Origin of the sequence: Rhodosalinus sp. 5P4, from assembly GCF_041365695.1 — a bacterium.
Taxonomy (GTDB): Bacteria; Pseudomonadota; Alphaproteobacteria; order Rhodobacterales; family Rhodobacteraceae; genus Rhodosalinus.
The window spans coordinates 220,273-276,490 of sequence record NZ_JBGFSJ010000003.1; the positions used below are offsets into that span (position 1 = coordinate 220,273).

Consider the following 56,218-nt stretch of genomic DNA (forward strand, 5'->3'; position numbering starts at 1 on the left):
CCTGATCGGCAAGGTCATCGTGGAGGATGCCGCCTCCGTCTGGTTCGGGTGCACGCTGCGGGGCGACAACGAACCGATCACCGTCGGCGCCGGCTCGAACGTGCAGGAGAACTGCGTCTGCCATACCGACATGGGCTATCCGCTCACCATCGGGGCGGGCTGCACGATCGGCCACAAGGTGATGCTGCATGGCTGCACGATCGGGGAGGACACGCTGATCGGGATGGGCGCGATCGTGCTGAACGGCGCGCGCATCGGCCGCGACTGCCTGATCGGCGCGGGCGCGCTGGTGACCGAGGGCAAGGAGATCCCCGACGGCAGCCTGGTGATGGGCGCGCCCGGCAAGGTGGTGCGCGCGCTCGACGATCAGGCCATCGCCGGCCTGCGAGCCTCGGCCCTCCACTACCAGGAGAACATGCGCCGCTACCGCGAGCGGCTCACCCGGATCTGACGGACCGCCGGGGGCGGGGGGCTGCCCGATCCGAGACAGACGGCGCCCCGCGCCGACAGGAGACAGATGCCATGCGCGATCCCAAACCGACCCTGATCCGCCCCGAGCCGCTCGCGGGCGGGGAAAGCGCCCCGGTGGGCGCCCCCATCATGCCCTCCGTCGTCTACGAAACGGAGGACCCCGACGCGCTGGACGCCCAGTACGAAGGGCGGCGCGAAGGGTTCGCCTATGCCCGCGAGGGACACCCGAACGCGGCAGCGCTGGCGCGGCGGATCGCGGCGATGGAAGGGGTGGGCGCGGGCGTCACCGTGGGCTCGGGCATGGCGGCGGTGAGCGCCGCGCTTCTGGGCCTTCTCCGGGCCGGCGACCACATCCTGGGGGGCGACCAGCTTTACGGCCGCTCGCTTCGGCTCTTGTCCGAGGACCTGCCCCGGCTGGGGATCGCGACGGGCTTCGTCGACGCGGGCGACGCGGCGGCGGTCGAGGCCGCGCTGAGGCCCGAGACGCGGATGATCCTGATCGAGGTGGTCTCGAACCCGACGCTGCGCGTGGCGGACCTCGAGGGCATCGCGCGGCTCGCGAGGGCGCGCGGCATCCTGCTGGCGGTGGACAACACCTTCACCACGCCGCGCGCGATCCGGCCCGCCGAGCACGGCGCCGACATCGTGATCCAGTCGGTGACCAAACTGCTGTCGGGCCACTCCGACGCCACGCTCGGCTGGGTGGGCGCGCGCGACGCGGCGCTTCTGCGGCGCATGGAGGCCTTCGCGGTCACGGCGGGCATGACGGCGAGCCCCTTCGACTGCTGGCTGGCCGAGCGGGGCCTTGCCACCTTCCCGCTGCGCTTCGACCGGGCGGAGGCGACGGCGGCCGCGGTCGCGGACGCGCTGGCCGCGATGCCGGGCGTGCGCCGGGTGATCTATCCCGGCCGGGACGATCATCCGGACGCGGCGCGCGCGCGGGCGCTCCTCGGCGCGCGCTTTTGCAACATGGTCACCTTCGAGATCGAGGGCGGGCGCGCCGCCGCGAACGCCTTCGTGCGCGCGGCCGGGGGGATCGCCTTCGCGCCGACGCTGGGCGACGTGGGCAGCACGCTTTCGCATCCCGCCTCGTCCTCCCATCGGGGGCTCGGCCCGGAAGCGCGCGCCGCGCTCGGGATTTCCGAGGGCACGTTCCGCCTTTCGGTCGGGCTCGAGGAGCCGGATGCGCTGACCGGAGCGCTCGCCGCCGCGGCCGATGCCGCGCGGCGCGCGGCGGCCTGACGGGGCGCCGGCTTTACTTTCGGGCGGGCGTCGGCAAGGCTTCGCCCGCCCGGTCCAGGGCGCGTGTGCCGCGCGGAACTGTCCTGTCCTGATGCCTGACGCCGTGATCTCCTCGATGGTCGATGCGCTGCCGATGCCGGCGGTGGCGATCGCGCGCGAGGCGCGCATCGTCGCCGCCAACGCCCCCGCGCTCAACCTGCTGGGCGACGGGATCGAGGGGCGCCATTTCGCCACGGCGCTGCGCCAGCCCCAGCTTCTGGACGCGATCGAGGCCTGCCTTGCCGATCGGAAGCGGCGGATCGCGCAGTTCGTCGCCAACGAGCGCGGGCAGGACGTGATGTTCCGCGTGAGCCTCGCGCCCGCGCTCTTCCGCCCGGGCGAGGCGCCGGGGCTGCTGGTGGTCTTCGAGGACGTGACGCACCTCGAGATGGCGGGCCAGATCCGGCGCGACTTTGTGGCGAATGTCAGCCACGAGCTGCGCACCCCCCTGACCGCGCTGCTGGGCTTCATAGAGACGCTGCGCGGGCCCGCGCGCGATGATGCCGCCGCGCGCGAGCGGTTCCTGGAGATCATGGAGGCCGAAGCCGGACGCATGAACCGCCTCGTGGGCGATCTTCTGTCGCTGAGCCGGGTGGAGGCGGACGAGCGGATGCGGCCCGCCGATCGCGTCGCGCTGCCGGATCTTCTGCGCTCCACGCTGCGCGGGCTCGCGCCGCTCGCGGAGGAGGCGGGGGTGACGCTGCACGCCGATCTTCCGGCGGAGGCCGGGGACATCACCGTGCCGGGGGACGAGGACCAGCTTCGCCAGGTCTTCACGAACCTTGTGGAGAACGCGATCAAGTATGGCGGCCGGGGCTGCGAGGTGACGGTGCGCCTCGACCGCACCGCGCATGAGCCGAGGCTGCGCGTGCCCGGCGTCGAGGTGACCGTGGCCGACACCGGCCCGGGGATCGACGAGCTTCACCTGCCGCGCCTGACCGAGCGATTCTACCGGGTGGACAATCACCGCTCGCGCGAGATGGGCGGCACGGGGCTTGGCCTCGCGATCGTGAAACACATCCTGAATCGCCACCGCGGCCGGCTGCGAATCGAAAGCACGCCGGGGCAGGGAAGCCGTTTCGGCGTGATCCTGCCGCTCGACTGACGCGCGCGCGGCGGCACTGCCGTCACGTCAGGGCCGCGCGGAACGCCGACAAATCGACGGTGTCATAAAACCGTTACCTACCTGTCACAAAAGCATTGCGGGGCGAACGTAGGTGGCGCTCAAGGATGCGTGATGCGCGTCCTGAAACCCGATATCAGGAGCTTATCCATGAATTTCGTGAAACTGACCGCCTCTTCCCTGGCGATCGCTGCCGTTTCCGCGACCGCTGCCGCCGCGCGCGACGAAATCCGCATCGTCGGCTCGTCCACCGTGTTCCCCTACACCCAGGCGGTGTCGGAGCAGTTCGCAAACGCAACCGAGTTTCCGTCCCCGATCGTCGAATCGACCGGCACGGGCGGTGGCATGCAGATCTTCTGCGCCGGCATCGGCGAGCAGCATCCGGATATCACCGGCGCATCGCGCGCGATGAAGATGTCCGAATGGGAACTCTGCCAGGAAAACGGCGTGACCGACATCACGCAGGCCAATATCGGCTCCGACGGCCTGTCGATCGCCATCTCGAACGCCAACGACTACGACTGGGATCTTTCGCTTTCCGAGATCTACCTGGCGCTGGCCGCCGAGGTGCCGGTTGACGGCGAGTGGGCCGAGAACCCCTACAGCACCTGGTCCGAAATCGATTCGCGCCTGCCCGACATCGAAATCGTCGTCCTCGGCCCGCCGCCGACCTCCGGCACCCGTGACGCCTTCGTCGAGCTGGCGATGGTCGAAGGCTGCCTCGAGCTGGACTACGTCGCGCAGAACCACGACGGCGACTGGGCCGAAGAGAACTGCGCGCGCATGCGTACCGATGGTCCCTTCATCGAAGCCGGCGAGAACGACAACCTGATCGTTCAGCGCCTGAACTCCGACCAGAACGCGATGGGCATCTTCGGCTACTCGTTCCTGTTCGAGAACCTGGATACCCTGAAGCCGGTCTCGATCAATGGTGTCGACCCCGACCCGGACACCATCGCCGACGGTGCCTACCCGATCTCGCGCCCGCTGTTCTTCTATGTCAAGAACGCGCATCGCGGCGTGATCCCGGGTCTGAACGAGTTCATCGCAGAGTACATGTCCGAAGACGCCATGGCGCCCGGCGGCTACCTGACCGAGCGTGGCATGGTCGCTCTCGGCGATGCGCGCCGTGCCGAGGTTCAGGACGCCGTTCTGAACGGCAAGTCCATGGAAGCGCCGGAATAATTCCGGCTTCTCCACGACCCGCCCGGGCAAAGGCCCGGGCGGGTCATTCCGTCTCAAGACGAAAGTCTCGCCATGACCCTCGCGGCCTTTGTCATCCTCCTCGCGGCGACCATCGTCGGGTATCTGCTCAACCGGCAGGCGGCGCGCGCGATCCGCGCGGGCGGCACGCGCCTGCATTCGCTGGAAAACTTCCACGGCCTGTTTTCCGCCCTGCTGATCGTGGTTCCGGTGCTGGTCGTGCTGCTTTTCTGGCTCGCGCTCGAGGGGCCGGTCATCGACAGCCTGGTGATGTCCGGTTTGCCGGAGGGCACGCTCGACGATCTGGGGACTGGCGCGATCCAGCTCATTCTCGCCGAGATCAAGTCGATCAGCCGAGATAACGTGTTCGGCACGCCGGAGGACTGGAAACTCGCCGCCGCCGACAGGCTCTTGCGCCTTCACGCGCTCAGCGACTGGCTGCTCGTGATCGTCGTCGCCACGGGATCGATCGCGTTGATGATCTACGCCCGCCGCAGCGTGTCGCCCGGCTTCCGCGCCCGGCAGCGGGTGGAGCGCATCACCTCGGGGCTGATGATCTTCTGTTCGACGGTGGCGATCTTCACCACCGTGGGCATCGTCGCCGCGCTGGCGTTCGAAACGGCCAAGTTCTTCTCGATGGTCCCCTTCACCGATTTCCTGTTCGGGATCAACTGGGAGCCGCAGATCCCGATCCGCGAAGACCAGATCGCGGCCGAGGGCGCCTTCGGCGCGATCCCGGTCTTCCTCGGCACGATCGTGATCGCGACCGTGGCGTTGACGGTCGCGGTCCCCGTCGGCCTGCTGACGGGCATCTACCTCAACGAATTCGCGCCGCATCGGGTGCGCCGCACGGTAAAGCCGGTGCTCGAGATCCTGGCGGGCGTGCCCACGGTGGTCTACGGGTTCTTCGCCATCCTCGTCGTGGCCCCCGCGCTGCGCACGTTCGGGCAGAACCTCGGCCTCGACGTTTCGCCCAACACCGCGTTGGCGGCGGGCAGCGTGATGGGCATCATGCTGATCCCGTTCATCTCGTCCTTCGCCGACGACGCGCTTTCGGCGGTGCCGCAAAGCCTGCGTGACGGCTCGCTCGCTCTGGGGGCGACGCGTGCGGAGACGATGCTGAACGTGCTCTTTCCCGCCGCGATCCCCGGCATCGTGGGCGGTGTGCTTCTGGCCGTCAGCCGCGCCATCGGCGAGACGATGATCGTGGTGATGGCCGCCGGCCTGATCGCGAAGATGACGATCAACCCGCTCGACAGCGTGACCGCGGTGACGGTGCAGATCGTCACGCTGCTGATCGGCGACACGGCCTTCGACAACCCCAAGACGCTGGCGGCCTTCGCGCTGGGCATGGTGCTCTTCGTCGCGACGCTGCTGATCAACGTCCTCGCCTTGCGGATCGTCCGCAAGTATCGTGAAATCTACGACTGAGGCCCGCGCACCCATGACCGACACAACGCCTGACAGCGGCGCCGGCCCGCGCCCGATCAACGCCACCACGGATGCGGTGCGCAAGAGCCTCTCGCGGCGCAACCGCAAGCAGCTCATCCTGCAGGGGCTCGGTATCGCCGCGATCTCCTTCGCGATGCTGATGCTGGTGATCCTGATCGGCTCTCTCGTCAGCACGGGCTACCAGGCGTTCACCCAGACGCATGTCGAGCTCGAGGTCTATGTGGACCCAGACGAGATCAGCGAGGAAAACCTGCCCCGCGGGGGGTTCCGGGACGTGCTGAGCGACTCCATGGGGCAGTATTTCCCCGACGTGGACATGTCGGACCGCGTGGCGGCCCGCGAGGTCTCGTCGATCCTGTCGAACGGGGCACAGTTCACCCTGCGGGACAGGATTGTGGCCGACCCGTCGCTGATCGGAGAGACGATCACGTTGAACGTGCCGGTTTCGGACCCCTACGACCAGCTCGCCAAGGGCCTGGTGAAGCGCGACACGCCCGAGGCGAACCGGCGGCTCGACGACGCCGCGATCGAGCGGTTCGACCGGCTGGACGAGCTGGGGATGGTGTCGAAACCCCTCAATACCCGGCTGATCACCAATGCCGACTCGCGCTTCCCCGAACTCGCGGGGCTGAAGGGCGCGCTGGTCGGTTCCTTCTGGGCGCTGCTCACCTGTTTCCTGATTTCCTTCCCGCTGGGCATCGGCGCGGCGATCTATCTGGAGGAATTCGCGCCGAAGAACCGCGTCAGCGACTTCATCGAGGTCAACATCAACAACCTCGCCGCGGTGCCCTCGGTGGTGTTCGGCCTGCTCGCGCTCGCCGTCTTCATCAACTGGTTCGGCCTGCCGCGCTCGGCCCCCTTCGTGGGCGGGCTGACGCTGGCGCTGATGACGCTGCCGACGATCATCATCGCGACCCGTGCGGCACTGAAGGCGGTGCCGCCGTCGATCCGCGAGGCGGCGCTCGGCGTGGGCGCCTCGAAGCACCAGGTCGTCTTCCAGCACGTCCTGCCGCTTGCCATGCCGGGCATCCTGACGGGCACGATCATCGGGCTGGCGCAGGCCCTGGGCGAGACGGCGCCGCTTCTGCTGATCGGGATGAACGCCTTCATCACCTCGGCGCCCACATCGCCCTTCGACAGCGCCACCGCGCTGCCCACGCAGATCTTCATCTGGGCCGACAGCCCGGAGCGGGGCTTCGTCAGCCGCACCTCGGCGGCGATCCTCGTGCTGCTGACATTTCTCATTTTCATGAATGCGATCGCAATTTATCTCCGCAACAAGTTCGAGCGGAAGTGGTGACAGGACCCATGGCCATGTACGACGCACCCACACCGAGACATTCCGACGTGCAGGAAACCCACGAGATCAAGATCGCGGCCCGCGACGTCCAGGTCTTCTATGGCTCCACCCATGCCATCAAGGACGTGGACGTGGACATCGAGGACAAGACGGTGACCGCCTTCATCGGCCCCTCGGGCTGCGGCAAGTCCACCTTCCTGCGCTGCCTGAACCGGATGAACGACACCATCGACGTGGCGCGCGTGGAAGGGGACATCCGGCTCGACGGAGAGGATATCTACGATCCCGATATCGACCCGGTGCAGTTGCGCGCCCGCGTCGGCATGGTGTTCCAGAAGCCCAACCCGTTCCCGAAGTCGATCTACGACAACGTGGCCTACGGGCCCAAGATCCACGGCCTTGCGACCACCAAGGCCGATCTCGACGAGATCGTCGAGCGGTCGCTGCGCCGCGCCGCGCTATGGGACGAGGCCAAGGACCGGCTCGACGCGCCGGGCACCGGTCTCTCGGGCGGCCAGCAGCAGCGCCTGTGCATCGCGCGCGCCGTGGCGACAGAGCCCGAAGTGCTGCTGATGGACGAGCCCTGTTCGGCCCTCGATCCCATCGCCACGGGTCAGGTCGAGGAACTCATCGAGGAGCTGCGCCGGGACTACTCGGTGGTGATCGTGACGCACTCGATGCAGCAGGCCGCCCGCGTGAGCCAGAAGACGGCCTTCTTCCATCTGGGCAATCTCGTTGAATATGGCGAGACGGGCAAGATCTTCACCAATCCCGAGGATCCCCGGACCGAAAGCTACATCACCGGACGGATCGGATAACCCCATGAGCATGCTGGAAGGTCCCCACATCGCGTCGGTCTTTGACCGCGATCTCGAGACGATCCAGGCGCGGATCATGAAGATGGGCGGCCTTGTCGAGGCCGCCATCATGCGCGCCGCCAACGCGCTGGAAGCGCGGGACGAGGAAATGGCCGACGAGGTGCGCGAAGGCGACGTCGCCATCGACGCGCTCGAGGAACAGATAAACGACGAGTCTGCGCGCCTGATCGCGTTGCGCGCCCCCACCGCGGTGGATCTGCGCGTCATCCTGTCGGTGATGAAGATCGCCGGCAACCTCGAGCGGATCGGCGATCTGTCGAAAAACATGGCCAAGCGCACCACCGTGCTCCTGCAGATGCACAGCATCGACGGCGCCGCCTCGGCGCTGCGCCGCATGGCGCGCGAGGTGGAACTGATGCTCAAGGACGCGCTCGACGCCTACATCCAGCGCGATGCCGCGCTCGCCGAGGACGTGATCGCCCGGGACCGCGACGTCGATCAGATGTACAACGCGCTTTTCCGCGAGTTCCTGACCTTCATGATGGAGGACCCGCGCAACATCACCGCCTGCATGCACCTGCATTTCATCGCCAAGAACATCGAGCGCATGGGCGATCACGTCACCGGAATCGCCGAGCAGGTGGTTTTCCTGGTGACGGGCGAGATGCCCGAAGAGCTCCGGCCCAAGGCCGACCGCACCTCGGTCGATCCGAAATTCTCGCCCACGCCCGGAGACGACGCCGACGACGACGAGGCCGGGGATTGAGCCCATGCACGCCGATCAACCGATGGTGCTGGTGGTCGAGGACGAACCCGCACAGCGCGAGGTTCTGTCCTACAACCTGGAGGCCGAGGGCTTCCGCGTCGCCCGCGCCGCGAATGGCGAGGAGGCGCTTCTCGTCGTCGAGGAGCAGTCGCCCGACATCATCGTGCTGGACTGGATGCTGCCCAACGTCTCCGGCATCGAGGTCTGCCGCCGCCTGAAATCGCGTCCCGAGACGCGCGCCGTGCCGGTCATCATGCTGTCGGCCCGCTCCGAGGAGGTGGACCGCGTGCGCGGGCTGGAAACCGGCGCGGACGACTATGTCATCAAGCCCTATTCGGTGATCGAACTCATGGCGCGCGTGCGCGCGCAGCTGCGGCGCACGCGCCCGGCCACGGTGGGCCAGCAACTGGTCTTCGAGGACATCCTCCTCGATTCCGAGACGCACAAGGTCTTCCGCGACGACAAGCCCCTGAAGCTGGGCCCGACCGAATTCCGCCTGCTCACGACCTTCATGGAAAAGCCGGGCCGCGTCTGGACGCGCGAACAGCTTCTCGACCGGGTCTGGGGTCGGGACATCTACGTCGACACCCGAACGGTCGACGTGCATATCGGGCGGCTGCGCAAGGCGCTCTGCCAGCATGGCGGGCCGGATCCGCTGCGCACGGTGCGCGGCGCGGGATACGCGCTCGGCTAATCCGGCAAGCGCGATTTTTCCCCGCGCCGGAACGGCTTGCCGGGCTTTCCCGACGCGTCGCGGACCTCCGCGATCACGCCGAAGGGGGTTGAGCGCCCGGGGATCATCGGGTTCACTCGCCGCGCCACGCATCCGGACGGGAGGACCCTTGGGCAATCTCTGGGAAGAGACCGCGGGCGAGCCGGCGCTCGACGCGCCGCCCCTTCGGTCGGAGGTCGAGGCCGATCTCGCGATCATTGGCGGCGGCTTCACCGGCGCGGCGGCCGCGTTGTGGGCTGCGGGGCAGGGCGCGCGTGTCGTGCTGCTCGAGGCAGAGCGCATCGGTCACGGCGGGTCGGGCCGCAATGTCGGGCTGGTGAACGCGGGCCTCTGGCTGCCGCCGCAGGACGTGATGGACACGCTCGGGGCGGAGGCCGGCGCAAGGCTCAACGCGGCGCTCGCCGGGGCGCCGGAGCTCGTTTTCGGCCTGGCGGAATGCCACGGGATCGCCTGCGAGCCCGTCCGCGCCGGAACGCTGCATTGCGCCCACGCGCCAGCCGGGCTGGCCGAGCTGCGGCGCCGCGCGGGACAGCTGCACGCCGTGGGCGCGCCGGTGCGCCTGATCGGGGCCGAGGAAACGGCCGCGCGCACCGGCGCGTCCGGGCTGGCGGGGGCGCTGCACGACCCGCGCGCCGGGACGGTGCAGCCGCTGGCCTATGCCAGGGGCCTTGCACGCGCGGCGCGAGACCGTGGCGCGCACATTCACGAAAACGCGCAAGTCATTTCCTTGAATAAGGAAAACGGTTCCTGGCATGTCGGGACGGCGGCGGGCAAGGCGGTCGCCCCGCGGCTACTGGTGGCCACCAATGCCTACCATGTGCCATTTCCCGGCATGGCGGTGCCGCGGACCGCGCGACTCAGCTACTTCCAGCTCGCCACCGCGCCACTGGGCGCGGCAGAGGGCGCCGCGCTCTTGCCCGGCGGCGAAGGATGCTGGGATACCGGCCTCGTGATGACCTCGTTCCGCCGCGACGCCTCGGGGCGGCTGATCCTCGGCGCGATGGGGCTGCCGGAGCGTGGGGGCAGGGCGCTGCACCACGGCTGGGCCCGCGCGAAGCTCGCCCGGCTTTTCCCCGCGCTGTCGGGCGCAGCGTTCGATCACGCCTGGTCGGGCTGGATCGCGGTGACCGAGGATCACGTCCCGCGCATCCTGCGTCCCGCCCGGGGCGCGCTCGCCGTCTTCGGTTATTCCGGGCGCGGCATCGCGCCGGGCACGCTTTTCGGGCAGGCCGCGGCGCGGGCGCTGCTCGACGGGGACGAAAGCGTGCTGCCGATCTCGCCGGTGGCGCGCTACGGCGAAAGCGCGACCCTGACGCGAAGCCTCTATTACGAGACGGGGGCGCGCCTCGTGCATGCCTGGCAGCGCCTGGGGGGCGCCTGACGGCGTATCAGCATAAGGCGCATAATATATATTATGTTAAATATAGAAACCCGAACAAAGCCATGTGATCGCCAAGGTTTTCTGGTTCTCTTTGGCTGACGGATGATGGATAGTTGCATTCGATGAGCAGAATTCTTCTTCTGAACGGGCCGAACCTCAACCTGCTGGGCACGCGCCAACCCGAGATCTACGGCGCCGATACCCTGCCGCAGATCGAGGCACGCTGTGCGGAGCGCGCGGCCGGTCTGGGCTTCGATCTCACCGCGCGCCAATCCAACCACGAAGGCGCGCTGGTGGACGCGATACATGACGCGCGGTCCGATTGCGCCGGCATTGTCCTGAACGCCGGCGCCTATACCCACACCTCTATCGCGCTGCGCGACGCGATCGCCTCCGTGGCCCTGCCCACGGTCGAGGTCCATCTGTCCAACATCCACGCGCGCGAACGCTTCCGGCACCGCTCGCACATCGCGCCGGTCGCGATCGGCCAGATCGCCGGGTTCGGCCCGCTGGGCTATCTGCTCGCCCTCGACGCGCTGGCGGCGCATATCGAGGGAGCGACCGGATGATCCGCGAGCATCTCACCAGGATCCTGAACAGCCCCAGCGTCGAGGATCTCTGGGAACTGCACAGCAGCAAGATGGCCGAATACGGCTTCGACCGGCTGCTTTACGGTTTCACCTATTACCGCTCGGGCGCATCGCTTGGCGATCCGGCCGACTTCATCCTTCTCACCAACCACGCCCGCGCCTATACGGATGTCTTCGTCGGAGAAGGCCTCTATTTCCACGCGCCCATGGTTCGCTGGGCGCTGGAGAACGAAGGCGCGTGCAGCTGGTCGATCCTCGCCGAGATGATCGATCGCTCGGCCCTGAGCCCGCAGGAACGCCGCGTTCTCGAGTTCAACCGGTCCATGGGCGTCACGGCGGGATATTCGATCAGCTTCAAGGCCATCACGCAGCGGTCCAAGGGCGCGATCGCGCTGACGGCCCGGTCCGGCATGACGCAGTCCGAGGTCGATGCGATCTGGGACGAGCACGGCGACGACATCCTGGTGATGAACAACGTCGCGCATCTGAAGATCCTCACCCTGCCCCGCACGGCGCCCGGCCGCAGCCTGACCCGGCGCCAGCGGGAAGTCCTCGAATGGGTGGGCGACGGCAAGACCATCCAGGACATCGCGCAGATCCTCGGCCTGACGCCCGCGACCGTGGAAAAGCACCTGCGTCTGGCTCGCGAGGCGCTCGATGTCGAGACGACCGCGCAGGCCGTCCTCAAGGCCGCGTTCCAGAACCAGATGTTCGTGCTGGAAGCCTGAGCGGCAAGATTCTGATTCCCTGCGATTTTCCGGTGCGGCCGACGCAAGGTCAGGTTTTCCCGACTATGCTGCGGCGCCCCGATGGCGCACTGTGAGGGCGTTCGGGACGAGTTGGATCCGGTAGGATCACACCGACGGAGGCGCGCCACCACCCGTTTTCCGGGGATGGCGCGCCCTCCGAAGGCCGGGGGATCGGCTACCGATGCACCGGGCGCGCGACAGGCCCGGGCACGGCCTGTGGGAGCTGTCCTCGCTTCATCCCCGATTTCGGGGGCAGCGCCGGGAAGCGGTGCCGGATGGCGGCGCCGCTTCCTTTCGATATCTGTGGAATCGCGGTTCCTTTCGAGGCATCGAAAAAGGTAGGCGCGGCTGCCCGCACCCACCCTGAAGACGCTCGATCCGATGGACGGTTGCGTTCAGCCCTGCGCGGCCTTCGCGACCTCGGCGGCGAAATCCTCTTCCTTCTTCTCGATCCCCTCGCCCACTTCGAGGCGGAGGTAGCCGAGGATGTCCGCGCCGGCATCCGTCGCGGCCTCTTCGACGGTCTTGTCGGGATCGATGACGAAGGCCTGGCCGAGAAGCGTCACCTCGCCGAGGAACTTCTTCATGCGCCCCTCGATCATCTTTTCGATGACCTGCTCGGGCTTGCCGGATTCGCGGGCCTGCTCGCTCAGCACGGTGCGCTCGCGCTCCACCAGCGCCGGGTCGAGCTCGTCGGCGTTGAGCGCCTGGGGCGACGCGGCGGCGATGTGCATCGCGACCTGGCGGCCGAAAGCCTCGTCACCGCCGGAAAGAGCCACGAGCACGCCGATCTTGCCCATGCCGTCGGTGGCGGCGTTGTGGACATAGGACACGACCACCGGGCCCTCGACCTTGGCCATCCGGCGCAGGGTCATGTTCTCGCCGATGGTGGCGATCTTGTCCGTGAGCGTCTCGGCCACGGTCTTGCCGCCAAGGTCGGCCGACGCCAGCGCGTCGATATCCGGCGCGTCGAGCGCGGCCTCGGCCACCTTGCCGACGAAGTCCTGGAATTCGGCGTTCTTCGCGACGAAGTCGGTTTCGGAGTTCACCTCCACCGCGACGCCCTTGCCATCGGCGACCTTGACGGCCACGAGCCCTTCGGCGGCGGTGCGGCCCGACTTCTTCGCGGCCTTGGCAAGACCCTTGGTGCGCAGCCAGTCGATCGCCTGCTCCATGTCGCCGCCCGTCTCGGTCAGCGCCTTCTTGGCGTCCATCATGCCTGCGCCGGTCATCTCGCGCAGTTCTTTCACCTGGGAAGCGGTGATTGCCATGTCGGCTTCTCCTTGCTCATATCCGGTTCAGGGCGCGATACCCGCGCCCTGTATCAGTCTTGCGACACTGTGCCCTGCGGGCGGGCGGCGCGCGCCTCAGCTTTCCGCTGGCTGCTGGCCTGCCGGCGCGCTGTCCTCGCCGGCCTCGGCCAGCGCCTCTTCCGCCGGCGCCTCGGCGAGCGCGCCCACGTCGACGCCCGCGGCGCCAAGCTGGGCCGACATCCCGTCGAGCGCCGCGCGGCTCACCAGGTCGCAGTAGAGCGAGATGGCGCGGGCGGCGTCGTCGTTGCCCGGGATGATGTAATCCACGCCGTCGGGCGAGCAGTTGGTGTCCACGACCGCGACGACCGGGATGCCGAGCTTGTTGGCCTCGGCCACGGCGAGCGCTTCCTTCTTCACGTCGATGACGAAAAGCATGTCGGGCACGCCGCCCATCTCGCGGATGCCGCCGAGCGAGTCGTTGAGCTTCTGCTGCTCGCGCTCCATGCCGAGGCGCTCTTTCTTGGTCAGGCCCTCGAAGCCACCCTCGGCCTGCTCGTCGATGGATTTCAGGCGCTGGATCGACCGGCTGACGGTCTGCCAGTTGGTCAGCGTGCCGCCGAGCCAGCGGTGGTTCATGTAATACTGGGCGCATTTCTCGGCCGCTTCGGCGATCGGGCGCTGCGCCTGGCGCTTGGTGCCCACGAAAAGCACGCGGCCGTTCTTGGCCACCGTCTCGCGGATCGCGTTGAGCGCCGCGTCGAGCATCGGGACCGTCTGCGTCAGGTCGACGATGTGGATGCCGTTGCGGGCCCCGTAGATGAACGGCGCCATGCGCGGGTTCCAGCGCTGGGTCTGGTGGCCGAAATGCACGCCAGACTCGAGCAACTGACGCATGGAGAACTCGGGAAGAGCCATGTCTTCATTCCTTTCCGGTTTGTCCTGGGCAGCGGCAATTCAGGGCATCTGCCCCAACCGGTGGACGCGCAGGGATGTCTCCCCTGCCCGCCCGGCCCCTGCCTGCGGGATTTGACGCCGCGCACATACCCCCTCGCGGCGCGTCGCGCAAGGGGCCACCGCGTGCTTGCGCGGGAATGCGCCATGGGCCAATAGACCGGCCATGAGCGCCGCGCGTCCCGACATCCTTTGCATCGGCTCCGTCCTCTGGGACGTGATCGGCCGCACGGCAAGCCACATGGCGCCGGGGTCCGACCTTCCGGGGCGGATCGCCCGGGTGCCGGGCGGCGTGGCGCTCAACATCGCGGCGACGCTGGCCCGGCTGGGGCTGCGCCCGGCGCTGCTGAGCGCGGTGGGCCGGGATCCGGACGGCGATGCGCTGATCGCCGAATGCGCGGCGCTCGGCCTCGAGACGCAGCATGTCTACCGCTCCGACGATCTGCCCACCGATCGCTACATGGCGATCGAGGGCGCGAACGGCCTCGTTGCGGCCATCGCGGATGCGCACTCGCTCGAGGCCGCGGGCGACAAGATCCTGCGCCCGCTTCTCGCCGGGCCGCTCGGGCGGGCAGAGGCGCCCTGGTCCGGCATGGTGGCGCTCGACGGCAACCTGACGCAGGCGCTTCTGGAACGCATCGCCACCGATCCCGCCTTCGCCACGGCCGATCTTCGCGTGGCGCCCGCCTCGCCCGGCAAGGCCGAGCGCCTCCTGCCCTTCCTGTCCCATGGCGGCGCGGCGCTTTACCTCAACCGCAGCGAGGCGGAGATCCTGGACGGACGCGCCTTCGCATCGGCCGAAGAGGCCGCGCTGCGGCTGGTCGCGCGCGGCGCGCGGCGCGTTGTCGTGACCGACGGGGCGCGGCCCGCCTGCGCCGCGTCGGCGGAGGCGGTCGTCGTCGCATCCCCGCCCGCGGTGATGGTCACCCGCGTCACCGGGGCGGGGGACGCCTTCATGGCCGCGCACATCGCGGCCGAGCGCGCGGGCGCGGACGACGCGGCGGCGCTGGACCGCGCGCTCGGGGCGGCCGCCCTTCACGTTGCCGGGGAGACACCGCTGTGAGACATCCCGACATCGCCCCCGAGGTGGTCGCGGCGCTGGACGCCCGCCGCCCGGTCGTCGCGCTTGAAAGCACGATCGTGACCCATGGGCTGCCGCGTCCGCGCAACCTTTCCCTCGCGCGCGAGGTCGAGGCGACGGTGCGCGCGGAAGGCGCGGTGCCCGCAACCGTCGCCGTGCTGGACGGCCGGCTCAGGGTCGGGCTGTCGGACGCAGAGCTTGCCCGGCTCGCCCGGACGGATGGGGTGGCCAAGCTCTCGCGCGCCGATCTTGCGGCCTGCATGGCCACCGGCGGCACCGGCGCGACGACGGTCGCGGCCACCATGATCGCCGCGGCCCGGGCGGGCATCGCCGTCTTCGCCACGGGGGGCATCGGCGGCGTCCACCGGGGGTGGGAGAGCAGCCTCGACATTTCCGCCGACCTGCAGGAACTGGCGCAAACCCCGGTGACCGTCGTGGCCGCCGGCGCGAAGGCGATCCTTGATCTGCCGACCACGCTGGAGGTGCTCGAAACCCTGGGCGTGCCGGTGATCGCCGTGGGCCAGGACGAGTTTCCGGCCTTCTGGTCGCGCCGGTCGGGCCTCTCCGCGCCGCTGCGCATGGACGATCCCGCCGCGATCGCCCGCGCGCATCGGACCCGCGCCGCGCTCGGCCTCGCCGGCGGGCAGCTCGTGGCCAACCCGGTGCCGGATGAGGCGGAAATCCCCGCCGAGGAGATCGCGCCCCTCATCGCCCGGGCGGCCGCCGAGATCGCGGCGCGCGGGGTGACCGGCAAGGCGGTGACCCCTGCCCTGCTCGCCCGCCTGCTCGAGCTGACCGACGGGCGCACGCTCGAAGCCAACGCCGCGCTCGTGCTGAACAACGCACGCCTGGGCGCCCGGATCGCCCGGGAATTGACCGGGATGGCCTGAAATGGTTCCCCACTGCCCCGCCCGGCATTGTCCGCAACGGCGAAAGTGCCTAGCTTCGCGTTGCATGCGCGCAGCCGGGTCACAGCGATGAAGACGCCGTTCGAAGAAGAGCTTCAGCCAAAGCCGCGCAAGCCGGGCTTCTTCGCCAGCTTGCGGGCCAGTTTCCTCACGGGCATCGTGGTGATCGCGCCGATCGGGCTGACTGTCTGGCTGATCTGGACCGCGATCGGCTGGGTCGACAGCTTCGTGCTGCCCTTCGTGCCCGACGCCTACCAGCCCGAAGAGTTCTTCAAGCGTATCTTCGGCCCGGAGACCAACATAAACGTCCGCGGCATCGGCGTGGTCGTGTTCCTGCTTTTCACGGTCTTCGTGGGCTGGATCGCCAAGGGCGTGATCGGGCGCGCGCTGATCCGCTGGGCCGAACATCTCGTGCATCGGATGCCGGTGGTCCGTTCGATCTATTCCGGCGTCAAGCAGATCGCAGAGACGATCTTCGCCCAGTCCGAACGCAGCTTCGAGACCGCCTGCCTGGTGCAGTATCCGCGCCGGGGGATCTGGGCGATCGGCTTCATCTCGACCTCCACCAAGGGCGAGGTGGCGCAGAAGGCCGAGACGGGCGGCGACCTTCTGTCGGTGTTCGTCCCGACGACGCCGAACCCCACCTCCGGGTTTCTCCTGTTCTTCCCGAAGGAAGACGTCATCGAGCTCGACATGTCGATCGAGGATGCCGCGAAGCTCGTGATCTCGGCCGGCCTCGTCTACCCCAACGCCAAGGATCCCACGCGCCCGGCGCGTCCCGCGCCGGAGCCTGCGCCCCGCGCCGCGGAGTGACGCCGGCCCGGGCCCCGGGCTGAGGGGGCCGTCCCGCGCGCGCCTCAGCTGCCGTACATCTTCTCGAGCTCGACCGTCTGGCGGCGGTTCAGGTCGTCCTTGTGACGGGCCAGGAAATCGTCGGCCGCGATGCGGCCCGCCGCCTTCAGCTCTGCGATGACCGAGGGCAGCGGCACCATCTTCGTCGCCACCGAGAGCCGGTTCATCAGCGCGTCGTCGGCGATCATGTGCACGAGCACCCGCTTCATGCGGCCCTCGGGCATCCGCCCCTCCTCGATGAGGCGCTGTACGAAGGCGATGGCGCGCAGTTCCCTCAGAAGCGAGGAGTTGAAGCTGATCTCGTTGATCCGGTTCTGGATCTCCTGCGCCGAGCGCGGGATCGTGTCGCGGTTGAGCGGGTTTATGTTGATGACGACGACGTCGTCCGGCAGGGCCGGGTCGAAGAGCGGGAAGAGCGCCGGGTTGCCGGTATAGCCGCCATCCCAGAAATGTTCTGGCTCTCCCGTTTCCGGGTCGACGACCTCGACCGCCTGAAAGAGCGTCGGCAGGCAGGCCGAGGCGAGGATCGACTCGGTCGAGATCCCGTCGCCGGTGAAGACCCGCACCTTGCCCGTCCGCACATTCGTCGCGCAGACGCACAGCTGCGGGCCGCTTTGGGCGCAGACCTCCTCGTAGTCGAATTTCTCCACGATCGACCGCAACGGGTTGGCGTAGAAGGGCCCCAACGCGTAGGGAGAGATCACGCGCGACCAGCTTTCGAGCGCCGAGAAGGGCATCGAGTTCGCCATGAGCCGGGCGGAGACCCCGGCATCCGGCAGGAAGCCCTGCATCCAGGCCGGCATGCGGAAGTCGCTGACCGCGCTGAGCCGGCCCCAGAGCCAGGCAAGCATGTCCTTTGCGCCCTCGCGCCCGCCCTCCAGCAGCCCGGATTTCAGCGCGGCCCCGTTGAGCGCGCCCGCCGAGGTGCCCGAAATGCCGGCGATCTCGATATCCGGTTCCTCCAGAAGCCGATCGAGCACACCCCAGGTGAAGGCGCCATGCGCGCCGCCGCCCTGAAGCGCGAGGTTGATCCGTTTGATATCGCCTGCCATGCCCCGCCGGCGGGCGTGGCGCATTGCCCGTCCCGCCTCTGTCCTCGTCGTCCTCGGTCTCCGGCCAGATGGACCGTTTCAGAGCGCCGTCCAGCCCCCGTCCACGCTGATCGTGGTGCCCGTGATCTGCGCCGCGGCGTCCGAACACAGGAAGACGGCCGTGCCGCCCAGCTCTTCCACGGTGGCGAATTCCTTCGAGGGCTGCCGCTCGAGCATCACCTGCTCGATCACCTCCTCCCGGCTCATGTCGTATTCCTTCATGGTGTCGGGGATCTGGTCCTCGACCAGGGGGGTGAGCACGTAGCCGGGGCAGATCGCGTTGGCCGTGATCGGCTCGCGCGCGGTCTCGAGTGCGGTGACCTTGGTAAAGCCCACCATCCCGTGCTTGGCCGCGACATAGGCGCCCTTGTAGGGCGAGGCCGTCAGCCCGTGGGCGCTGGCGATATTGATGATGCGCCCCCAGCCGGCCTTGCGCATCAGGGGCAGCGCCGCGGCGGTCGTGTGGAACGTCGAGCTGAGATTGATCGCGATGATCGCGTCCCACTTCTCCACCGGGAACTCCTCGATGGCGGCGACGTGCTGGATGCCGGCGTTGTTCACCAGGATGTCGCAGGCGCCCGCCGTCTCGACCAGCGCCCTGCACTGGTCGGGCTTGGCCATGTCGGCGCTGACGTAGCGCGCCGTCACGCCGAACTCCTCGCCGATCTCGCGTGCGAGGTCGTGATCCTCCTCCCGGTCGGTGAAGGAGTTGAGAATCAACGAGGCGCCGGCGCGGGCGAGTTCCCGCGCGACGCCGAGGCCGATTCCCGAGGTCGAACCCGTCACGATCGCCGTCTTTCCGTTCAGCGACATCCCCATGCCCTCCATGTGGTTTTGCGCGCGCAGCATGCCACGCGGCGCCCCGGATACAAGGGCCGGCGGCGCCGGGCGGGACATGAGATAAGCACAAAAAAAAACGCCGGCACGAGGCCGGCGTTCAGTTATTGAGGCAGGTTTCATACAGGCAAGAAACCTATCGAGCAGTGCCCTCTGTATATTCAATTTCGCGCCGACGTCCAAGCTAAAAGTTTGAAAACCCATCGAAGCCCGGCTACCTTTGGCGCCAAGAAAACAAGGGCAGAGCAGGATTGTCCACGAAATGGACCCGAATTCTTTCCGGGCGCTGAGGTACTGCGCGGCCGTCGTCGCGGTCGCAGCCGGGATCGGTGGGGCCGCGGCCGAGCCGACCCATGGCATAGCTATGTATGGAGAGCCCGCGCTCCCACCCGATTTTGTGTCGCTGCCCTACGCCAACCCCGACGCGCCCAAGGGGGGGCGCATCGCGTTCGGAGAGACCGGGGGGTTCGACACGCTCAATCCGTTCACGCTGAAGGGGACCGCGCCCTGGCAGCTGCGCTTCCTGGCCTACGAGTCCCTCATGGGGCGAAACTGGGACGAGCCATTCTCCCTTTACGGGTTGCTCGCCGAATCGGTCGAGGTCGGGCCGGACCGGGGCTGGGTGGAATTCACGCTTCGGCCCGAGGCGCGATTCTCCGATGGAAGCACCGTCACGGTGGAGGATGTGCTCTGGTCCTACGAAACGCTCGGGACGGAGGGGCACCCGCGCTACCACGGATTCTGGAGCCAGGTGGCCCGGGCCGAGGCGACGGGGTCGCGCACCGTGCGCTTCACCTTCACCGCCGACAACCCGGAACTCGCCCTGCTCGCCGGTCTGCGCCCGATCCTGAAGAAGGCGCAATGGGACGGCAGCGATTTCGCCGCGGCGCGACTGGACGAGATCCCCCTCGGCACCGCGCCTTATCGGGTCACCGATTTCGAGCCGGGCCGCTACGTCGTGCTGTCGCGCGATCCCGACTACTGGGGCCGCGACCTGCCCTTCCGCCGCGGCACCGACAATCTGGACACCATCCGGCTGGAGTATTTCGGCGACGACACCGCCCTTTTCGAGGCGTTCAAGTCGGGGCTTCTGAACGTCCACCGGGAGTTCAACGCCGAGACGTGGGAGGCGCAATACGACTTTCCCGCCGTCCGGCGCGGCGACGTGGCGAAATCCGTCATCCCGCACGAACGCCCCTCGGGCATGACCGGGTTCGTGATGAACACCCGGCGCGAGATCTTCGCGGACTGGCGCGTGCGCGAGGCGCTGATCACCGCCTTCAACTTCGAGGCGATCAACGACACGATGACCGGCGGGCGCCAGCCCCGGATCACCTCCTATTTCTCGAACTCCGAGCTTGCCATGCGCCCGGGCCCGGCCGAGGGGCTCGTGCGCGACTATCTCGCGCCCTTCGCCGACGCGCTTCCGCCCGGCACGATCGAGGGATACGCCCTGCCCGTCTCGGACGGCACGGCGCGCAACCGGTCGGGGCTGCGCCGCGCCGGGGCGCTGCTCGACGAGGCGGGATGGACGGTGGGCGGCGACGGGGTCCGCCGCAACGCGGACGGAGATCCCTTTCGCTTCGAGGCGCTGCTGCGCCAGGGCGGCCAGGAGCATCAGTCGATCATGGACATCTACGCCCGCGCGCTCGAGCGTCTGGGCATCGCGGTGGACATCGTCGCCGTGGACGACGCGCAGTATACCCAGCGCACGACCGGCTTCGACTTCGACATGACGCCCTACCGCGTGGGCCTGTCGCTCTCGCCCGGGACCGAACAGCGGCTCTACTGGTCGTCCGAGGCCGCCGACACGCCCGGGTCCCGGAACTGGATGGGAATGCGCTCGCCGGCCGCGGAGGCCACGATCGAACGGCTTCTGAACGCCGGGAGCCGCGAGGAATTCCTCGCGGCGACCCGCGCGCTCGACCGGATCCTGACGGCCGGGCGTTACGTGATCCCGCTCTACCAGTGGAACGTGAGCCGGATCGCCCATGCAAGCGACCTGCATTACCCCGAAACGCTGCCGATCTACGGGGACTGGGCGGGCTTCCTGCCCGATGTCTGGTGGTACGAAGAGGTGGAGTGATGACACGACTGATCGCCCTGGCCGCCCTTTGCGCGGCGCTTGCGGGATGCGGCACGATCGACGGAGTCGGGCAGGACATCTCGGGCGCGGCGCGCACCGTCGAGGGCTGGATGCGGTGACCCGCTGACGCGACACTCAACCAAGCGACGTGACCCACAGGATGGTCGCGTCCTCGGGGCTTGTCGACACCACGTTGTGCCCCATGGCCGCGTCGTAATAGGCGCTGTCGCCGCGGCGCATCTCCACCGGTTCGTAGAACTCGGTGTAAAGCCGGATGACGCCGGTCAGCACGTAGAGGAACTCTTCCCCGTCGTGGCGCACCCAGCCATCGAACTCTTCCATCGCGCGCGCTCGGATGCGCGCGCGATAGGGCAGCATCGCCTTGTTCCGCAGCGGCTCGGCGAGAAGCTCGTGCTCGTAGGTCGTGGTGGCCTGCGCCTGCCCCTCGCCCGCCCGCGTGAGCGCCATGCGTCCCGTCACCTGGTCGTGCCGCGGCGGCGTGAAGAGCTGCGGCACGGAAATCCGGAGCCCGGTGGCCAGCTTCTTGAGCGCGTCGTAGGTGGGCGACATCTGCCCGTTCTCGATCTTCGAGAGGGTGGAGCGGGCGAGCCCCGCCTGCCGCGCCGCCTGCTCGAGCGTCCATCCCTGCGCGGTCCTGAGCTCCCGCACGCGCCGGCCGAGGTCGAGCGGTTCGGGCACGTCCTCGGCCCCGCGCTCGCGGGCGATCCGGATCAGCGCGCGGGGGTCGGACGGCGGCATGGGCGCTCTATAGGGCCGCGCCCGGATGCTTGCAACCGGACCGGGCCGCGCTTACCCAATGAGGGATGCTTTCGCTTTGCGATCAGGGGCCCTGGCCCGCGTGTCCCGCGCCCTTCAACCTGGCGGACCATGTGCTCGCGGGCGGGCTGGCGGCGCCCGACAAGATCGCGCTCGCGGTGCTGGGGGCGTCGCACGCCGAACGCTGGAGCTTCGCGCGGCTCCGCGCGGCGGCGCTCGGCACCGGCACGGGGCTGCTGGAGGCGGGGCTCGCCCCCGGCGACAGGGTTCTCCTCCGGCTCTCCAACACCGTGGATTTCCCGCTCGCCTTCCTGGGCGCGGTGGCGGTGGGGATCGTCCCGGTGCCGGTCTCGGCCGCGCTGACGGCGGGCGAGGTGGCGCGCATCGCCCGGACGGTCGGGCCCGCCGCGATGCTCGCCGACCCCGCCCTGCTCTGCCCCGAGGACGGACCGCGCCGGATCGGCCTCGAGGCGCTCCGCGCCATGCGCGCGCGGCCCGAGGCTGCGCCGGTCAAGGGAGACCCGGAGCGGCTTGCCTACATCGTTTTCACCTCGGGCACCTCGGGCGCGCCGCGGGCGGTGATGCACGCCCATCGCGCCGTCTGGGCGCGCGGCATGATGCGCGAGGGCTGGTACGGGCTCACGCCGCGCGACCGGTTGCTGCACGCGGGCGCCTTCAACTGGACCTACACGCTGGGCACCGGGCTCCTCGATCCCTGGGCCGCGGGCGCCACCGCCCTCATCCCCGAGGCGGGCACGGCGCCCGAGGCGCTGCCGCTCCTGATCCGCCGCCATGACGCGACGATCTTCGCTGCATCTCCAGGGGTTTACAGGAAACTTCTGAAGCACTGGCCGGAGGACGCACCCGCGCCGCGATTGCGTCACGGACTGTCGGCCGGCGAGAAACTGACCGAGGCGACCCGCACCGCATGGGAGGCCGCCACCGGCACCGCCGTGCACGAGGCGTTCGGGATGTCGGAATGCTCCACCTTCATCTCGGGGGCGCCGGGCGTGCCTGCGCCTCCCGGCACGCTGGGGCGGCCGCAGCCGGGGCGCCGGGTCGCCATCCTCGGGCCCGACGCGGCGCCCGTGGCGATGGGCGAGACGGGCACCATCGCCGTCTCGCGCTGCGATCCGGGTCTCATGCTCGGCTACCTGGGCGCCAAGGCCGAGACGGAGGCGCGGTTTTCCGGCGAGTGGTTCCTGACCGGCGATCTGGGCGTCATGGGCGCGGACGGCTCCATCACCTGTCAAGGCCGGGCCGACGACCTGATGAACGCGGGCGGGGTGCGCGTGGCCCCGCAGGAGGTCGAGGCCGCGCTCGCCGCCTTTCCCGGCGTCGATGCGCTCGCCGTCACGGATGTCGCGCTCAAGGACCAGGTGCGGGTCATCGCCTGCTTTTACACCGCGCGCGATCCGATTGACGAAAAAGCCTTTTCGGCCTTCGCCGCCGAGCGCCTCGCGCGCTGGAAACAACCCCGGCTCTATGTCCGCCGGACCGATCTTCCGACCGGACCGAACGGCAAGCTGAGCCGCAAGGCGCTGCGCGCCGAATGGAGGACTCCCGATGGTCAAGCTTGACATCATTTCAGATCCCGTCTGCCCCTGGTGCTATATCGGCAAGGTGCAGCTCGACCGTGCGCTCGAGGCCGCGCCCGACCACCCCTTCACGGTGGAATGGCACCCCTTCCAGCTCAATCCCGACATGCCGGCCGAGGGGATGGACCGGCGCGACTACCTGCGCGCCAAGTTCGGTGGCGAGGAGGGCGCCGCCAAGGTTTACGCCGAGGTCGCCGACGCGGCGGAAGCCGCTGGCCTCGCGCTCGATCTCGGCGCGATCCGGCGCCAGCCCAACACGCTCGACGCGCACCGGCTGATCCATTGGGCGGGGATCGAGGGCCGGCAGACGGCGGCCGTCTCGGCCCTCTTCGCCGCCTATTTCAAGGAAGGCCGGGACATCGGCGACCGGGAGACCCTGGCCGATATCGCCGACCGGATCGAGATGGACGCCTCCGTGGTGCACCGGCTGCTGGAGTCCGGCGCCGATGTCGAGGAAACGCGCGCCCGCGAGCGCGCCGCGCGCGAGATGGGCGTGACCGGCGTTCCGACCTTCATCGTCGGCGGTCAGCACGCCGTCCCGGGCGCGCAGCCGCCCGAGCTCTGGGCACGGGTGATCGCGGAGCTGGGAGCCGAAGGGGCGCGGGAAGGTTGAGGGCCGGAAGTCTCTTCACGCTGCTTCTGACGCTGGCCGCGGTGATCGCCGCGGGCACGGTCGTCTTTCGCTACGTCGAGGGGTGGAGTTGGGTCGACAGCTACTTCTTCACCGTGGTGACGCTGTCGACCGTGGGCTACGGGTCGCTGGTGCCGCAGACCATCCTGGGCAAGATCGCCACCACGGTCTTCATCTTCGTGGGGCTGGGCATCTTCGCCGTCGCGATCCAGCGCATCGGCAGCTACGCGCTGGACATGCGCCACCGCAACGCCGAATGGCTGGTCGCGCGGCTCGACCATCACGACCACCATGCGCGCCGGGACGGCAAGCAGCACCCGGCGGAGGACGAGCACGACACCGCGAACCTGTCGAGCGCCCCGCCGGCCGACAGCCCCGCTCGTGGCCCCGATGCCCCGCCGCCCCGCGCCCCCGACAAGGAGGACTGAGGCGCATTGCGGCGTTGAGCCGCGCCATGGCGGCTGGCGGCCTCTCGCACGCCATGCTAGCGGCCATCGCCATGCCGCCGAGCCGCCTGCACCCCGTCGAGTTCATCGCGCTGATGGCGATGATTTTCGCTACCGTCGCCTTTTCCGTCGACGCGATGCTGCCGGCCATGCCCGAGATCGCCGCCACGCTCAGTCCCGAGGCGCCGAACCTCGCACAGCTTGTCGTCACCGCCTTCGTTCTGGGCATGGGGCTCGGCACATTCGTGACCGGCCCGCTTTCCGACAGCTACGGGCGCAAGCCAGTGATCCTGGCCGGCGCCGGGCTCTACATCGTGGGCGCCGCGCTGGCCTGGGCCGCGCCCACGATCGAGCTGCTTCTGGCCGCGCGGCTCGTGCAGGGGCTCGGCGCAGCCGGGCCGCGCGTGGTCACGCTCGCCATCATCCGAGACCTCTACTCCGGCGAACGCATGGCGCGAACGATGAGCTTCGTGCTGATGGTCTTCGCCGTCGTGCCCGCGCTCGCGCCGCTTCTCGGGGCCGGGATCATCGCGGTCGCGGGCTGGCGCGAGATCTTCGCGGCCTTCATCGCGTTCGCCGCCGTTTCGTCGCTGTGGATGCTTCTGCGGCTGCGCGAGACGCTGCCGCGCGACCGGCGCCTGCCCTTCCGGCGTGAAAGCTTCGCGCGGGCGCTTTCGGAGATCGCGGGCAACCCCCGTGTCCGTCTCGCGATCCTCGTGCAGGGGCTCTGCTTCGGGATGCTCTTCACGATGCTCTCGACGGTGCAGCAAGTCTACGACCTGACCTTCGGCCGGGCCGACAGCTTTCCCTACTGGTTCGCCGCGATCGCCGTCGTGGCCGCCGGCGCGAACCTCGCCAACGCGGCGGCGGTGATGCGGCTGGGGATGCGCAGGCTCATCACCGGGGCGCTTGCCGCGCAGGTGGTGCTGTCGGGCACGATGATCCTGCTCGATCTCTTTCCGCCGGCGGAGCCCGTGTTCTTCGGCGCGTTCGTGATCTGGCAGGCGTCGATCCTGGTGCAGACCGCACTGACCCTCGGCAACGTCAACGCGCTCGCCATGGAACCGCTCGGCCATATCGCGGGCGTCGCGTCGAGCGTGATCGGCGCCGTGGCGACCGTGGTCGCGGTGACGCTGGCGGTGCCCACGGGGCTACTTTTCGACGGCACGCCGCTGCCGATCGCGGCGGGGATTTTCGTCATGGCGTCGGTCGCGCTGGGGCTCATGGTCCGGATCCGGACGCTCGAGGCGCGCATGTGCGCCTGACGGCGGACGCCACGCATGTATACACTGGCATACTGTCTGGCCAGCGCACGGCCGATGCGCTAAGAGGCGGGCAAACGACTCGGCACCCGGAAGGAGGGACACATGGCCAAGATCAAGGTGGACAACCCCGTCGTGGAGCTCGACGGCGACGAGATGACCCGCATCATCTGGGATTTCATCAAGAAGAAGCTGATCCTGCCCTACCTCGATATCGATCTGCTCTACTACGATCTCGGCATCGAGGAGCGCGACCGCACCGAGGACCAGATCACCGTCGACGCCGCCGAGAAGATCAAGGAGATCGGCGTCGGCGTGAAATGCGCCACCATCACCCCCGACGAGGCCCGGGTGGAGGAGTTCGGCCTCAAGAAGATGTGGCGCAGCCCCAACGGCACGATCCGCAACATCCTGGGCGGGGTGGTGTTCCGCGCCCCGATCATCTGCCGCAACGTCCCCCGCCTTGTGCCGGGCTGGACCCAGCCCATCGTGATCGGCCGCCACGCCTTCGGCGACCAGTACCGCGCGACCGATTTCCGGATGCCCGGGCCGGGAACGCTCACCATCAGGTTCGAGGGCGAGGACGGCGAGGTGATCGAGCGCGAGGTCTACCAGTCGCCCGGCGCCGGCGTCGCGATGGCGATGTACAACCTCGACGACTCGATCCGCGATTTCGCGCGCGCCTCGATGAACTACGCGCTCGACATGGGCTGGCCGCTCTACATGTCCACCAAGAACACGATCCTCAAGGCCTATGACGGCCGCTTCAAGGACCTCTTCCAGGAGGTCTTCGAGCAAGAGTTCGAGGCGAAGTTCAAGGAAAAGGGCATCACCTACGAGCACCGCCTGATCGACGACATGGTGGCCTGCGCGATGAAGTGGAACGGCGGCTTCGTCTGGGCCTGCAAGAACTACGACGGCGACGTGCAGTCCGACACGGTGGCGCAGGGCTTCGGCTCGCTCGGGCTGATGACCTCGCAGCTGATGACGCCGGACGGCAAGATCGTGGAGGCCGAGGCCGCCCACGGCACGGTGACCCGTCACTACCGCCAGCACCAGAAGGGCGAGGAGACCTCCACGAACTCCATCGCCTCGATCTTCGCCTGGACCGGCGGGCTCAAGCACCGCGCCAAGCTCGACGGCAACGAGGAGCTGCGCCACTTCGCCGAAACGCTGGAACGCGTGGTGATCGAGACGGTGGAGGCGGGCCACATGACCAAGGACCTCGCCCTGCTCGTCGGGCCCGACCAGGGTTGGCTCACCACGATGGGCTTCCTCGAGAAGGTGGACCAGAACCTCGACAAGGCGCTCGGCGCCTGACCGGCCGATACCGCCGGAAGAGACCGGCAAGGCCGCCACGCCATTGGCGCGGCGGCCTTTTTTGAGCGGCGCCTCTGGCCGGCCCACCGTTGCCCGCGATCAATGCGGGGCCCGCCGGGCGGGTCTAGCCTTCGGCCCTGATCGCGCCTGAGGGAGCCCACCATGACCACGACCGGACTTGCCACGATCGACACCGCGCCGCAGGTGTTCGCCGAGTGGCTGAACGCCCTTTGCCACGATCTCGGCTGGCGCGAAAATGGCCGCGCCTACCTGCTCTTGCGCAGCACGCTTCACGCGCTGCGCGATTTCCTGACCGTGGACGAGGCGGCGCAGCTCGCCGCGCAGCTTCCCGTGCTGGTGCGCGGGGTCTACTACGACGGGTGGGATCCGTCGGGAACGCCGGTCAAGCCGCGCAACAAGTCCGATTTCCTGGCCCGGATCGAGGCGCATTTCGACAAGACGCCGCTCGACGACACCGAGCGCGCGGTCATGGCCGTCTTCGACCTGCTGGAGCGTCGGGTGTCGGAAGGCGAGATCGCGCAGGTGCGCCATGCGCTGCGCAGGCCGCTGCAGGAGCTTTGGGACTGAGCCGGCAGGAAAAAGGGGGACCCGAAGGCCCCCCGTGAGTTTCGCAGTCCAGGCTTGTATTCACCGCTCGGATTTCTCGCCTGTCGCCTGAACGCCGGCCGGGACGGGCACCGCCGCGCCCCGGAAACCCGCTGTCGCGGGTATCAGCTGCACCCGGAGGTCGCCCCGCAGGTGTTGCATTTCATGCAGGTGCCGTTGCGCACCAGCGTGTAGTTGCCGCATTCGCCGCACGCCTCGCCCTCGTAGCCCTGCATCCGCGCGCGGGTGGCGGCGTCGAGGGGCGCGGCGGTTTCCATCGTCGCCGTCGCCGCCATCACCGTGGCGCTGGTGCGGGTCGTCTCGGGCGCGAGGGTCTGCAGCGGGGCCGCCGCGTCGTCGGGCCGGGCGAAGCCCCGGGCCGAGGGCTGGCCGCCCTGCAGCACCACCAGTTCCTGCGGCAGGCGCTTGCGGAGATAGCCGGTGGAGCTGATCTGCTTGAGCACCTCCAGCGACTTCGACGCCGTGCTTTCCGACAGTTTCCTGACGTTCGACACGCCTTCCTCCTCGCCGCGGCCGAGGTCGTCGAAGGTCGCGCCCTCCGGCTTGACGTGGGCGAGATCCGTCCGGTCGAGATAGCTCACGGCAAGCTCGCGGAAGATGTAGTCGAGGATCGAGGTCGCGTTCTTGATAGAGTCGTTGCCCTGCACCAGCCCTGCGGGCTCGAACTTGGTGAAGGTGAACGCGTCCACGAACTCCTCGAGCGGCACGCCGTATTGCAGGCCAACCGAGACCGCGATGGCGAAGTTGTTCATCATCGCGCGGAAGCCCGCGCCCTCCTTGTGCATGTCGATGAAGATCTCGCCAAGCTGGCCGTCCGCGTATTCGCCTGTGCGCAGATAGACCTTGTGGCCGCCCACTATGGCCTTCTGCGTGTAGCCCTTGCGACGTTCCGGCAGCTTGCTGCGCGCGGCGCGGGAGATCTCCTTGACCACGATCTTCTCGACCACCTTCTCGGCCAGCACCTGCGCCTTTTCCTGCGGCGTGCCGCTTTCCAGCACCTCGGCGGCCTCGTCGTCGTCCTCCACGAGCGCGGCGGCGAGCGGCTGCGACAGCTTGGAGCCGTCACGGTAGAGCGCGTTGGCCTTCACGCCGAGGCTCCAGGAAAGCTCGTAGGCTTTCTGGCAGTCCTCGATGGTGGCGTCGTTGGGCATGTTGATCGTCTTGGAGATCGCGCCCGAGACGAAGCTCTGCGCGGCCGCCATCATGTGGATGTGGCTCTTCACCGACAGGAAGCGCTTGCCCCGCTTGCCGCAGGGGTTCGCGCAGTCGAAGATGGAAAGGTGCTCGTCCTTGAGGTAGGGCGCGCCCTCCAGCGTCATCGTTCCGCAGACGTGGTCGTTCGCGGCGTCGATCTCGGCCTTGGTGAAGCCCAGGTGACGCAGCAGGTCGAAGGAGGGATCGTTGAGCTTCTCGGGCGCGATGCCCAGCCGCTCGCGGCAGAACTCCTCGCCCAGCGTCCACTGGTTGAAGACGAAGCGGATGTCGAAGGCCTGCCCGAGCGCCGCCTCCACGCGCGCCAGCGCCGCGTCGTCGAAACCCTTGGCGCGCAGCGTCGACACGTTGATCGCCGGCGCCTGACCGATGGAGCCGTGGCCGACGGCGTAGGCGACGATCTCCTCGATCTGGGCCGAGCCGTAGCCCAGCTTCTCGAGCGCGGCCGGCACCGAGCGGTTGATGATCTTGAAATAGCCGCCGCCCGCGAGCTTCTTGAACTTCACCAGCGCGAAGTCGGGCTCGATGCCGGTCGTGTCGCAATCCATCACCAGCCCGATCGTGCCGGTGGGCGCGATGACGGTGGCCTGCGCGTTGCGGTAGCCGTGCTTCTGGCCGAGCGCGAGCGCCTCGTCCCAGGCCGCCATGGCGAGCTCCACCAGCCGCGCGTCGGGGCAGTTCGCATGGTCGAGCGGCACCGGCTTCACCGCGAGATCCTCGTAGCCGTGGCCGTTTCCGTGGGCCGCGTTGCGGTGGTTTCGGATGACGCGAAGCATGTGCGCGCGGTTGCGCTCGTAGCCAGCGAAGGGGCCGACCTCGCTCGCGATCTCGGCGGAGGTGGCATAGGCCACGCCCGTCATGATCGCGCTGAGCGCGCCGCAGAGCGCGCGGCCCTCGTCCGAATCGTAGCCGTAGCCCATCTGCATGAGCAGCCCGCCGATATTGGCGTAGCCCAGCCCGAGCGTCCGGAACTCGTAGGAGAGCTGCGCGATCTCCTTCGACGGGAACTGCGCCATCAGCACGCTGATCTCGAGCGTGAGGGTCCAGAGCCGGGAGGCGTGGATGTAGTCGTCCGCCTGGAACACGCCGTCCTCGAGGAAGCTCAGCAGGTTCATCGAGGCCAGGTTGCAGGCGGTGTCGTCGAGGAACATGTATTCCGAGCACGGGTTCGAGCCGCGGATCGGCCCGTCCTCGGGGCAGGTGTGCCAGGCGTTCACGGTGTCGTGGAACTGGATGCCGGGATCGGCGCAGGCCCAGGCGGCGTGGCCGATCTGCTCCCAGAGCTCGCGCGCCTTGACGGTCTTCGCCACCTCGCCGTCGGTGCGGCGGTAGAGTTCCCAGTCGGCGTCGTCGCGCACCGCCTGCAGGAAGGCGTCGGTCACGCGCACCGAGTTGTTGGAATTCTGGCCGGAGACGCTGGCATAGGCCTCGCTGTCCCAGTCGGTGTCATAGGTCGGAAACTCGATCGAGGTGTAGCCCTGCCGCGCGTAGTCGAGCACGCGCTTCACGTAGGTTTCCGGGATCTGGCCCTTCTTGGCCGCGCGGATCGCGGTTTTCAGCGACGCGTTCTTCGCCGGGTCCACCGCGTCCTCGACGGCGCCGTCCCAGGCGCCGATCGCCGCGAAGATGTCGTTGAGCCGCGCCTCGTGCATCTTCGAGCCGGCGACGATGGAGGCGACCTTCTGCTCCTCGATCACCTTCCAATTGATGAACGCCTCGATGTCGGGGTGGTCGACGTCGCAGATCACCATCTTCGCCGCGCGGCGCGTGGTGCCGCCCGACTTGATCGCGCCCGCCGCGCGATCGCCGATCTTCAGAAAGCCCATGAGGCCCGAGGACTTGCCGCCACCCGAGAGCTTCTCGCCCTCGCCGCGCAGCTGGCTGAAATTCGTGCCGGTACCCGAGCCGTACTTGAAGAGCCGCGCCTCGCGCACCCACAGATCCATGATGCCGCCCTCGTTCACGAGGTCGTCGGCCACCGACTGGATGAAGCAGGCATGCGGCTGCGGGTGCTCGTAGGCCGACTTCGCCTTGGTGAGCTTGCCGGTCCTGTAATCCACGTAGTGATGGCCCTGGCTCGGCCCGTCGATGCCGTAGGCCCAGTGCAGGCCGGTGTTGAACCACTGCGGCGAGTTGGGCGCGGCGCGCTGGGTCGCCAGCATGTGGCGCATCTCGTCGTAGTAGGCGCGCGCGTCTTCCTCTGTCGTGAAGTAGCCGCCCTTCCAGCCCCAATACGCCCAGGCTCCCGCCAGCCGGTCGAAGACCTGCCGCGCGCGCGTCTCGCCGCCGAATCCGTCATTGTCGTCCGCCGGCACCGAACGCCACAGGAATTCCGGCACGTCCTTTTCGCGCACCTTCTTCAGCTTGTTGGGCACGCCCGCCTTACGAAAATATTTCTGCGCGATCACGTCCGAGGCGACCTGGCTCCAGGAGGCCGGAACCTCCACCTCGTCGAGCCGGAACACGACGGTGCCGTCGGGGTTGCGGATCTCGGAGGCCGTGGTGACGAAGTCGAGCCCGGTATACGCGTCCTGTCCTGCCTTCGTGAATTTTCTGTCGATCTTCATGTGCCCGCAATCCCCGTGTCGGTCGTTCCATTTCCGGACGGCGGCGCCATCCGGCCGGGCCGCCGCCTGTTGGCCGCCCTGCTCTGTCCGGGGATCCGTCGGACCCCCGGCCGCGCGCCCGGCGGACGCGCCAATGCTCTTGTCTAGCGTTTCTGTCCCTGCGCCCCGGCACTACATCTTGTGGCGGCTCAGAGCGCATACACAAACTGGCGTAACAGGGCCGTGACCGTCAACGGAATTTTTAGCGTTGCGCGCGGCTTTTTGGCCTTGACCCGCGCGTTTTTCCGTAGCCCGCCCTGCCCCGCTCTGGAGTCGCTGCCAGCAAAACGGACGCTACGTCAGCCCGTTACGCGCGCAACCTCGATACCGGCGCGGTCCGAGGCTGCGCGGGGCGCGTTTCGTGCAGTGTTGCGGAGGGGCCGCAGAAGTCCGGGGAAAGGCCTTCGTGGTCGGGGCGGCGAGATTCGAACTCACGACCTTCTGTACCCAAAACAGACGCGCTACCAGGCTGCGCTACGCCCCGACTGGCGCTTCAATACCCGCGAGCGGGCCGGGTGAAAAGCCCTACTCGCAGGGCCAGGCGGCGTCGTCTCCGAAGGCGGGGTGGCGCATCTCGGTGCCGGGTGCGATTCCCATCGCCTCGGCCTTGCCGCCATTGATCTCGAGCACCGCGAAGATCTCGCGCCCGCCGGGAATCGGGGTGCGGTCGCCCGGCACGGCATTCGAATGAACGCGGCGGACCGTGCCGCTGACGTCGGCGAAGATCATGTCGAGCGGGATGAGCGTGTTCTCCATCCAGAACGCCACCGGCTGCGGATGCTCGTAGACGAAGAGCATCCCCGCGGTTTCGGGCAGGCTTTCGCGGAACATCAGGCCCTGCGCGCGCTCCTCGGGGTCGTCGGCGACCTCGACGGTGAACCGTGCCTCGCCCCAGTCGCCGCGCAGCCATACGGCGTCCTCGCGGCACGCGCCCGCGGACGCGGCGCCGCCCGCGACGGCCAGGGCGAGCGTCAGCGCTTTTCCGAGAGCGCGGCTTCCCATGCCAGCACCTCCGTCGCCATGAAGCCGCGCTTGCCCTCGATCACGCGCACCGCCAGCGCCTCTCCGGGCTGCAGATCGGCAAGCCCGGAGCGCCGCAGGACCTCGATATGAACGAAGACGTCCTCGCTCCGGCCGAAGACGTTGGCGAAGCCGAAGCCCTTGGCCGTGTCGAACCATTTCACGCGGGCGGGCTCGAGGGGCGCGGCGCGCAACTCCTCGGGGTCGTAGCCCTCGAAATCCGCGAGGGTCGCGGGACCGGTGCCTTCGGGCGGCTTTATGTCGAGCACCGCGACCGCCTGCATCCCGCGCGCGGTCTGCTGCGCCGTGATCTCGACCTGCGCCCCATCGGCGATCGAACTCTGCCCGAAGTTCCGCAAGACATTGGCATGAAGCAGGATGTCGGGGCCGCCCTCTTCAGCAACCACGAACCCGAAACCCTTCGCAGGGTCGAACCACTTCACATGGCCCCGCAAGCGGCGCGGCTCTTCGATGGAGTCCGTCACTCCGCATCCAATCAATTTCATCCCCATGGCAAGTGTTGCGCCAAAGCGGCGTGCGATTGCAAGTTAATTAAGGCGCAACGTTTCAACCGCTTACCAGCGTGCCGAATGCGGCGACACCCGTCGCGTCGGGTCAATTCAGGGGTTGAGCCGGGCAATGTCCCACGCCGCGTCGGCGCCCGCGCGGCGCCAGCGGAAGCGGTCATGCAACCGAAAGGCGCCGTCGGCCCAGAACTCGATCTCGAGAGGCGTGATGCGGAATCCGCCCCAATACGGCGGCCGCGCGGGCGCGGTGCCGCTGCGCGCCGCCACGCGGGCCACCTCCGCCATGAGCGCCGCGCGGCTTTCGAGCGGCTCGGACTGGCGCGAGGCCCATGCGCCGAGCCGGCTCTTGATCGAGCGGGAGGCGAAATAGGCGTCGGCCTTGGGCCCGTCCTCGCGGCTGACCGTGCCGCGCACGCGGATCTGCCGGCGCAGGCTTTTCCAGTGGATGACGAAGGCGGCCTTGCCCGCCGCGGCGATCTCGCGGCCCTTGGCGCTGTCGTAGTTGGTGTAGAAGACGAAGGCGTCGGCCTCGATCTCCTTGAGCAGCACCATGCGCACGTTGGGCAGGCCCGCCTCGTCCACCGTCGCGAGCGCGATGGCGTTGGGATCGTTGATCTCCTGCGCCTCGGCCTCGGCCAGCCAGGCCCGCGCGATGGCGAAGGGATCGTCGCCCTCGAAGATACCGGTTCGGTCGCTCATCGCCTTCTCCTTCCTCGCGCCGTGCAGGGGCGCTGTCCGGGCCGCACTTGATGCCCCCAAGTCGATCGCCTAAAGGACGGCGAGGCGCGGGACAGGCAGGAGACAGCCCATGACGAATACCCTGATGGCGGGCAAGCGCGGACTAATCATGGGGCTGGCGAATGACAAGTCCATCGCCTGGGGCGTCGCGCGCGCCTGCGCCGGCGCCGGGGCGGAGCTTGCCTTCTCCTACCAGGGCGAGGCGCTCAAGAAGCGCGTGGGCCCGCTGGCCGCCCAGCTCGGCAGCGATATCGTGCTGCCTTGCGACGTGGGCGACGAGGCCTCCATCGACGCGCTCTTCGCCGAGCTGAAGGAGCGCTGGGACCGCCTCGATTTCATCGTTCACGCCATCGGCTTTTCCGACAAGGGCGAACTGCGGGGCCGCTACGTGGACACGAGCCGCAAGAACTTCGCCACGACCATGGACATCTCGGTCTATTCCTTCACCGCAGTCGTTGCCCGCGCGGAAAAGATGATGAGCGAAGGCGGCTCCTGCCTCACGCTGACCTATTACGGCGCCGAGCGCGTGATGCCGCATTACAACGTCATGGGGGTGGCCAAGGCCGGGCTCGAGGCGAGCGTGCGCTATCTCGCCGAGGATCTGGGCAAGGACGGCATCCGCGTGAACGCGATCAGCGCCGGCCCGATCAAGACGCTTGCGGCCTCCGGCATCGGCGATTTCCGCTACATCATGAAGTGGAACGAGTACAATTCACCCCTGCGCCGCAACGTGACGCTGGAGGATGTCGGCAAGTCGGCGCTCTACCTGCTGTCGGATCTCGGCTCCGGCGTCACCGGAGAGGTGCATCACGTGGACGCGGGCTACCACGTCGTCGGCATGAAGGCCGTGGACGCGCCGGACATCACCAAGGGCTGAGGCAATGGACAGACTTCCCCACGAAAAGGGCTTCCACGTCAGCTGGGATCAGCTTCACCGCGACGCCCGGGCGCTGGCCTGGCGGCTCGACGGGCACGGGCCCGGCGACGGCGGCTGGCGGATGGTGGTGGCGATCACGCGGGGCGGCATGGCGCCGGCGATGATCGTCGCGCGGGAGCTCGACATCCGCACGGTCGACACGATCAGCGTGAAATCCTACAACCACCAGGAGCGCACCGAACCCCGCATCATCAAGGCGCCCAACATGGACCTTGTGGGCGACGGCACGGGCGTGCTGATCGTGGACGATCTCGTGGACACGGGCCGCACCCTAGAGGTGGTGCGCGCGACGATGCCCAATGCGCATGTCGCCACCGTCTACGCCAAGCCGATGGGCCGCGGCCAGGTGGACACCTTCATCACCGAGGTGAGCCAGGACACCTGGATCTTCTTTCCCTGGGACATGGCGCTCCAGTATGTCGAACCCTATCGCGGCACGGACTGATCCCGTGGCGGCTGCAGCATGACCAGCCGCACCGCCGCCACTTTCGCGCCCCCGGTGATGGAGGCGCGGCGCTGGCTCGAGGGGGCAGAGATGCCCCCGGGCCGGCCGCTTCTGAACGTGAGCCAGGCCGCGCCCGTCGATCCCCCGCCGGAGGCGCTCCGCGCCGAGATGGCGCGGCTCGTCCAGGAAGAGCCGGAGGTGCATCTCTACGGCCCCGTACTCGGCCACCCTGAGCTGCGCGCCGAGATCGCGCGGCGCTGGGGCGCGGGGTATGGCGGGCAGATCGCGGCCGAGCAGGTGGCGATCACCGCCGGCTGCAACCAGGCCTTCTGCGCCGCGATCGCGGCGCTTGCCGGCGAGGGGGACGAGGTGATCCTTCCGACCCCGTGGTATTTCAACCACAAGATGTGGCTCGACATGGCCGGCGTCGCCGCGGTGCCGCTGCCGACGGGCGCCGGGCTGTTTCCGGATCCCGAGCGCGCCGCCGCGCTTGTCACGCCGCGCACCCGCGCCATCGTGCTGGTGACGCCCAACAACCCCGGCGGCGTGGAATACCCTCCCGAACTCGTCATGGAGTTCTACGCGCTAGCGCGGTCGCGCGGCCTCGTGCTCATCCTCGACGAAACCTACCGGGATTTCGACGCGCGCACCGGTCCGCCGCACGCGCTTTTCACCGACCCGGACTGGCCGGAAGCCTTCGTCCACCTCTACTCGTTCTCCAAGGCCTACCGCCTCACCGGGCATCGCACCGGCGCGCTCGTCGCGTCGCGCACGATCCTCGCCGAGGCCGAGAAGTTCCTCGACACCGTGGCGATCTGCGCGCCCCAGCTGGGCCAGCGCGCGGCGCTCTGGGGGATGCGGAACCTCGCGCAGTGGCTCGCGGGCGAGCGGGCCGAGATCCTCGACCGCCGTGCGGCGATCGGCGACGGCATGGCACGGCTCGAGGACCGGGGCTGGCGGCTGCACGGCGTGGGCGCCTATTTCGCCTGGCTCGAGCATCCCTTCGAGATGCCCTCGGACGCGCTCGCCCCCGCGCTGGTGCGCGAGGCGGGCGTCCTCGCCCTGCCCGGGACGATGTTCACGCCGGCCGACGACGCCTCCGGCGCCCGCGCGCTCCGCATCGCCTACGCCAACGTCGACCGGGCCGGCATCGACGCGCTCTTCGAGCGGCTGGCGGCGCTTCCGTTCCCGCTTGCGAGCGCGCCGGGCGGCCACTAGACAACCCGAGCCAGGTTCCGAAGGGAGACGTCATGTCCGCGCGCGCCAGCATCTCGAAAACCCTCGTCTGGATCCTTCTGGGGCTTCTCATCATCGGCCTCGCGGGATTCGGCGCCACGAACCTGTCGGGCACGATCCGCACCGTGGGCACCGTGGGCGACAAGCCGATCTCGGTCGATGCGTATGCCCGCGCGCTGCAGGACGAGCTGCGCGCGATCAGCGCCGAGACGGGCCGCGCCGTCTCCTTCCAGGAGGCGCGCGCCGCGGGACTCGACCAGCAGGTGCTGGCGCGGCTGATCACCACCGCCGCGCTCGACCACGAGACCGCGCGGCTCGGTATCTCGGTGGGCGATGCGACGCTCGCCGGCCAGCTTCGCGAAATCCCCGCCTTCCAGGGCCCCGACGGGACGTTCGACCGCGAAGCCTACCGCGTCAGGCTGGACAATGTGGGCCTGACGGAGGCCGAATTCGAGGAAGATCTGCGCGAGGAGACCGCGCGCACGCTGGTGCAGGGCGCGGTGCTTGCCGGCACCCCCGCCCCCGACGCGCTGAGCGATCGTCTTCTGGGCTATCTGGGCGAGCGCCGGGATTTCACCTGGGCGACCCTGGCCCCAGAAGACCTCGAAACCCCGCTGCCCGAGCCCACCGAGAGCGATCTTCGCGCCTACTACGAGGCCAACATCGACGCGTTCACGGCGCCCGAGACGCGGGCCATCACCTACGCGTGGCTCACGCCCGAGATGATCCTCGACACGGTGCAGGTTGACGAGGCGGCGCTGCGCGAGCTTTACGAGGAGCGCTCGGAGCAGTTCAACCAGCCCGAACGGCGGCTGGTGGAGCGTCTGGTCTTCGCCGACGAGACCGCCGCCGCGGAGGCGATGGCGCGGCTCGAGGCGGGAGAGACCGATTTCGACGCGCTCGTCGAGGAGCGCGGCCTGACGCTGTCGGACGTGGATCTCGGCGATGTGTCGCGCGACGAGCTCGACGCGGCGGCGGGCGCGGTCTTCGACGCCGGCACCGGCGACGTGGTGGGCCCTGCCCCCTCCCCCCTCGGCCCCGCGCTCTACCGCGTCAACGCCATCCTGAACGCGCAGGAGACGAGCTTCGAGGAAGCGCGTGAGCTTCTCCGCGAGGAACTCGCGATGTCGCGCGCGCGGCGCGTGGTCGAGAACCAGGCCGAGGGGATGGACGACCTGCTCGCCGGCGGCGCCACGCTCGAGGATCTGGCCGCCGAGACGGAGATGCGTCTCGGGCAGATCGACTGGCACCCGGGCGTGGAGGACGGGATCGCCGCCTACGAGGACTTCCGCACCGCCGCCGCGCGCGTCGGAGAGGACGACTACCCGGCGGTGGAGACCTTGGGCGACGGCGGGATCTTCGCCCTGCGCCTCGACGACACGCTGCCGCCCGCGCCGCGCCCCTTCGACGAGGTCGAAGAGCAGGTGCGCGCCGGATGGGAGGGCGCCCGCGCGCTCGAGGCGCTCGCCGCCGAGGCCGAGGAAATCGCGTCCGCGCTCCGCGAGGGGCGGCGCTTCGCGGCCATGGGCCTGCGCGACGCCACCGTGACCGAGGGCGCCACGCGGTCGGGCTTCGTGCCGGACGCGCCGGAGCGTCTGCTCGAGACCGTGTTCGAGATGGACACAGGCGAGGTGCGCGTGATCGAGGGCGACGGGCGCGTCGTCATCGCCCGGCTCGACGCCGCGACGCCGCCGGACCGCGACGACCCCGCCACCGCCGAGCTTGCCGAGGCGATTGAGCGGCAGGTCTCCGGCGGGATCGCGCAGGACCTGTTCGAGGCCTATCTCCGTGAGATCCGCGCCCGTGCCGGCGTGCAACTCGACCAGGCCGCGATCAACGCCGTTCACGCCCAGTTCCAGTAAGGTCGGCCCGATGAGCATCACTCCGGATTTCGCCGCGTTCGAAACGGGATACGAGGCGGGGCTCAACCAGCTTGTCTGGATCCGGCTCGCGGCCGACCTGGATACGCCCGTCTCGCTGATGCTGAAGCTCGCCGGCCCGTCGCGCGACGCGTTCATGCTCGAATCCGTGACCGGCGGCGAGGTGCGCGGGCGCTATTCGATCATCGGCATGAAGCCCGATCTCGTCTGGGAGTGCCGCGGGACGGAAAGCCGGATCAACCGCACCGCGCGCTTCGACCCCGATGCCTTCGAGGTGGAGGCTGGCGACCCTCTGGCGAACCTGCGCGCGCTCATCGCCGAAAGCCGGATCGACATGCCCGACGACCTGCCCCGCGCGGCGGCCGGGCTCTTCGGCTATCTGGGCTACGACATGATCCGCCTTGTCGAACGGCTGCCCATGGTGAACCCCGATCCGCTGGGCGTGCCCGACGCGGTGCTGCTACGCCCGTCGGTGGTGGCCGTGCTCGACGGGGTGAAGGGCGAGGTCACGGTGGTGGCGCCCGCCTGGGCGGCATCGGGCCTTTCGGCGCGGGCGGCCTATGCGCAGGCCGCCGAACGGGTGATGGACGCGGTCCGCGACCTCGAGCGCGCGCTGCCGCAGGCGAGCCGGGAGATGGGCGACGCGGGCGAGATTGCGGAGCCGGTGTCGAACTTCTCCAAGAGCGACTATCTCGCCGCGGTCGAGACGGCGAAGGACTACATCCGCGCCGGCGACATCTTCCAGGTGGTTCCCTCCCAGCGCTGGATCCAGGAGTTCCCGCTGCCGCCCTTCGCCCTCTACCGCTCGCTGCGGCGCACCAACCCCTCGCCCTTCATGTTCTACTTCGACTTCGGCGATTTCCAGGTCGTGGGGGCGAGCCCGGAAATCCTCGTGCGGGTCTTCGACCGCGAGGTGACGATCCGGCCCGTCGCCGGCACCCGCCCGCGCGGCGCCACGGCCGAGGAGGACCGCGCGCTGGCCGAAGAGCTTCTGGCCGACGAGAAGGAGCGCGCCGAGCACCTGATGCTTCTCGATCTGGGCCGCAACGACGTGGGGCGGGTGGCGAAGATCGGCACCGTGCGCCCCACCGAGCAGTACACGATCGAGCGCTATTCCCACGTCATGCATATCGTTTCGAACGTGGTGGGCGAGCTTTCGGAGGATCAGGACGCGCTTTCGGCGCTCCTTGCCGGGCTGCCGGCGGGCACGGTCTCGGGCGCGCCGAAAGTGCGCGCGATGGAGATCATCGACGAGCTCGAGCCGGAAAAGCGCGGCCTTTACGCAGGCGGCGTGGGCTATTTCTCGGCCGGCGGCGACATGGACATGTGCATCGCGCTGCGCACCGCGGTCGTGAAGGACGGCAAGCTCTACATCCAGGCCGGCGGCGGGGTCGTGCATGACAGCGACCCCGAGGCCGAATGGCAGGAGACGGTGAACAAGAGCCGCGCCATCCGCAGGGCGGCCGAGGACGCCGCGCGGTTCACCGGATCCGGGAACGCCTGAAGCCGGGCGCTGCCAAGGGCCTTCGAAGGCCCTTGCGCGCCATCCCGAACGTGGTCTCGACGGCGATGCCGGATGCACGGGCGGGGCGAGCATCGGCCCGTCTTTGTCTGGGCCGCTTCGAGGCGCCAGGCTACTCGGCGTCCTGTCCGCGCATCAGCACCTTCGACACCGGCACGAGCGTCACGTTGCGCTCCCGATCCTGAAGCCCCCAGAGCAGGAGCGCGCTGATCGTTTCCGCGCGCAGCCGTCCCAGCATGACCGAGGCGCCCTCGGTGCGTGCCCGGAAGGCCGCCTGATCGAGGTTGCGGCGGATCGCGTTGCTGTCTTCGCCCTCGGCGTCGATCTCCCGGAAGATCGTGACCGTGGGCACGCCCGCGCGCGCCGCGAGCGCCGCGCCGGTGTCGAGCCCTTGCGAGTGCAGGACCAGCCCGTGGCCGGTATCGGCGAGAATGGCGCCGATCTGCTCGGACAGGGCGCGGCTGCCTTGCAGCGTACCCGCCTCGGCCTCGAGGATGGCCACCGCTTCGGGCACCGCGCGCGCCCATGCCTGCATCGCGACTTCGGCGTCACGGGGGCCCGCGCTGTCGGGCAGCGCGCCGAGCACCGCGACCTCGATCCCCTGCGCGCGATAGCCCCGCATCGCCGCCTCCGCCCCCTCCCAGTCGGGATCGACGGCCACCGTCAGGGGAAAGGGGAAGCCCGCGAGCGCCTCCGGGCCGAACGGGCCCGGGCCGTCGTCGAGCAGAACGATCGCCATGAGCGGCCCGCCGGCGGGCGCGTCGGACGGGACGGCGAAGCGCTCGAGCGGCGCGCGCGGGGCCGGTGCCGTTTCCGTCTCCGTCTCGCGCGCATCCGCGCCGGGCAACCGGTTGATTCGCACCTCGGGCGCAAGGTCTCCGATCGTGCCCGCCTGCCGGCCGAGCCCGGCGCGACCGTCTTCGGCCGCCGTCTCTTCGTCCGTCGGCAAGGCGGGTGCCTCCGGGCCATCCGGGGCGGCGAAATCGCTGTCGCTCGCGGGGGCGTCGGGGGCGACCGGATCGGACGTCTCGGCGGGCGGCGCGGGTCGGGACGGTGCCGCCTCGGGGGCGCGCGGCGCCTCGCCGTCGGTGGCCGGCGCGGCAAGGTCGGGCGCGGGCGCGGCCTCGGGGCGCGCGCCCCCGGCCGTCTCGGCCTCTGGCGCAGGGTCGCCGCCGCTTCGGGTCGGCGCGCTGGCCGGCGCATCCGCCCGGTCCGGGGCCGCATCGCGTGCGCCCCCATCCGGCGCGGCCTCGGCAGGCGGCTCGGCTGGCGGGGCCAGCGCAGCGCGTTCCGGGGCGGCCGTCTCGGGACGCCCGGGCGCTTGCGGGGCGGCGGGCGGCGTTTCACCTTGCGGCGCGCCGGGCCCCTGCCCGGCCTGCGCGATCGCTGGCGCCGTGTCGGTCGCGGACTCGGCCTCGGGCGCGGGGCCGGGTTCCGGGGGGACGGCGATGTCGCCCGCCGGCGTGCCTGTTGCCGGCGGAGTGGCCGCTTCGCGCTCCACGCCCTCGAGCGTCGAGAGGTCGTCGGGCGCGGGCGCATCCGCGCGCGGCGCGTCCCCGTCGGGGGCGGGCGCATCCTCCGGGCCGGGCAGCGTGGCAGGTGTGTCCCCTGCGCCCCGGTCGAACCCCGATCCCGCCGGCACATCGAGCGCCCCCTCGGTTTCGGGTACCAGCCGCGGCGGGTCCGAATAGACCGAGAGCACCGCGACGCCCACCACCGAAAGCGCCGTTCCCCACAGAAATCCCGCCAGAGCTCCGCGTGCCATGGCCTTGCCTCTTCTTTGTTATCCCGCCGCGGGGTCGATCCCGTGCGGCTTGCCTGCCCCTTGACGCTTTCGCGCAAGCCTGAGCATGTATAGCCCGACACGGGGGCGCGCCTCCACCCCAAGTTTCACCGGGCCCGCTCGATGCTGCTCCTGATCGACAATTACGACAGCTTCACCTGGAACCTCGTGCATTTTCTCGGCGAGGAAGGCGCCCGCACGGTCGTGCGGCGCAACGATGCGCTGACCCCGGCCGAGGCGCTCGAGATGCGGCCGGAGGGCATCGTTCTGTCGCCGGGGCCGTGCGACCCGGACCGCGCGGGGATCTGCCTCGATCTCACCCGCGCGGCGGCCGAGGCGGGCGTGCCGCTTCTGGGTGTCTGCCTCGGGCACCAGACCATCGGGCAGGTCTTCGGCGGGCGCGTGGTGCGCGCGGGGCGGATCGTCCATGGCAAGACGGACGAGATCGCCCATGAGGGCACCGGCGTCTTCGCGGGGCTTCCCTCGCCCTTCCGGGCCACGCGCTACCACTCCCTCGCCGTCGCCGAGGAGGGGTTGCCGGACTGTCTCACCGTGACCGCTCGGGCGGGCGACGGGACGATCATGGGGCTCGCCCACCGCGAGCTGCCCGTGCATGGCGTGCAGTTCCACCCCGAGTCGATCGCCTCGGAGCACGGCCACCGGATGCTGCGGAACTTTCTCGACCTGACCCGCGTGGCCGCATGACCGAGGGGCTGAAGCCGCTCATCGGCGCCGCCGCCGATCGTGCGCTGACCTCGGAGGAGGCCGAGCGCGCCTTTCAGTGCCTTTTCAACGGGGAAGCGACCCCGTCGCAGACCGGCGGATTTCTCATGGCGCTGCGCACCCGCGGCGAGACGGTGGACGAATACGCCGCCGCCGCCCGCGTGATGCGCGCCAAGTGCCACAAGGTCGTCGCGCCGCCGGGCGCGATGGACATCGTGGGCACGGGCGGCGACGGCAAGGGCACGCTGAACATCTCGACCGCCGCGGCCTTCGTCGTGGCCGGCGCGGGCGTTCCGGTGGCCAAGCACGGCAACCGCAACCTGTCGTCGAGATCGGGCGCCGCCGACGCGCTCGCCCAGATGGGCGTGAACGTCATGGTCCACGCAGACGTGGTGGAGCGCGCGCTTGCCGAGGCGGGCATCGGCTTCATGATGGCGCCCATGCATCACCCGGCCATGGCGCATGTCGGCCCGGTGCGCGCGGAGCTCGGCACGCGGACGATCTTCAACATCCTCGGGCCGCTGACCAATCCGGCCGGGGTCGCGCGCCAGCTGACCGGCGCATTCGCCGACACGCTGCTGCGTCCGATGGCGGAAACGCTCAAGCGGCTTGGCAGCGAGCGGGCGTGGCTCGTGCACGGCGCGGACGGCACCGACGAGATCTCGATCGCGGGGCCGTCGCGTCTCGTGGCGCTCGAGGAGGACGGCGCGATCCGCGAGGCCGAGATCCACCCGGAAGATTTCGGCTTGCCCGTACACCCCTTCGACGCGATCCTGGGTGGAACCCCGGCCGAAAACGGGCAGGCGTTTCGCGCGCTTCTCGACGGGGCGCCCTCGGCCTACCGCGACGCGGTGCTCCTGAACGCGGCCGCCGCGCTGGTGGTCGCGGGCCGCGCGTCGGACGAGCGCGAGGGCGTGGCGGTCGCGCGCGAAAGCCTCGACAGCGGCGCGGCGCGCGGCAAGGTAGAGGCGCTGGCCCGGATCACTACGGAGGCGACATGACCGACACCATTCTCGACCGCATCAAGGCCTACAAGCTCGAAGAGATCGAGGCGTGCAAGGCCGCCAAGCCCATCGGCGAGGTGGAGACGGCGGCGAAGAACGCGCCACCCGTGCGCGGCTTCGCGGACGCGCTGCTGCAGGCCTCGAAACAGGGCTACGGCCTGATTGCGGAGATCAAGAAGGCGTCGCCCTCCAAGGGGCTCATCCGCGAGGATTTCGATCCCGCCGCGCTGGCGGCCGCCTATGCCGCGGGCGGGGCCGCGTGCATCTCGGTGCTGACCGACGCGCCAAGCTTCCAGGGCTCGAAGGAGGACCTCACCCTGGCGCGCGAGGCGTGCAGCCTGCCGATCCTGCGCAAGGATTTCATGTTCGACCCCTACCAGGTGGCCGAGGCGCGGGCGATCGGCGCGGACTGTATCCTGATCGTCATGGCCGCCGTCACCGACGAGGAGGCGACGGCGCTCGAAACCGAGGCCGCGCGCTGGGGCATGGACGTGCTCGTGGAAGTCCACGATGCCGAAGAGCTCGAGCGCGCCGGAAGGTTGTCCTCGCGCCTCGTCGGGATCAACAACCGGGACTTGCACAGTTTCGAGACGTCGCTCGGCGTGACGCGGAAGCTCGTGAAGCGGGTGCCCGAGGACAAGATCATCGTGTCGGAAAGCGGCCTGTCCAGTTCCGACGATCTCGCCGAACTCGCCCGCTATGGCGCGCGCTGCTTCCTCGTGGGCGAAACCCTGATGCGTGCGGACGACGTGGCCGCCGCGACGCGCGCTCTTCTGTCGAAGCCGCTCTTTGCCGGTGGAGGCATGTGATGGCAAGCCTCACCCACTTCGACGAGAGCGGGGCGGCGCAGATGGTGGACGTGTCGGGAAAACCCGCGACCGCCCGCACCGCGACCGCCGCCGCCTGGGTGAAGATGCGCGCGGAAACACTTGCGATCGTTGAAGAAGGCTCAGCGAAAAAGGGCGACGTGATCGGTGTGGCGCGGCTTGCCGGGATCATGGGCGCAAAGCGTACGGCCGAGCTGATCCCGCTCTGCCACCCGCTGCCGATCACGAAGGTCACGGTCGAGATCGAGCCCGACCGCGATCTGCCCGGGCTGCGCATCTCGGCAACGGTCAGGACGACCGGCCCGACCGGCGTCGAGATGGAGGCGTTGACCGCGGCCTCCACCGCCGCGCTCACCATCTATGACATGCTGAAGGCGGCGGAGCGCGGCATGGAGATCGGGGGCCTGCGCGTCACGCTGAAGGACGGCGGAAAATCGGGCCGGTACGAAGCGCCATGATCACCGTCGACGAGGCGCTCGCGCGCCTGTTCGCCCTCGTGGCGCCGCTGGGCGCCGAAGAGGTGCCGCTCGAACGGGCGGCGGGACGCGTGCTGGCACGGGACGCCGTCGCGGATCGGGATCAGCCGCCCTTCCCCGCCTCGGCGATGGACGGCTACGCGGTGGCGGCGGCCGAGGCGCGGCCCGGCGCGCGCTTCCGCGTTGTCGGAGAGGCGGCCGCGGGGCGGCGCTTCGCGGGCGCGCTCGGGCCCGGAGAGGCCGTCCGGATCTTCACCGGCGCGCCGATACCCGACGGGGCCGACCGCGTGGTCATCCAGGAGGACACAGCGCGGGAGGGCGAGACGGTCATGCTCCTCGACAGCCTCGGCGCGGGCCCGCATGTCCGCCCCGCCGGCGCGGATTTCCGCATTGGCGACCGTCTCGCCGCGCCGCGCCGGCTGTCGCCCGCCGACGCGGCGCTTCTCGCGGCGATGAACCTGCCGCGGGTGACCGTGGCGCGCCGGCCCGAGGTGGCGATCCTCGCCACCGGCGACGAGTTGGTGCTGCCCGGCGAGCGCCCGGGCCCCGACCAGATCATCGCCTCGAACAACTACGCGCTGAAGGCCCTGCTGGAGGCGCTTGGCGCGGAGGCGCGGCTTCTGCCCGTCGCGCGTGACACCACGGCGTCCCTGCGCGCCGGCTTCGAGCTGGCCCAAGGCGCGGATCTCGTGCTGACCGTCGGCGGCGCCTCGGTGGGCGACCACGACCTCGTGGGGCCCGTGGCCGCCGACCTCGGCATGGAGCAGGCGTTCTACAAGGTGGCCATGCGGCCGGGAAAGCCGCTCATGGCGGGCAGGCTGGGCGATGCCACGATGATCGGGCTGCCCGGCAACCCGGTCTCGGCCATCGTCTGCGGCCACGTCTTCGTGGCCCCGGTGATCCGCAAGATGCTGGGCCTCGGCGAAGCCTCCGCGCCGCGCCGGCAGGCCCCGCTTGCCCGGGCGGTGGCGGCCAACGGCCCGCGCGAGCATTACATGCGCGCACGCCGCACGGATGCGGGGCTCTGCCCCTTCGACAGCCAGGACAGCGCGCTTCTGTCGGTGCTGGCGGAGGCGGACGCGCTTCTCGTCCGCCCCGCGTCCGACGGGCCCCGCGCCGCGGGCGAGATCGTGGACTTCATCCCGCTTTCCTGAAGCAGCGTGGCCGCAACGCGACAGGTCTGATGTGGATAAGCTTGACACAAAACGGGAACATGCGTAGAACATCGGCAACCTGCACCGGGACGGAGGGCGCCCAATGCTCACGCGCAAGCAAATGGATCTGCTGGACTTCATCCACACGCGCCTGCAGCGCGACGGCGTACCGCCGAGTTTCGACGAGATGAAGGAGGCGCTGGACCTGCGGTCGAAATCCGGGATCCACAGGCTGATCACCGCACTGGAAGAGCGCGGCTTCATCCGCCGTCTCGCCCATCGCGCCCGCGCCATCGAGATCCTGCGCTTGCCCGACCAGCTGGCCCGGCGCGGCGGTGCCTCTGGCTTTGTGCCGCGCGTGATCGAGGGCGACCGCGGCGAGGCGCCGCCCCGCCCGGCCGCGGCGCGCGACGTGGAGAGCGCCGAGGCGATGGAGCTTCCGCTTCTGGGCCGCATCGCCGCGGGCACCCCGATCGAGGCCATCGCCGACGAGACGCCCCAGATCGCCGTGCCGGGCGCGATGCTCTCGGGCAAGGGCCGGCATTACGCGCTCGAAGTGAAGGGCGACTCGATGATCGAGGCCGGCATCAACGACGGCGACGTGGTCATCATCCGCGAAACCGGGGAGGCGCAGAACGGCGACATCGTCGTCGCGCAGGTCGAGGGCTACGAGGCCACGCTCAAGCGGTTCAAGCGGAAGGGCGACATGATCCTGCTGGAAGCCGCGAACGCCGCCTACGAAACCCGCGTGCTTCCCGAGGGCAGCGTGAAGGTCCAGGGCCGGCTGGTGGGGCTGATCCGCACCTACTGAGCCTGCGCCGCGGCAAGCCGAGCGGGCACCTCCGCCACGGTCGCGGGCGTCCAGAGCCTGCGGCCCTCCCGCAGGGTCGCGCTTTCGACGCGGTGGCCGCCGGGATCGGGCCAGATCGCAAGGCTGCCCGCCCCTTCGAGGCGCCGCGCGTCCAGCAGCAGGCAAGGCTGCGCGGGCCCGTCATAACGCTCCGTCATCACCACGATCTCGCCGGGCGCGCAGCCCTCGAAATTCGCCGCGCGGCGCTTGCCCCAGACATGGCGCACCGGTCCCGCCTCGGGCCAGCGCGCCACGGCCTCTGCCCGCGTGGCGCCGTCGCCATCGTTCTCCAGCCAGACCGAGGCGGGAAACCCCGCGCCCCGCTCCTTGCTGAGCGCCCGGCCGTCCGCGGTCATCACGCCGACGAGCGCGCCTTCGTCCGCCACCAGCACCGGGGGCCGCGCCGTTCCGGTCCAGAGCGCAAGCGCGACGAGGGCAGGAACGAGGCCCGCCCACCGGCCATGGCCCCTCCAAAGCGCGACGAATGCCCCGCCGAGCGCCAGCAGAGGCAACACCGTGACGGGCGGCGCGGGCACATGGCCGACGGCGTTCGGCATGCCCGCGGCCCTGTGCGCCACGCCAAGGATCCAGTCGAGCCCGAGCCCCATCGCCCAGAGCGGCGCGGCCTCGCCGCCGAGCGGCATGAGCAGGATCGCCACCACGCCCGCCGGGATGACGAGCAGCCCCATCAGGGGCACGGCGAGCAGGTTGGCGGGCAAGCCGAAATGCGACAGCTGGTTGAAGTGCGCCGCGCCGATGGGGGCCGTCGCCGCCCCCGCCACCGAGGAGGAAATCACCACGGCCAGGACCGGCGCCAGCCACCGCGGCGGGCGCGGCCCCTTGCGCTCGCGCAGCGCCGCGAACACCGCCACGAGCGCGGTCGTGGCGGCGAAGGACATCTGGAACCCGGGGCCCATCAGCGCCTCGGGCCGAAGCACGAGCACGATGAGGGCCGCCAGCGCCACGGCGCGAAGCGAAATCGCGCGACGGTCGAGCATCACCGCAAGAAGCGCCACCGCCGCCATCACGAAGGCGCGCTCGGTGGCGATGTTTCCGCCCGAAAGCGCAAGATAGCCCGCGGCGGCCAGGAGCGCGCCGCCGGCCGCGAGTTTCTTCGCCGGCAGCCGCACGCCCGCCCGCGGCAGTGCGAGGATGCCGAGGCGCAGCGCCGCAAAGACGAAGCCCGCGAGAAGCCCCATGTGCAGCCCCGAAATGGCCAGAAGATGCGCGAGGTTTGACTCGCGCAGGGCGCGAAGCGTGTCCTGCCCGATGCCCGAACGGTCCCCGCTGAGCACGGCCGCGGCGAAGCCCCCCGCCTCGCCCGGCAGCGCGTCCTGCACCCGGGCCGAGAGCGCCATTCGCGCGCGCGCCACCGCGGCCGCCATCTCGGCCGAAGGCGGCGCGAGGACGAGGACCGGCGTGCGCGTGTAGCCCACCGCGCCAAGCCCCTGGAACCAGGCATGGCGCCGGAAGTCGAAGCCGCCGGGCTCGACCGGGCCTTGCGGTGGAGAGAGAAACGCGGTGAGGATCACCCGCGTGCCCGGCACCGGATCGAGAAACCCCTGTGCGCCATGGAGCGCGACGCGCACCTTCGCGGGCGTTTCGCCCGGTGCCATGCGTTCCAGCCTCACCTCGTCAAGGGTCAGGCGCAGCGCGTCCGAAGCGGAGCGGTCGATCGCGCGCACCCGCCCCTCCACCGAGCCGTAGTAGCGAAACTCGAGCACCGGGGCGGCCACGACGTGGGCGCGCGCGCCCGCCACCGCGAAGCCCGCCGCGACAAGCGCGACCGCCCAGAGCGCGGGCGCCACGTGCCAGCCCGCGCGCAGGGCCGCCGCGCCCAGACCGATCGCCGCCACGCCCGCAAGCCCCAGCGTCTGCGCCGAGGGTTCTGCCGGCAAGGCGAAATAGAGGCCGATCCCCAGCGCGAAAAGGACCGCCGACCAGGGAAAGAGATGCCCGCGCTGCATCAGGAAGGCCCGGGCGAGCGCGCCTTCGTTCCACATGTTCCACCGTCCCCGCCGGCCCGTCCGGCGCGCGTCACAATGCGCCGCCATGGTTAGCAAGGGGTTAAGGCCCGGCCGCCGCCCGCGCGGCTTGTCCTGCGGCCCCGGCATCGCTAGATAGGCGCGGGGCGCGCGCGTGGCGACACGCTGGCCCCGGAACGAACCGCACCCCGAGAGAGAGCGCCGAATGACAGACCAGGTGGTCACCCGCTTTGCCCCCTCGCCCACCGGGTATCTGCATATCGGGGGCGCGCGCACGGCGCTTTTCAACTGGCTCTTCGCGCGGGGCCGGTCGGGGCGCTTCCTGTTGCGGATCGAGGATACGGACCGCGCGCGCTCGACGCGCGAGGCGACGCAGGCCATCCTCGACGGGCTCGACTGGCTCGGGCTCGACCATGACGGCGAGGCGGTGAGTCAGGCGGCCGGCGCCGACCGTCACGCCGAGGTGGCCCGCCGGATGCTGGCGGACGGCACCGCCTACAAGTGCTTCGCCACGCCGGAAGAAATCGACGCGTTCCGCGAGGCGGCGCGTGCTGAGGGCCGCTCCACCCTCTACCGCAGCCCGTGGCGCGATGCGGACCCGGCCACGCACCCCGCGGACGCGCCCTTCGTCATCCGCCTGAAGGCGCCGCGCGAGGGAACGACCGTGATCGCGGACGTGGTGCAGGGCGATGTCACGATCCGGAACGACCAGCTCGACGACATGGTGCTTCTGCGCTCGGACGGAACGCCCGTCTACATGCTGGCCGTGGTGGTGGACGATCACGACATGGGCGTGACCCACGTGATCCGCGGCGACGATCACCTCAACAACGCCGCGCGTCAGATGCAGATCTACCGGGCGATGGGCTGGGACGTGCCGGTCTGGGCGCATATCCCGCTGATCCACGGACCGGACGGCAAGAAGCTGTCGAAGCGCCACGGCGCGGTGTCGCTCACCGAGTACCGCGACATGGGATATCCGGCGCAGGCGATGCGGAATTATCTCGCCCGCCTCGGCTGGAGCCACGGCGATCAGGAGGTGTTCACCGACGAGGAGCTTCGGCGCCTGTTCTCGCTCGAGGGCATCAACAAGGCGCCCGCGCGGCTCGACATGAAGAAGCTCGACAGCATCAGCGGCCGCCACATCGCGGCGATGGAGGATGCTGCGCTGCTGCATGACCTGGAAGCTTTCCTGGCCGCGACGGGGCGTCCGCCGCTCGGCACCGAGAAGCGCGCGCGCCTCCTCGCGGCGATGCCGCACCTCAAAGAGCGCGCAAAGACCTTTCCGGAACTCCTTGAAAAGGCGCATTTCGCCCTCGCCGACCGCCCCGTGGAGCCGGACGAGAAGGCCGGACGGGCGCTCGACAATGTATCCCGTGGCATACTGGGAGAATTGACGCCGCAGGTGCAAAGTGCTAGCTGGTCGCGCGACGCGCTGGAAGATGTCGCGACCCGCTTCGCAGAGGAAAAGGGCATGAAATTCGGCCAGCTCGCAGCGCCTCTCCGCGCTGCGCTGGCAGGACGCGCAGCGACACCCAGCGTCTTCGACATGATGCTGGTTCTCGGTCGCGCGGAAACCGTGGCGCGACTGGCCGACGCCGCCCGCGCCGGGGAAGAGTGAGACGGGGCGCGCCCGGGGCCTCATGCCTCGCGCGCGCAGCGGCCGGTCCAGCCGGCCCCGGTCGCCAACCGCAATGCGCCCGCGTCCCGGGCGCCGGAGACGAGGGAACCGAGATGCCTGAGAGCACGAAGACGGCACAGCTCACCATCGACGGCCAGAGCTACGACCTGCCCATGTTCAGCCCGACGGCGGGGCCCGACGTCGTGGACATCCGCAAGCTCTACAGCCAGGCGGGCGTGTTCACCTACGACCCCGGCTTCACCTCCACGGCCTCCTGCGACAGCACGATCACCTACATCGACGGCGGCAAGGGCGAGCTGCTCCATCGCGGCTATCCCATCGACCAGCTCGCCGAGAAGTCGCACTACCTCGAGGTCTGCTACCTGCTGCTTTACGGGGAACTGCCCGACGCGGCGCAACTCGAGGATTTCGAGAGCCGCGTGACCAACCACACGATGCTGCACGAGCAGATGCAGAACTTCTTCCGCGGCTTCCGGCGCGACGCGCATCCGATGGCGATCATGGTGGGCGTGGTCGGCGCGATGTCGGCCTTCTACCACGACAGCACCGACATCTCGGATCCCTGGCAGCGCGAGGTGGCCTCCATCCGGCTCATCGCCAAGATGCCCACCATCGCGGCCTGGGCCTTCAAGTATTCCGTCGGCCAGCCCTTCGTCTATCCGCGGAACGATCAGGACTACGCCTCGAACTTCCTGCGGATGTGCTTTGCCGTGCCGGCCGAGGATTACGTGGTGAACCCGATCCTCAGCCGCGCGATGGACCGGATCTTCACGCTGCACGCCGATCACGAGCAGAACGCCTCCACCTCCACGGTGCGGCTTGCCTCCTCGTCGGGGGCCAACCCCTTCGCCTGCATCGCGGCCGGCATCGCCTGTCTCTGGGGGCCGGCCCATGGCGGCGCCAACCAGGCTTGCCTCGAGATGCTCAAGGAGATCGGGGAGGTCGAGCAGATCCCGGAATACATCGAGCGCGCCAAGGACAAGGACGACCCGTTCCGCCTGATGGGCTTCGGCCACCGGGTCTACAAGAACTTCGACCCCCGCGCGAAGGTGATGAAGCAGTCGGCCGACGAGGTGCTCGAACTTCTCGGCGTGGGCGACAACAAGGTCCTCCAGGTCGCCAAGGAGCTGGAGCGCATCGCCCTCTCGGACGACTATTTCCGCGACAAGAAGCTCTTTCCGAACGTCGATTTCTATTCCGGCATCATCCTCGAGGCGATGGGCTTTCCCACCTCCATGTTCACGCCGATCTTCGCCGTCTCCCGCACCGTGGGCTGGATCAGCCAGTGGAAGGAAATGATCGCCGATCCGCAAATGAAGATCGGCCGCCCGCGGCAGCTTTACCTCGGCGCGACGAAGCGCGATTATGTGGACATAGAGGACCGCTGAGACCCGCGCCGGCGACGCGCGGCACCGGCACCACTGTCGAAGAAAGGGCGCGGCGGCCACGTCCGCGCCCTTTGCCGTTCGTGCCGCTGCGCTTTGCCGCAGCGGTCGCAGGCTGCGGAGCGCGCCAAGTCTCCTATCTTTTCTGTCAGGAACATGATGACAGGAGAAAGAGATGGAACAGCCCCGCCGCATCGACACGCAAGGCGCCGAATTCGTGCCCGTGCATGTGGCGCCCCGCGACGTTCACGATCGCGTCGCGCTGCGCGTGGTCAAGGCGATGCGCTTCTTCGCCGATCGTTTCTTCGCAAGCCGTTACGGCCACCGCGCCGTGGTGCTGGAAACCGTCGCCGCCGTTCCCGGCATGGTCGGCGGGCTCTTGCAGCACCTCAAGGCGATCCGCCACATCCGCGACGACCAGGGTTGGATCCGCGAATTGCTGGACGAGGCGGAAAACGAGCGGATGCACCTGATGACCTTCATCAAGATCGCGCAGCCCACGCGCGTCGAACGGGGCCTGATCCTCTTCGGGCAGGCGTTGTTCTACAACTTCTACTTCTGGCTCTACCTGTTCGCGCCGCGCACCGCGCATCGCGTCGTCGGCTATCTGGAGGAAGAAGCCGTGGTAAGCTACACGAACTACCTGGGAGAGATCGACGCGGGCCGCGCGGACAACCCGCCGGCGCCCGCGATCGCGATCGAGTACTGGGACCTGCCGCCAGACGCGCGGCTGCGCGATGTCGTGATCGCGGTGCGCGCCGACGAGGCGCATCACCGCGACACCAATCACGGCTTCGCCGACGCCTACGCCAGCGGCACGGGCAACTGAACGGCTTCAGCGCCCCTCGAAGGTCGCGGGGCGCTTCTCGAGGAAGGCAAGAACGCCTTCCTTGAAATCCCGGCTCTTGCCGCATTCGCCCTGCAAGCGCGCCTCCAGCAGAAGCTGATCGTCCAGCGTGGCCTCGAAGGCGCCGCGGATCGCCTGGCGCACCGCGTTGAACGCCTGCGTCGGACCCTTGGCAAGGTGCTCGGCGCGTCCGCGCCAGCCCTCCTCGAAGGCGTCGTCGGCCACGGCCTCCCAGATCATGCCCCACGCATCGGCCTGGCGGGCCGGAATGCGCTCGGCGAAGAGGGCGGCGCCCATGGCCTTGGCCAGCCCCATTTGCCGCGGCAGAATCCAGGTGCCCCCCGCGTCGGGAATCAGCCCGATCCGCGTGAAGGCCTGAACGAAATACGCGCTCTCGGCGGCGATCACCACGTCGGCCGACAAGGCAAGGTTCGCGCCGGCCCCGGCGGCGGGACCGTTCACCGCGCTCAGCACCGGGACAGGGCAGTCATAGATCGCGCGCAGCATGGGCACATACTCGTCCCGCAGCACGCGTTCCAGATCCATCTCGTCGGCGTTGGCCCGGTCGCCGAGATCCTGCCCCGAACAAAAGGCGCGCCCCGCGCCGGTCAGCACGACGACGCGCGCCTGCGTCCCGGCCGTGCTGACCGCGTCCGCGATCTCTGCCCGCATCTGGGTGTTGAGCGCGTTCATCTTGTCGGGCCGGTTCAGCGTGACGACCGCTGTCTCGTCCACGATCTCGAGCGTGATGGTCTGGTAATCCATGTCCCCTCCTCCGATGCGTCTTTGCCGCGTTCTACCGGACAGGACGACGGAGGAAAGACAAAAGGCGCGCCGTGCCCGCGCTCACTCTCTCAGCAGGGCTTCGAGGCGCGCCCGCTCGTCGGAGCTCAGGCTTTCATCCGAGGGCGTCTGCGCTCGCGACCTGCCCCGCAGGTAGAAACCCGCGATCAGCAGCCCGACGAGCAGCATCGCGGGCGCGGCGCCCCACAGGATCCAGTTCGCGCCGGTTGCCGTGGGGCGAAGCAGAACATATTCGCCGTAACGATCGACGACGAACTCCACCACTTCGGCGTCGCTGTCGCCGGCCACCAGCCGTTCGCGCACCAGAAGCCGGAGGTCGCGGGCAAGCGGCGCGTTCGATTCGTCGATGCTCTCGTTGCGGCAGACGAGGCAGCGAAGACCCTCGGACAACTCCCGCGCTCGTTCCTCCAGTGCCGGATCGTCCAGTACCTCGTCCGGCTGAAGCGCGGCGAGCGGCGTTGCGAGGACCAGCGTCAGGACAAGCAGCAATCGTCTCATTCCGCCGGCACCCCGCGCGGCTCCAGCTTCTCACGCTGGCGTCGTGCCCCGGCCGCCACCCGGTAGCGACGGTCCGACAGGCTGAGCGCGCCACCCAGCGCCATCAGCGCAGAGCCCGCCCAGATCCAGTTCGCCAGCGGCTTGATGTAGGTCCGCACGGCCCAGCCGCCATTGTCCTGCGGATCGCCGATCACGACATAGACGTCACGCAGGAGGCGGTAATCGATGGCCGCCTCTGTGGTGGGCATCCGGGCCACGGGGTAGTTCCGCTTTTCGGGCGTAAGCGTGGCCACCTGGCCCCCATCTTCGGTCGCCAGCGCGACCCGCGCCATCGTGGAGTAATAATTCCGGCCGACAGTGGGATCGTAGGGCAGCTCCTCGACCCCTTCGAGCGTCAGCACGAAATTCTCGACGCTCCAGCTCTCGCCCTCCTGAACGACCCGGATGTCTTCCTTTTCCCATGCGGTCAGCCCGGCGATGCCGACGATGATGACGCCGAACCCGGCATGTGCGACCGCGCGGCCCCAGTCGGCCCGCGGCAGTCGGCGCAGACGGATCGCACGCCGTCCCGCGCGTTGCCAGAGATCCACGCAAGCGCCAGAGACGAGCCACGCGCCGAGCATGAGACCGATAGGTCCGAGGAGCGAATTGCCCGTCTGCATCGTCCAGGCAAGCCCGCCCACCGCAAGGGCGAGGATCAGCGCAGGCGTCAGCGTGCGCAGCGCCTTGCCAAGACGGGCCCGCTTCCAGGGCATGACCGCGCCCAGGGGCAGGATCGCCCCGAGCACGACCATGAAGGGCGTGAAGGCGGCGTCGAAGAAGGGCGGGCCCACGCTGAGCTTCCGGTCGAAAAACATCTCGGCCACCATCGGCCAGAGCGTCCCCACGAAAACGACGAAACAGGACACGGCCAGAAGCACGTTATTTGCGACGAGTGCACTTTCGCGGCTGACCACGCCGAAGACGCCCCGCGCCTCCATCACGCTGGCGCGTGCGGCGAAAAGGATCAGTGCGCCGCCCATAAAGGCCGCGAGGATCATCAGGATGAACACCCCGCGCTCGGGATCGGTGGCGAAGGCGTGAACGCTGGTCAGAAGGCCCGAGCGCACGATGAACGTGCCGATCAGCGAGAACCCGAAAGCCAGGATGGCGAGAAGGATCGTCCAGCTTTTCAACGCTTCGCGCTTCTCGACCACGATCGCCGAATGCAGCAGCGCAACGGCGAGGAGCCACGGCATGAAGGAGGCGTTTTCCACCGGGTCCCAGAACCAGAAACCGCCCCAGCCGAGCTCGTAATACGCCCACCAGGAGCCGAGCGCGATGCCGATGGTCAGGAAAACCCAGGCCGCGAGGGTCCACGGCCGCACCCAGCGTCCCCATGCGGCGTCCACCCGACCCTCGATCAGGGCCGCGACCGCGAAGCTGAAGCAGATCGAGAGGCCCACGTAACCCAGGTAGAGGAAGGGCGGATGCAGCGCGAGGCCGGGGTCCTGCAGGAGCGGGTTGAGGTCCTGCCCGTCGAAGGGTGGCACCGCCATGCGCAGGAAGGGGTTCGACGTGAAGAGGATGAAGGCCAGGAAGGCGACGCCGATCATGCCCTGCACGGCCAGCACCCGCGCGCGAAGCGTGGGCGGCAGGTTGTTGCCGAACCACGCCGCCATCGCGCCGAAGAGCGCGAGGATCAGCACCCAGAGCAGCATCGACCCTTCGTGATTCCCCCACACGCCAGTGATCTTGTAGATGAGCGGCTTGGCCGAGTGCGAGTTCAGCACCACCAGGCGGAGGCTGAAATCGGACGTCACGAACGCCCAGGTGAGCGCCGCGAAGGAAAACGCCAGCAGCATGAACTGCGTGGTGGCCGCGGGTTCGGCCACGGCCATCCAGCCGGGCCAGCGCCTGTGCGCGCCGACGAGCGGCACGACGGTCTGGAAGATTGCGACCAGAAAGGCGAGGACGAGGGCGAAGTGGCCGAGTTCTGTAATCATGCCCCGAATATAGCGGGGCGCGCGCGTCCGGCCAATCGGATTCGGTGCACCCGCATCAGCTTGTCGCGCCGGCCCCGCGCAAGGCACGCCATTCCGCAAGCGCCGCGTTCTCTGCGACCGCATCCGGAGGCACGGCGCGCGGCGCCGCGCCTGTGGTCTCTGCCGTCTCTGCCGCCTCCGCGCGTGTCATGCGCTGCGCCGCCGCCTCTGCCAGTTCGTGGGCACGGGCAAGGCCGAGCGCCGCCTCGCGCTGGAACTCCTGCCCCTTGGCCTGGTGGCGCGCGCCGAAATAGAAGCTGACGATCGCGCCGAGAAGCCACCAGAGAGGCTCTGGCACGACGGCGAGGCCCTGCATCCTCTCGGCGAACCAGACGGGCGACGCCATCGCCGCGCCGAAAAGCGCGAGCGTGCCGAGCGCCATGGCCGGGCGCGGTATGCGATTGGCGGCGTCGATGAAGCGATCGAAACGTCCCCGGCGCGGCAGGGCGAATTCGGCCGCGAACTGGGCAAGCGCCGCCTGACGGAAATCGGCGTTGCGGCGCGCC

The 56,218-nt window shown here is 69.3% G+C and carries 52 protein-coding genes and 1 tRNA gene (2 of these 53 running past the window's edge); 37 read left to right on the forward strand and 16 right to left on the reverse strand.

Going from position 1 to position 56,218, the window contains the following annotated elements; genetic code table 11:
- From AB6A69_RS06690 to AB6A69_RS06745, 12 genes are all read left to right on the forward strand, one after another.
- Positions 1–451, forward strand: partial view of a gamma carbonic anhydrase family protein gene (locus AB6A69_RS06690; RefSeq protein ID WP_371060187.1) — the 3' portion only. 71 nt of this gene lie to the left of the window's left edge; the window shows 451 of its 522 coding nt (coding positions 72–522); its start codon lies beyond the left edge, outside the window; it ends in the stop codon at positions 449–451.
- Positions 452–522: 71 nt separating this feature from the next.
- Entirely contained in the window at positions 523–1,713 is a 1,191-nt protein-coding gene (locus AB6A69_RS06695; protein ID WP_371060188.1) for a PLP-dependent aspartate aminotransferase family protein, read from the forward strand.
- 91 nt (positions 1,714–1,804) lie between these two features.
- A complete protein-coding gene (locus AB6A69_RS06700) occupies positions 1,805–2,857 on the forward strand; it encodes an ATP-binding protein (protein WP_371060189.1) in 1,053 nt (350 codons plus the stop codon).
- Between the two features lie 168 nt (positions 2,858–3,025).
- The gene (locus AB6A69_RS06705) at positions 3,026–4,060 is read left to right on the forward strand and encodes a substrate-binding domain-containing protein (protein ID WP_371060190.1); all 1,035 of its coding nucleotides are present in this window, start codon (positions 3,026–3,028) and stop codon (positions 4,058–4,060) included.
- A 72-nt stretch (positions 4,061–4,132) separates the two neighbouring features.
- On the forward strand, positions 4,133–5,509 hold the full coding sequence (gene pstC, locus AB6A69_RS06710; RefSeq protein WP_371060191.1) for a phosphate ABC transporter permease subunit PstC: 1,377 nt from the start codon (positions 4,133–4,135) through the stop codon (positions 5,507–5,509).
- A 13-nt stretch (positions 5,510–5,522) separates the two neighbouring features.
- Positions 5,523–6,830: a phosphate ABC transporter permease PstA gene (gene pstA, locus AB6A69_RS06715; RefSeq protein ID WP_371060192.1), complete on the forward strand. Its 1,308-nt coding sequence runs from the start codon at positions 5,523–5,525 to the stop codon at positions 6,828–6,830.
- 14 nt (positions 6,831–6,844) lie between these two features.
- Positions 6,845–7,648, forward strand: a complete 804-nt coding sequence (gene pstB, locus AB6A69_RS06720; RefSeq protein ID WP_371055428.1) for a phosphate ABC transporter ATP-binding protein PstB — start codon at positions 6,845–6,847, stop codon at positions 7,646–7,648.
- 10 nt (positions 7,649–7,658) lie between these two features.
- Entirely contained in the window at positions 7,659–8,414 is a 756-nt protein-coding gene (gene phoU / locus AB6A69_RS06725; RefSeq protein ID WP_371060358.1) for a phosphate signaling complex protein PhoU, read from the forward strand.
- 4 nt (positions 8,415–8,418) lie between these two features.
- Positions 8,419–9,108 carry a phosphate regulon transcriptional regulator PhoB gene (gene phoB / locus AB6A69_RS06730; protein ID WP_371038400.1) on the forward strand — a complete coding sequence of 230 codons (690 nt, stop codon included), beginning with the start codon at positions 8,419–8,421 and terminating at the stop codon, positions 9,106–9,108.
- 148 nt (positions 9,109–9,256) lie between these two features.
- Entirely contained in the window at positions 9,257–10,528 is a 1,272-nt protein-coding gene (locus tag AB6A69_RS06735; RefSeq protein ID WP_371060193.1) for an NAD(P)/FAD-dependent oxidoreductase, read from the forward strand.
- Positions 10,529–10,650: 122 nt separating this feature from the next.
- Positions 10,651–11,097 carry a type II 3-dehydroquinate dehydratase gene (gene aroQ / locus AB6A69_RS06740; protein ID WP_371060194.1) on the forward strand — a complete coding sequence of 149 codons (447 nt, stop codon included), beginning with the start codon at positions 10,651–10,653 and terminating at the stop codon, positions 11,095–11,097.
- Positions 11,094–11,846 (forward strand): LuxR family transcriptional regulator, encoded by a 753-nt coding sequence (locus AB6A69_RS06745; protein WP_371060195.1) that lies wholly within the window; start codon positions 11,094–11,096, stop codon positions 11,844–11,846. The genes aroQ and AB6A69_RS06745 overlap by 4 nt, the downstream gene beginning before the upstream one ends.
- Positions 11,847–12,262: 416 nt before the next feature.
- On the opposite strand, the gene tsf is transcribed toward AB6A69_RS06745, so the two are convergent.
- Both tsf and rpsB read right to left on the reverse strand, forming a co-directional pair.
- A complete protein-coding gene (tsf, locus tag AB6A69_RS06750) occupies positions 12,263–13,138 on the reverse strand; it encodes a translation elongation factor Ts (protein WP_371060196.1) in 876 nt (291 codons plus the stop codon).
- Positions 13,139–13,234: 96 nt separating this feature from the next.
- Positions 13,235–14,035, reverse strand: a complete 801-nt coding sequence (gene rpsB, locus AB6A69_RS06755; protein WP_371038395.1) for a 30S ribosomal protein S2 — start codon at positions 14,033–14,035, stop codon at positions 13,235–13,237.
- A gap of 202 nt (positions 14,036–14,237) precedes the next feature.
- On the opposite strand from rpsB, the gene AB6A69_RS06760 reads away from it, so the two are divergent.
- From AB6A69_RS06760 to AB6A69_RS06770, 3 genes are all read left to right on the forward strand, one after another.
- On the forward strand, positions 14,238–15,134 hold the full coding sequence (locus AB6A69_RS06760; protein ID WP_371060197.1) for a PfkB family carbohydrate kinase: 897 nt from the start codon (positions 14,238–14,240) through the stop codon (positions 15,132–15,134).
- A complete protein-coding gene (locus AB6A69_RS06765; RefSeq protein WP_371060198.1) occupies positions 15,131–16,042 on the forward strand; it encodes a pseudouridine-5'-phosphate glycosidase in 912 nt (303 codons plus the stop codon). Before AB6A69_RS06760 ends, AB6A69_RS06765 begins: the two co-directional genes overlap by 4 nt.
- An 87-nt stretch (positions 16,043–16,129) precedes the next feature.
- Positions 16,130–16,873: a DUF502 domain-containing protein gene (locus AB6A69_RS06770; protein WP_371060199.1), complete on the forward strand. Its 744-nt coding sequence runs from the start codon at positions 16,130–16,132 to the stop codon at positions 16,871–16,873.
- A 44-nt stretch (positions 16,874–16,917) separates the two neighbouring features.
- Here AB6A69_RS06770 and AB6A69_RS06775 read toward each other — a convergent pair whose 3' ends face one another.
- The gene (locus AB6A69_RS06775) at positions 16,918–17,964 is read right to left on the reverse strand and encodes a patatin-like phospholipase family protein (protein WP_371060200.1); all 1,047 of its coding nucleotides are present in this window, start codon (positions 17,962–17,964) and stop codon (positions 16,918–16,920) included.
- A gap of 78 nt (positions 17,965–18,042) precedes the next feature.
- A complete protein-coding gene (locus AB6A69_RS06780; RefSeq protein ID WP_371060359.1) occupies positions 18,043–18,816 on the reverse strand; it encodes a 3-hydroxybutyrate dehydrogenase in 774 nt (257 codons plus the stop codon).
- 286 nt (positions 18,817–19,102) lie between these two features.
- On the opposite strand from AB6A69_RS06780, the gene AB6A69_RS06785 reads away from it, so the two are divergent.
- Both AB6A69_RS06785 and AB6A69_RS06790 read left to right on the forward strand, forming a co-directional pair.
- Positions 19,103–20,926: an extracellular solute-binding protein gene (locus AB6A69_RS06785; RefSeq protein ID WP_371060201.1), complete on the forward strand. Its 1,824-nt coding sequence runs from the start codon at positions 19,103–19,105 to the stop codon at positions 20,924–20,926.
- Positions 20,926–21,045, forward strand: coding sequence for an entericidin EcnA/B family protein (locus AB6A69_RS06790; RefSeq protein ID WP_371038388.1), 120 nt, complete (start codon positions 20,926–20,928; stop codon positions 21,043–21,045). The genes AB6A69_RS06785 and AB6A69_RS06790 overlap by 1 nt, the downstream gene beginning before the upstream one ends.
- Positions 21,046–21,061: 16 nt before the next feature.
- Here AB6A69_RS06790 and AB6A69_RS06795 read toward each other — a convergent pair whose 3' ends face one another.
- The gene (locus AB6A69_RS06795; RefSeq protein WP_371038387.1) at positions 21,062–21,685 is read right to left on the reverse strand and encodes a helix-turn-helix domain-containing protein; all 624 of its coding nucleotides are present in this window, start codon (positions 21,683–21,685) and stop codon (positions 21,062–21,064) included.
- A gap of 65 nt (positions 21,686–21,750) precedes the next feature.
- On the opposite strand from AB6A69_RS06795, the gene AB6A69_RS06800 reads away from it, so the two are divergent.
- From AB6A69_RS06800 to AB6A69_RS06825, 6 genes are all read left to right on the forward strand, one after another.
- On the forward strand, positions 21,751–23,283 hold the full coding sequence (locus AB6A69_RS06800) for a class I adenylate-forming enzyme family protein (RefSeq protein ID WP_371060202.1): 1,533 nt from the start codon (positions 21,751–21,753) through the stop codon (positions 23,281–23,283).
- Positions 23,270–23,914, forward strand: a complete 645-nt coding sequence (locus tag AB6A69_RS06805; RefSeq protein WP_371038385.1) for a DsbA family protein — start codon at positions 23,270–23,272, stop codon at positions 23,912–23,914. The genes AB6A69_RS06800 and AB6A69_RS06805 overlap by 14 nt, the downstream gene beginning before the upstream one ends.
- Positions 23,911–24,360, forward strand: coding sequence for an ion channel (locus AB6A69_RS06810; RefSeq protein ID WP_371060203.1), 450 nt, complete (start codon positions 23,911–23,913; stop codon positions 24,358–24,360). Before AB6A69_RS06805 ends, AB6A69_RS06810 begins: the two co-directional genes overlap by 4 nt.
- Positions 24,361–24,431: 71 nt before the next feature.
- Entirely contained in the window at positions 24,432–25,643 is a 1,212-nt protein-coding gene (locus tag AB6A69_RS06815) for a multidrug effflux MFS transporter (protein ID WP_371060204.1), read from the forward strand.
- Positions 25,644–25,745: 102 nt separating this feature from the next.
- Entirely contained in the window at positions 25,746–26,960 is a 1,215-nt protein-coding gene (locus AB6A69_RS06820; protein WP_371060205.1) for an NADP-dependent isocitrate dehydrogenase, read from the forward strand.
- Positions 26,961–27,122: 162 nt separating this feature from the next.
- On the forward strand, positions 27,123–27,548 hold the full coding sequence (locus tag AB6A69_RS06825; protein WP_371060206.1) for a DUF2267 domain-containing protein: 426 nt from the start codon (positions 27,123–27,125) through the stop codon (positions 27,546–27,548).
- 143 nt (positions 27,549–27,691) lie between these two features.
- On the opposite strand, the gene AB6A69_RS06830 is transcribed toward AB6A69_RS06825, so the two are convergent.
- The 5 genes from AB6A69_RS06830 to pdxH form a co-directional block, all read right to left on the reverse strand.
- Positions 27,692–31,366 carry a vitamin B12-dependent ribonucleotide reductase gene (locus AB6A69_RS06830; protein WP_371060207.1) on the reverse strand — a complete coding sequence of 1,225 codons (3,675 nt, stop codon included), beginning with the start codon at positions 31,364–31,366 and terminating at the stop codon, positions 27,692–27,694.
- 446 nt (positions 31,367–31,812) lie between these two features.
- Positions 31,813–31,889, reverse strand: a tRNA-Pro gene (locus tag AB6A69_RS06835).
- Between the two features lie 41 nt (positions 31,890–31,930).
- Positions 31,931–32,407, reverse strand: a complete 477-nt coding sequence (locus AB6A69_RS06840) for a DUF192 domain-containing protein (protein ID WP_371060208.1) — start codon at positions 32,405–32,407, stop codon at positions 31,931–31,933.
- Positions 32,377–32,910, reverse strand: a complete 534-nt coding sequence (locus tag AB6A69_RS06845) for a cold-shock protein (protein ID WP_371038372.1) — start codon at positions 32,908–32,910, stop codon at positions 32,377–32,379. The genes AB6A69_RS06840 and AB6A69_RS06845 overlap by 31 nt, the downstream gene beginning before the upstream one ends.
- Before the next feature lie 135 nt (positions 32,911–33,045).
- Positions 33,046–33,651 (reverse strand): pyridoxamine 5'-phosphate oxidase, encoded by a 606-nt coding sequence (gene pdxH / locus AB6A69_RS06850; RefSeq protein WP_371060209.1) that lies wholly within the window; start codon positions 33,649–33,651, stop codon positions 33,046–33,048.
- Positions 33,652–33,760: 109 nt separating this feature from the next.
- Between pdxH and fabI the strand changes: the two genes are divergently transcribed.
- Genes fabI through trpE form a run of 5 tightly spaced genes read left to right on the forward strand, consistent with a single transcriptional unit; the run spans position 33,761 to position 39,692 of the window.
- Positions 33,761–34,567 (forward strand): enoyl-ACP reductase FabI, encoded by an 807-nt coding sequence (gene fabI, locus AB6A69_RS06855; RefSeq protein WP_371038370.1) that lies wholly within the window; start codon positions 33,761–33,763, stop codon positions 34,565–34,567.
- A gap of 4 nt (positions 34,568–34,571) precedes the next feature.
- A complete protein-coding gene (gene gpt, locus AB6A69_RS06860) occupies positions 34,572–35,072 on the forward strand; it encodes a xanthine phosphoribosyltransferase (RefSeq protein WP_371038369.1) in 501 nt (166 codons plus the stop codon).
- Between the two features lie 18 nt (positions 35,073–35,090).
- Complete coding sequence (locus tag AB6A69_RS06865; protein WP_371060210.1) at positions 35,091–36,290, forward strand: aminotransferase; 1,200 nt, start codon at positions 35,091–35,093, stop codon at positions 36,288–36,290.
- 32 nt (positions 36,291–36,322) lie between these two features.
- On the forward strand, positions 36,323–38,170 hold the full coding sequence (locus AB6A69_RS06870; protein WP_371060211.1) for a peptidyl-prolyl cis-trans isomerase: 1,848 nt from the start codon (positions 36,323–36,325) through the stop codon (positions 38,168–38,170).
- Between the two features lie 10 nt (positions 38,171–38,180).
- The gene (trpE, locus tag AB6A69_RS06875) at positions 38,181–39,692 is read left to right on the forward strand and encodes an anthranilate synthase component I (RefSeq protein WP_371060212.1); all 1,512 of its coding nucleotides are present in this window, start codon (positions 38,181–38,183) and stop codon (positions 39,690–39,692) included.
- A gap of 130 nt (positions 39,693–39,822) precedes the next feature.
- Here trpE and AB6A69_RS06880 read toward each other — a convergent pair whose 3' ends face one another.
- Positions 39,823–41,475, reverse strand: a complete 1,653-nt coding sequence (locus AB6A69_RS06880; protein WP_371060213.1) for a divergent polysaccharide deacetylase family protein — start codon at positions 41,473–41,475, stop codon at positions 39,823–39,825.
- Between the two features lie 141 nt (positions 41,476–41,616).
- On the opposite strand from AB6A69_RS06880, the gene AB6A69_RS06885 reads away from it, so the two are divergent.
- The 6 genes from AB6A69_RS06885 (at position 41,617) to lexA (ending at position 46,488) form a co-directional block, all read left to right on the forward strand.
- Positions 41,617–42,198 (forward strand): aminodeoxychorismate/anthranilate synthase component II, encoded by a 582-nt coding sequence (locus tag AB6A69_RS06885; RefSeq protein WP_371060214.1) that lies wholly within the window; start codon positions 41,617–41,619, stop codon positions 42,196–42,198.
- Entirely contained in the window at positions 42,195–43,217 is a 1,023-nt protein-coding gene (gene trpD / locus AB6A69_RS06890) for an anthranilate phosphoribosyltransferase (RefSeq protein WP_371060215.1), read from the forward strand. The genes AB6A69_RS06885 and trpD overlap by 4 nt, the downstream gene beginning before the upstream one ends.
- Positions 43,214–44,029 carry an indole-3-glycerol phosphate synthase TrpC gene (gene trpC, locus AB6A69_RS06895; protein WP_371038362.1) on the forward strand — a complete coding sequence of 272 codons (816 nt, stop codon included), beginning with the start codon at positions 43,214–43,216 and terminating at the stop codon, positions 44,027–44,029. The genes trpD and trpC overlap by 4 nt, the downstream gene beginning before the upstream one ends.
- Positions 44,029–44,505, forward strand: a complete 477-nt coding sequence (gene moaC, locus AB6A69_RS06900; protein WP_371060216.1) for a cyclic pyranopterin monophosphate synthase MoaC — start codon at positions 44,029–44,031, stop codon at positions 44,503–44,505. The genes trpC and moaC overlap by 1 nt, the downstream gene beginning before the upstream one ends.
- The gene (gene glp / locus AB6A69_RS06905) at positions 44,502–45,677 is read left to right on the forward strand and encodes a gephyrin-like molybdotransferase Glp (protein WP_371060217.1); all 1,176 of its coding nucleotides are present in this window, start codon (positions 44,502–44,504) and stop codon (positions 45,675–45,677) included. The genes moaC and glp overlap by 4 nt, the downstream gene beginning before the upstream one ends.
- Positions 45,678–45,780: 103 nt before the next feature.
- Positions 45,781–46,488 (forward strand): transcriptional repressor LexA, encoded by a 708-nt coding sequence (lexA, locus tag AB6A69_RS06910; protein ID WP_371038359.1) that lies wholly within the window; start codon positions 45,781–45,783, stop codon positions 46,486–46,488.
- Here lexA and AB6A69_RS06915 read toward each other — a convergent pair.
- Positions 46,482–48,530 carry a ComEC/Rec2 family competence protein gene (locus tag AB6A69_RS06915; protein WP_371060218.1) on the reverse strand — a complete coding sequence of 683 codons (2,049 nt, stop codon included), beginning with the start codon at positions 48,528–48,530 and terminating at the stop codon, positions 46,482–46,484. The genes lexA and AB6A69_RS06915 overlap by 7 nt on opposite strands.
- Before the next feature lie 187 nt (positions 48,531–48,717).
- Between AB6A69_RS06915 and gltX the strand changes: the two genes are divergently transcribed.
- From gltX to AB6A69_RS06930, 3 genes are all read left to right on the forward strand, one after another.
- On the forward strand, positions 48,718–50,133 hold the full coding sequence (gltX, locus tag AB6A69_RS06920; RefSeq protein ID WP_371060219.1) for a glutamate--tRNA ligase: 1,416 nt from the start codon (positions 48,718–48,720) through the stop codon (positions 50,131–50,133).
- Between the two features lie 113 nt (positions 50,134–50,246).
- Positions 50,247–51,542, forward strand: a complete 1,296-nt coding sequence (gene gltA, locus AB6A69_RS06925; protein WP_371038356.1) for a citrate synthase — start codon at positions 50,247–50,249, stop codon at positions 51,540–51,542.
- 172 nt (positions 51,543–51,714) lie between these two features.
- Positions 51,715–52,368: an alternative oxidase gene (locus AB6A69_RS06930; protein ID WP_371060220.1), complete on the forward strand. Its 654-nt coding sequence runs from the start codon at positions 51,715–51,717 to the stop codon at positions 52,366–52,368.
- A 6-nt stretch (positions 52,369–52,374) separates the two neighbouring features.
- On the opposite strand, the gene AB6A69_RS06935 is transcribed toward AB6A69_RS06930, so the two are convergent.
- From AB6A69_RS06935 to AB6A69_RS06950, 4 genes are all read right to left on the reverse strand, one after another.
- On the reverse strand, positions 52,375–53,151 hold the full coding sequence (locus AB6A69_RS06935; protein ID WP_371060221.1) for an enoyl-CoA hydratase-related protein: 777 nt from the start codon (positions 53,149–53,151) through the stop codon (positions 52,375–52,377).
- Between the two features lie 81 nt (positions 53,152–53,232).
- Positions 53,233–53,688, reverse strand: coding sequence for a cytochrome c-type biogenesis protein CcmH (locus AB6A69_RS06940; RefSeq protein WP_371038353.1), 456 nt, complete (start codon positions 53,686–53,688; stop codon positions 53,233–53,235).
- Positions 53,685–55,673 (reverse strand): heme lyase CcmF/NrfE family subunit, encoded by a 1,989-nt coding sequence (locus tag AB6A69_RS06945; protein WP_371060222.1) that lies wholly within the window; start codon positions 55,671–55,673, stop codon positions 53,685–53,687. The genes AB6A69_RS06940 and AB6A69_RS06945 overlap by 4 nt, the downstream gene beginning before the upstream one ends.
- A 55-nt stretch (positions 55,674–55,728) precedes the next feature.
- A protein-coding gene (locus AB6A69_RS06950) for a holin family protein (RefSeq protein ID WP_371038351.1) crosses the window boundary here: on the reverse strand, positions 55,729–56,218 show its 3' portion. The gene runs 98 nt beyond the window's last position; 490 of the gene's 588 nt are visible here — the last part of the coding sequence; its start codon lies beyond the right edge, outside the window; the stop codon is at positions 55,729–55,731.

Bases quoted from the DNA above. Each gene is read 5' to 3' on its own strand.
- AB6A69_RS06695 (WP_371060188.1), top strand. From the start codon at position 523: ATGCGCGATCCCAAACCGACCCTGATCCGCCCCGAGCCGCTCGCGGGC.
- AB6A69_RS06700 (WP_371060189.1), top strand. From the start codon at position 1,805: ATGCCTGACGCCGTGATCTCCTCGATGGTCGATGCGCTGCCGATGCCG.
- AB6A69_RS06705 (WP_371060190.1), top strand. From the start codon at position 3,026: ATGAATTTCGTGAAACTGACCGCCTCTTCCCTGGCGATCGCTGCCGTT.
- pstC (WP_371060191.1), top strand. From the start codon at position 4,133: ATGACCCTCGCGGCCTTTGTCATCCTCCTCGCGGCGACCATCGTCGGG.
- pstA (WP_371060192.1), top strand. From the start codon at position 5,523: ATGACCGACACAACGCCTGACAGCGGCGCCGGCCCGCGCCCGATCAAC.
- pstB (WP_371055428.1), top strand. From the start codon at position 6,845: ATGTACGACGCACCCACACCGAGACATTCCGACGTGCAGGAAACCCAC.
- phoU (WP_371060358.1), top strand. From the start codon at position 7,659: ATGCTGGAAGGTCCCCACATCGCGTCGGTCTTTGACCGCGATCTCGAG.
- phoB (WP_371038400.1), top strand. From the start codon at position 8,419: ATGCACGCCGATCAACCGATGGTGCTGGTGGTCGAGGACGAACCCGCA.
- aroQ (WP_371060194.1), top strand. From the start codon at position 10,651: ATGAGCAGAATTCTTCTTCTGAACGGGCCGAACCTCAACCTGCTGGGC.
- AB6A69_RS06745 (WP_371060195.1), top strand. From the start codon at position 11,094: ATGATCCGCGAGCATCTCACCAGGATCCTGAACAGCCCCAGCGTCGAG.
- tsf (WP_371060196.1), bottom strand. From the start codon at position 13,138: ATGGCAATCACCGCTTCCCAGGTGAAAGAACTGCGCGAGATGACCGGC.
- rpsB (WP_371038395.1), bottom strand. From the start codon at position 14,035: ATGGCTCTTCCCGAGTTCTCCATGCGTCAGTTGCTCGAGTCTGGCGTG.
- AB6A69_RS06760 (WP_371060197.1), top strand. From the start codon at position 14,238: ATGAGCGCCGCGCGTCCCGACATCCTTTGCATCGGCTCCGTCCTCTGG.
- AB6A69_RS06770 (WP_371060199.1), top strand. From the start codon at position 16,130: ATGAAGACGCCGTTCGAAGAAGAGCTTCAGCCAAAGCCGCGCAAGCCG.
- AB6A69_RS06775 (WP_371060200.1), bottom strand. From the start codon at position 17,964: ATGGCAGGCGATATCAAACGGATCAACCTCGCGCTTCAGGGCGGCGGC.
- AB6A69_RS06780 (WP_371060359.1), bottom strand. From the start codon at position 18,816: ATGTCGCTGAACGGAAAGACGGCGATCGTGACGGGTTCGACCTCGGGA.
- AB6A69_RS06785 (WP_371060201.1), top strand. From the start codon at position 19,103: ATGGACCCGAATTCTTTCCGGGCGCTGAGGTACTGCGCGGCCGTCGTC.
- AB6A69_RS06790 (WP_371038388.1), top strand. From the start codon at position 20,926: ATGACACGACTGATCGCCCTGGCCGCCCTTTGCGCGGCGCTTGCGGGA.
- AB6A69_RS06795 (WP_371038387.1), bottom strand. From the start codon at position 21,685: ATGCCGCCGTCCGACCCCCGCGCGCTGATCCGGATCGCCCGCGAGCGC.
- AB6A69_RS06800 (WP_371060202.1), top strand. From the start codon at position 21,751: ATGCTTTCGCTTTGCGATCAGGGGCCCTGGCCCGCGTGTCCCGCGCCC.
- AB6A69_RS06805 (WP_371038385.1), top strand. From the start codon at position 23,270: ATGGTCAAGCTTGACATCATTTCAGATCCCGTCTGCCCCTGGTGCTAT.
- AB6A69_RS06815 (WP_371060204.1), top strand. From the start codon at position 24,432: ATGCCGCCGAGCCGCCTGCACCCCGTCGAGTTCATCGCGCTGATGGCG.
- AB6A69_RS06820 (WP_371060205.1), top strand. From the start codon at position 25,746: ATGGCCAAGATCAAGGTGGACAACCCCGTCGTGGAGCTCGACGGCGAC.
- AB6A69_RS06825 (WP_371060206.1), top strand. From the start codon at position 27,123: ATGACCACGACCGGACTTGCCACGATCGACACCGCGCCGCAGGTGTTC.
- AB6A69_RS06830 (WP_371060207.1), bottom strand. From the start codon at position 31,366: ATGAAGATCGACAGAAAATTCACGAAGGCAGGACAGGACGCGTATACC.
- AB6A69_RS06840 (WP_371060208.1), bottom strand. From the start codon at position 32,407: ATGGGAAGCCGCGCTCTCGGAAAAGCGCTGACGCTCGCCCTGGCCGTC.
- pdxH (WP_371060209.1), bottom strand. From the start codon at position 33,651: ATGAGCGACCGAACCGGTATCTTCGAGGGCGACGATCCCTTCGCCATC.
- fabI (WP_371038370.1), top strand. From the start codon at position 33,761: ATGACGAATACCCTGATGGCGGGCAAGCGCGGACTAATCATGGGGCTG.
- gpt (WP_371038369.1), top strand. From the start codon at position 34,572: ATGGACAGACTTCCCCACGAAAAGGGCTTCCACGTCAGCTGGGATCAG.
- AB6A69_RS06865 (WP_371060210.1), top strand. From the start codon at position 35,091: ATGACCAGCCGCACCGCCGCCACTTTCGCGCCCCCGGTGATGGAGGCG.
- AB6A69_RS06870 (WP_371060211.1), top strand. From the start codon at position 36,323: ATGTCCGCGCGCGCCAGCATCTCGAAAACCCTCGTCTGGATCCTTCTG.
- trpE (WP_371060212.1), top strand. From the start codon at position 38,181: ATGAGCATCACTCCGGATTTCGCCGCGTTCGAAACGGGATACGAGGCG.
- AB6A69_RS06880 (WP_371060213.1), bottom strand. From the start codon at position 41,475: ATGGCACGCGGAGCTCTGGCGGGATTTCTGTGGGGAACGGCGCTTTCG.
- AB6A69_RS06885 (WP_371060214.1), top strand. From the start codon at position 41,617: ATGCTGCTCCTGATCGACAATTACGACAGCTTCACCTGGAACCTCGTG.
- trpD (WP_371060215.1), top strand. From the start codon at position 42,195: ATGACCGAGGGGCTGAAGCCGCTCATCGGCGCCGCCGCCGATCGTGCG.
- trpC (WP_371038362.1), top strand. From the start codon at position 43,214: ATGACCGACACCATTCTCGACCGCATCAAGGCCTACAAGCTCGAAGAG.
- moaC (WP_371060216.1), top strand. From the start codon at position 44,029: ATGGCAAGCCTCACCCACTTCGACGAGAGCGGGGCGGCGCAGATGGTG.
- glp (WP_371060217.1), top strand. From the start codon at position 44,502: ATGATCACCGTCGACGAGGCGCTCGCGCGCCTGTTCGCCCTCGTGGCG.
- lexA (WP_371038359.1), top strand. From the start codon at position 45,781: ATGCTCACGCGCAAGCAAATGGATCTGCTGGACTTCATCCACACGCGC.
- AB6A69_RS06915 (WP_371060218.1), bottom strand. From the start codon at position 48,530: ATGTGGAACGAAGGCGCGCTCGCCCGGGCCTTCCTGATGCAGCGCGGG.
- gltX (WP_371060219.1), top strand. From the start codon at position 48,718: ATGACAGACCAGGTGGTCACCCGCTTTGCCCCCTCGCCCACCGGGTAT.
- gltA (WP_371038356.1), top strand. From the start codon at position 50,247: ATGCCTGAGAGCACGAAGACGGCACAGCTCACCATCGACGGCCAGAGC.
- AB6A69_RS06930 (WP_371060220.1), top strand. From the start codon at position 51,715: ATGGAACAGCCCCGCCGCATCGACACGCAAGGCGCCGAATTCGTGCCC.
- AB6A69_RS06935 (WP_371060221.1), bottom strand. From the start codon at position 53,151: ATGGATTACCAGACCATCACGCTCGAGATCGTGGACGAGACAGCGGTC.
- AB6A69_RS06940 (WP_371038353.1), bottom strand. From the start codon at position 53,688: ATGAGACGATTGCTGCTTGTCCTGACGCTGGTCCTCGCAACGCCGCTC.
- AB6A69_RS06945 (WP_371060222.1), bottom strand. From the start codon at position 55,673: ATGATTACAGAACTCGGCCACTTCGCCCTCGTCCTCGCCTTTCTGGTC.